Source organism: Desulfuribacillus alkaliarsenatis (assembly GCF_001730225.1).
Lineage (GTDB): Bacteria > Bacillota > Bacilli > Desulfuribacillales > Desulfuribacillaceae > Desulfuribacillus > Desulfuribacillus alkaliarsenatis.
In genome coordinates this window covers 57,672-103,118 of the sequence record NZ_MIJE01000003.1, presented here as the reverse complement: position 1 = coordinate 103,118, position 45,447 = coordinate 57,672, and the positions used below count along the sequence as shown (strand labels likewise).

At 39.5% G+C, this 45,447-nt stretch carries 46 protein-coding genes, 1 tRNA gene and 1 other RNA gene (1 of these 48 cut by a window edge); 2 read left to right on the top strand and 46 right to left on the bottom strand.

The genetic code is table 11. From position 1 onward, the window contains the following. The 32 genes from BHF68_RS15790 to BHF68_RS04570 all read right to left on the bottom strand — a co-directional run. Nucleotides 1–97: LuxR C-terminal-related transcriptional regulator (locus BHF68_RS15790; RefSeq protein WP_141706230.1), on the bottom strand; the 97-nt coding region annotated here is incomplete at its 3' end. A gap of 400 nt (nucleotides 98–497) precedes the next feature. After that, the gene (locus BHF68_RS04715) at nucleotides 498–851 is read right to left on the bottom strand and encodes a type II toxin-antitoxin system HicB family antitoxin (RefSeq protein ID WP_069642506.1); all 354 of its coding nucleotides are present in this window, start codon (nucleotides 849–851) and stop codon (nucleotides 498–500) included. A 13-nt stretch (nucleotides 852–864) separates the two neighbouring features. Next, on the bottom strand, nucleotides 865–1,086 hold the full coding sequence (locus BHF68_RS04710) for a type II toxin-antitoxin system HicA family toxin (RefSeq protein ID WP_069642505.1): 222 nt from the start codon (nucleotides 1,084–1,086) through the stop codon (nucleotides 865–867). A gap of 482 nt (nucleotides 1,087–1,568) precedes the next feature. Next, complete coding sequence (locus BHF68_RS04705) at nucleotides 1,569–2,657, bottom strand: RES family NAD+ phosphorylase (protein ID WP_069642504.1); 1,089 nt, start codon at nucleotides 2,655–2,657, stop codon at nucleotides 1,569–1,571. Between the two features lie 2 nt (nucleotides 2,658–2,659). Then, nucleotides 2,660–3,595, bottom strand: a complete 936-nt coding sequence (locus BHF68_RS04700) for a sce7725 family protein (protein WP_069642503.1) — start codon at nucleotides 3,593–3,595, stop codon at nucleotides 2,660–2,662. A 4-nt stretch (nucleotides 3,596–3,599) separates the two neighbouring features. Continuing rightward, nucleotides 3,600–4,451 (bottom strand): sce7726 family protein, encoded by an 852-nt coding sequence (locus BHF68_RS04695; protein ID WP_069642502.1) that lies wholly within the window; start codon nucleotides 4,449–4,451, stop codon nucleotides 3,600–3,602. A gap of 108 nt (nucleotides 4,452–4,559) precedes the next feature. After that, a complete protein-coding gene (locus BHF68_RS04690; protein WP_069642501.1) occupies nucleotides 4,560–6,272 on the bottom strand; it encodes an ATP-binding protein in 1,713 nt (570 codons plus the stop codon). A 345-nt stretch (nucleotides 6,273–6,617) separates the two neighbouring features. Continuing rightward, nucleotides 6,618–6,972, bottom strand: a transfer-messenger RNA (tmRNA) gene (gene ssrA / locus BHF68_RS04685). A gap of 124 nt (nucleotides 6,973–7,096) precedes the next feature. Continuing rightward, nucleotides 7,097–7,447 (bottom strand): hypothetical protein, encoded by a 351-nt coding sequence (locus BHF68_RS04680; protein WP_084019209.1) that lies wholly within the window; start codon nucleotides 7,445–7,447, stop codon nucleotides 7,097–7,099. A 52-nt stretch (nucleotides 7,448–7,499) separates the two neighbouring features. Continuing rightward, nucleotides 7,500–7,622: a hypothetical protein gene (locus BHF68_RS15685; protein ID WP_301553598.1), complete on the bottom strand. Its 123-nt coding sequence runs from the start codon at nucleotides 7,620–7,622 to the stop codon at nucleotides 7,500–7,502. A gap of 101 nt (nucleotides 7,623–7,723) precedes the next feature. Beyond that, nucleotides 7,724–9,523: an aldehyde ferredoxin oxidoreductase N-terminal domain-containing protein gene (locus tag BHF68_RS04675; protein ID WP_069642500.1), complete on the bottom strand. Its 1,800-nt coding sequence runs from the start codon at nucleotides 9,521–9,523 to the stop codon at nucleotides 7,724–7,726. Continuing rightward, a complete protein-coding gene (locus BHF68_RS04670) occupies nucleotides 9,504–9,929 on the bottom strand; it encodes a 4Fe-4S binding protein (protein WP_069642499.1) in 426 nt (141 codons plus the stop codon). The genes BHF68_RS04675 and BHF68_RS04670 overlap by 20 nt, the downstream gene beginning before the upstream one ends. A gap of 73 nt (nucleotides 9,930–10,002) precedes the next feature. Continuing rightward, on the bottom strand, nucleotides 10,003–10,473 hold the full coding sequence (smpB, locus tag BHF68_RS04665) for an SsrA-binding protein SmpB (RefSeq protein WP_069642498.1): 471 nt from the start codon (nucleotides 10,471–10,473) through the stop codon (nucleotides 10,003–10,005). 102 nt (nucleotides 10,474–10,575) lie between these two features. Then, the gene (locus BHF68_RS04660; protein WP_069642497.1) at nucleotides 10,576–12,285 is read right to left on the bottom strand and encodes a proton-conducting transporter transmembrane domain-containing protein; all 1,710 of its coding nucleotides are present in this window, start codon (nucleotides 12,283–12,285) and stop codon (nucleotides 10,576–10,578) included. A 194-nt stretch (nucleotides 12,286–12,479) separates the two neighbouring features. After that, the gene (locus BHF68_RS04655) at nucleotides 12,480–14,048 is read right to left on the bottom strand and encodes a proton-conducting transporter transmembrane domain-containing protein (protein WP_069642496.1); all 1,569 of its coding nucleotides are present in this window, start codon (nucleotides 14,046–14,048) and stop codon (nucleotides 12,480–12,482) included. Further along, the gene (locus tag BHF68_RS04650; protein WP_069642495.1) at nucleotides 14,038–15,681 is read right to left on the bottom strand and encodes a complex I subunit 5 family protein; all 1,644 of its coding nucleotides are present in this window, start codon (nucleotides 15,679–15,681) and stop codon (nucleotides 14,038–14,040) included. The genes BHF68_RS04655 and BHF68_RS04650 overlap by 11 nt, the downstream gene beginning before the upstream one ends. Beyond that, nucleotides 15,674–16,195: a sodium:proton antiporter gene (locus BHF68_RS04645; RefSeq protein ID WP_069642494.1), complete on the bottom strand. Its 522-nt coding sequence runs from the start codon at nucleotides 16,193–16,195 to the stop codon at nucleotides 15,674–15,676. Before BHF68_RS04645 ends, BHF68_RS04650 begins: the two co-directional genes overlap by 8 nt. Next, on the bottom strand, nucleotides 16,188–16,907 hold the full coding sequence (mbhE, locus tag BHF68_RS04640) for a hydrogen gas-evolving membrane-bound hydrogenase subunit E (RefSeq protein WP_069642493.1): 720 nt from the start codon (nucleotides 16,905–16,907) through the stop codon (nucleotides 16,188–16,190). The genes BHF68_RS04645 and mbhE overlap by 8 nt, the downstream gene beginning before the upstream one ends. Further along, entirely contained in the window at nucleotides 16,904–17,143 is a 240-nt protein-coding gene (locus tag BHF68_RS04635; RefSeq protein WP_069642492.1) for a Na(+)/H(+) antiporter subunit B, read from the bottom strand. The genes mbhE and BHF68_RS04635 overlap by 4 nt, the downstream gene beginning before the upstream one ends. A gap of 37 nt (nucleotides 17,144–17,180) precedes the next feature. Beyond that, a complete protein-coding gene (mnhG, locus tag BHF68_RS04630; protein WP_069642491.1) occupies nucleotides 17,181–17,492 on the bottom strand; it encodes a monovalent cation/H(+) antiporter subunit G in 312 nt (103 codons plus the stop codon). Next, nucleotides 17,485–17,757: an MrpF/PhaF family protein gene (locus BHF68_RS04625; protein ID WP_069642490.1), complete on the bottom strand. Its 273-nt coding sequence runs from the start codon at nucleotides 17,755–17,757 to the stop codon at nucleotides 17,485–17,487. The genes mnhG and BHF68_RS04625 overlap by 8 nt, the downstream gene beginning before the upstream one ends. 64 nt (nucleotides 17,758–17,821) lie before the next feature. Further along, the gene (locus BHF68_RS04620) at nucleotides 17,822–18,349 is read right to left on the bottom strand and encodes a Na+/H+ antiporter subunit E (RefSeq protein WP_069642489.1); all 528 of its coding nucleotides are present in this window, start codon (nucleotides 18,347–18,349) and stop codon (nucleotides 17,822–17,824) included. 32 nt (nucleotides 18,350–18,381) lie between these two features. Continuing rightward, nucleotides 18,382–20,709: a ribonuclease R gene (gene rnr, locus BHF68_RS04615; protein WP_069642488.1), complete on the bottom strand. Its 2,328-nt coding sequence runs from the start codon at nucleotides 20,707–20,709 to the stop codon at nucleotides 18,382–18,384. Nucleotides 20,710–20,785: 76 nt separating this feature from the next. Continuing rightward, nucleotides 20,786–21,532 carry an alpha/beta hydrolase gene (locus BHF68_RS04610; protein WP_069642487.1) on the bottom strand — a complete coding sequence of 249 codons (747 nt, stop codon included), beginning with the start codon at nucleotides 21,530–21,532 and terminating at the stop codon, nucleotides 20,786–20,788. Further along, nucleotides 21,529–22,218 carry an alpha/beta hydrolase gene (locus BHF68_RS04605; RefSeq protein WP_176719876.1) on the bottom strand — a complete coding sequence of 230 codons (690 nt, stop codon included), beginning with the start codon at nucleotides 22,216–22,218 and terminating at the stop codon, nucleotides 21,529–21,531. Before BHF68_RS04605 ends, BHF68_RS04610 begins: the two co-directional genes overlap by 4 nt. A gap of 149 nt (nucleotides 22,219–22,367) precedes the next feature. Beyond that, on the bottom strand, nucleotides 22,368–22,598 hold the full coding sequence (gene secG / locus BHF68_RS04600) for a preprotein translocase subunit SecG (RefSeq protein ID WP_069642485.1): 231 nt from the start codon (nucleotides 22,596–22,598) through the stop codon (nucleotides 22,368–22,370). Between the two features lie 76 nt (nucleotides 22,599–22,674). Continuing rightward, nucleotides 22,675–23,955 (bottom strand): phosphopyruvate hydratase, encoded by a 1,281-nt coding sequence (eno, locus tag BHF68_RS04595; RefSeq protein ID WP_069642484.1) that lies wholly within the window; start codon nucleotides 23,953–23,955, stop codon nucleotides 22,675–22,677. Nucleotides 23,956–24,051: 96 nt separating this feature from the next. Further along, a complete protein-coding gene (gene gpmI, locus BHF68_RS04590; protein ID WP_069642483.1) occupies nucleotides 24,052–25,605 on the bottom strand; it encodes a 2,3-bisphosphoglycerate-independent phosphoglycerate mutase in 1,554 nt (517 codons plus the stop codon). 95 nt (nucleotides 25,606–25,700) lie between these two features. Next, complete coding sequence (tpiA, locus tag BHF68_RS04585) at nucleotides 25,701–26,444, bottom strand: triose-phosphate isomerase (protein ID WP_069642482.1); 744 nt, start codon at nucleotides 26,442–26,444, stop codon at nucleotides 25,701–25,703. Between the two features lie 104 nt (nucleotides 26,445–26,548). Continuing rightward, nucleotides 26,549–27,775 (bottom strand): phosphoglycerate kinase, encoded by a 1,227-nt coding sequence (locus tag BHF68_RS04580; protein WP_069642481.1) that lies wholly within the window; start codon nucleotides 27,773–27,775, stop codon nucleotides 26,549–26,551. A gap of 47 nt (nucleotides 27,776–27,822) precedes the next feature. Beyond that, nucleotides 27,823–28,842: a type I glyceraldehyde-3-phosphate dehydrogenase gene (gap, locus tag BHF68_RS04575; protein WP_069642480.1), complete on the bottom strand. Its 1,020-nt coding sequence runs from the start codon at nucleotides 28,840–28,842 to the stop codon at nucleotides 27,823–27,825. Nucleotides 28,843–28,980: 138 nt separating this feature from the next. After that, a complete protein-coding gene (locus BHF68_RS04570; RefSeq protein ID WP_069642479.1) occupies nucleotides 28,981–29,697 on the bottom strand; it encodes a cytochrome c biogenesis CcdA family protein in 717 nt (238 codons plus the stop codon). 66 nt (nucleotides 29,698–29,763) lie between these two features. On the opposite strand from BHF68_RS04570, the gene BHF68_RS04565 reads away from it, so the two are divergent. Beyond that, nucleotides 29,764–29,839: transfer RNA gene (locus BHF68_RS04565), tRNA-Arg, on the top strand. Between the two features lie 58 nt (nucleotides 29,840–29,897). On the opposite strand, the gene whiA is transcribed toward BHF68_RS04565, so the two are convergent. From whiA to BHF68_RS04495, 14 genes are all read right to left on the bottom strand, one after another. After that, nucleotides 29,898–30,839 carry a DNA-binding protein WhiA gene (gene whiA / locus BHF68_RS04560; protein WP_069642478.1) on the bottom strand — a complete coding sequence of 314 codons (942 nt, stop codon included), beginning with the start codon at nucleotides 30,837–30,839 and terminating at the stop codon, nucleotides 29,898–29,900. A 20-nt stretch (nucleotides 30,840–30,859) separates the two neighbouring features. Then, on the bottom strand, nucleotides 30,860–32,116 hold the full coding sequence (locus BHF68_RS04555; protein ID WP_301553597.1) for a gluconeogenesis factor YvcK family protein: 1,257 nt from the start codon (nucleotides 32,114–32,116) through the stop codon (nucleotides 30,860–30,862). Further along, nucleotides 32,116–32,970: an RNase adapter RapZ gene (gene rapZ / locus BHF68_RS04550; RefSeq protein WP_245669634.1), complete on the bottom strand. Its 855-nt coding sequence runs from the start codon at nucleotides 32,968–32,970 to the stop codon at nucleotides 32,116–32,118. The genes BHF68_RS04555 and rapZ overlap by 1 nt, the downstream gene beginning before the upstream one ends. A gap of 265 nt (nucleotides 32,971–33,235) precedes the next feature. Then, complete coding sequence (gene selB, locus BHF68_RS04545) at nucleotides 33,236–35,173, bottom strand: selenocysteine-specific translation elongation factor (RefSeq protein WP_069642476.1); 1,938 nt, start codon at nucleotides 35,171–35,173, stop codon at nucleotides 33,236–33,238. 36 nt (nucleotides 35,174–35,209) lie between these two features. After that, complete coding sequence (locus BHF68_RS04540) at nucleotides 35,210–36,877, bottom strand: tetratricopeptide repeat protein (RefSeq protein WP_069642475.1); 1,668 nt, start codon at nucleotides 36,875–36,877, stop codon at nucleotides 35,210–35,212. Between the two features lie 146 nt (nucleotides 36,878–37,023). Beyond that, entirely contained in the window at nucleotides 37,024–37,764 is a 741-nt protein-coding gene (gene hisIE, locus BHF68_RS04535) for a bifunctional phosphoribosyl-AMP cyclohydrolase/phosphoribosyl-ATP diphosphatase HisIE (RefSeq protein WP_084019207.1), read from the bottom strand. Further along, on the bottom strand, nucleotides 37,761–38,519 hold the full coding sequence (gene hisF, locus BHF68_RS04530) for an imidazole glycerol phosphate synthase subunit HisF (RefSeq protein ID WP_069642474.1): 759 nt from the start codon (nucleotides 38,517–38,519) through the stop codon (nucleotides 37,761–37,763). The genes hisIE and hisF overlap by 4 nt, the downstream gene beginning before the upstream one ends. Then, on the bottom strand, nucleotides 38,513–39,262 hold the full coding sequence (hisA, locus tag BHF68_RS04525) for a 1-(5-phosphoribosyl)-5-[(5-phosphoribosylamino)methylideneamino]imidazole-4-carboxamide isomerase (RefSeq protein ID WP_069642473.1): 750 nt from the start codon (nucleotides 39,260–39,262) through the stop codon (nucleotides 38,513–38,515). The genes hisF and hisA overlap by 7 nt, the downstream gene beginning before the upstream one ends. A gap of 745 nt (nucleotides 39,263–40,007) precedes the next feature. After that, nucleotides 40,008–40,622, bottom strand: a complete 615-nt coding sequence (hisH, locus tag BHF68_RS04520; protein ID WP_069642472.1) for an imidazole glycerol phosphate synthase subunit HisH — start codon at nucleotides 40,620–40,622, stop codon at nucleotides 40,008–40,010. 2 nt (nucleotides 40,623–40,624) lie between these two features. Further along, the gene (gene hisB, locus BHF68_RS04515; RefSeq protein ID WP_069642471.1) at nucleotides 40,625–41,215 is read right to left on the bottom strand and encodes an imidazoleglycerol-phosphate dehydratase HisB; all 591 of its coding nucleotides are present in this window, start codon (nucleotides 41,213–41,215) and stop codon (nucleotides 40,625–40,627) included. Nucleotide 41,216: 1 nt separating this feature from the next. Beyond that, nucleotides 41,217–42,488 (bottom strand): histidinol dehydrogenase, encoded by a 1,272-nt coding sequence (gene hisD, locus BHF68_RS04510; RefSeq protein WP_069642516.1) that lies wholly within the window; start codon nucleotides 42,486–42,488, stop codon nucleotides 41,217–41,219. A 45-nt stretch (nucleotides 42,489–42,533) separates the two neighbouring features. Next, nucleotides 42,534–43,166 carry an ATP phosphoribosyltransferase gene (hisG, locus tag BHF68_RS04505; protein ID WP_069642470.1) on the bottom strand — a complete coding sequence of 211 codons (633 nt, stop codon included), beginning with the start codon at nucleotides 43,164–43,166 and terminating at the stop codon, nucleotides 42,534–42,536. 1 nt (nucleotide 43,167) lies between these two features. Beyond that, entirely contained in the window at nucleotides 43,168–44,385 is a 1,218-nt protein-coding gene (locus BHF68_RS04500; RefSeq protein WP_069642469.1) for an ATP phosphoribosyltransferase regulatory subunit, read from the bottom strand. A 152-nt stretch (nucleotides 44,386–44,537) separates the two neighbouring features. Beyond that, nucleotides 44,538–45,041: a metallophosphoesterase family protein gene (locus tag BHF68_RS04495; protein WP_069642468.1), complete on the bottom strand. Its 504-nt coding sequence runs from the start codon at nucleotides 45,039–45,041 to the stop codon at nucleotides 44,538–44,540. Nucleotides 45,042–45,212: 171 nt separating this feature from the next. On the opposite strand from BHF68_RS04495, the gene BHF68_RS04490 reads away from it, so the two are divergent. After that, on the top strand, nucleotides 45,213–45,447 hold the 5' portion of the coding sequence (locus tag BHF68_RS04490; RefSeq protein WP_069642467.1) for a YktB family protein. 392 nt of this gene lie beyond the right edge of the window; 235 of the gene's 627 nt are visible here — the first part of the coding sequence; its start codon is at nucleotides 45,213–45,215; its stop codon lies beyond the right edge, outside the window.

Here is a 45,447-nt window from a genome sequence, read left to right as displayed (position 1 = left end):
TCTTGACGGTGTTTCGTGAGCACTGGCAGCTAGATGAAATACTGCGTTGGCTCATACCTTGACTATTAAGCCTAAGGATTTCTCGATATTTGGTCATTTGGTTTGACCTCCTGTATTTGATTTGCACCTGATGGTGCATTTATCCATTATACAAGAGGTGGCTCTCGCCATGACCATAGTGGCTCTATCTGATGAACATGGTGGCTCATTTCAAGTACACACGTGGTTCATTTCTAAAATATTACTCAACAAAATAACTCCAAACAAAAAATAATAGGTCTCCCCATCCAATATTATTATTTTTCATTTCTATTGCAGCAACTCCATTCTTTGTGCTTTAACTTAAATCTAAGCATAGCCTATTTTATCCAATAGTAAAAGGACTAAAATTATAGCCCTTTTACCCATGAGGCTATTAAGGACACAACATAAAAAGCCCCTGCATCTCTGCAAGGACTCTCATATAAAGCACTAATATATTCATTATATTGGTATAATCAAGGATGTCCTTGGCTCAATTTATAAAGAGTATATTGATTTAATGATACACCTTCTTTTTCAGCTTCAATAGCAAGGCGTGCATGGAGCGATTTAGGTAAACGAACAACATATTTACCACTATATTTATCAGTATCAAGAGGAACAGGAACAGTAAATCCATTTTTAAGCTTTGTTTCAATCCAACCTTCCATAGCCTCCATTAAGCCGTCATAAGCCTCTTGAAAGTTTTCTCCAGTGCTTTGGCACCCATCTAGTTCCAAAACCGAGGCATGAAAATATGAGCCACTTTCATCAGCTATAGGCTTAATTATGTAATTGTATGGAAGTTTCATATAATCTTGAACATTCATTCTGGATTCCTCCTTAAAGAATTCTTCTCAAAATATCTTTAACATATACAGCTTTTAATGGATTTTCATCCTTTATAGTAATTACATCACCCTTTTTATTTACATACTGCCTATGGGATCCCTTCTGTCTATCTAAACGATATCCGTTAGCAACCAACACTTTATCTGCTTCCGACATACGTACACCGTTTGGTTGACGCTTCATTTTATTGATAATTATATCTAAGCTAGACATTTAGTAATCACTCCCCACATTTGTATAGTATCATATATAGTACTGCAGGTAAATAGGTTCTAGGAATAAACATTTCTCCCACCACTCTTAGAGGGGATTTCAGCTAATTCTAATTTCTTTTCGTCACTATTTAGCAAATCGTAAAGCAGAGCTTTCTTTGTAAAGATATGGATCATTCATTATTTATACCTAGAGCCAAATGTTTAATACCATAAATCAGAAATAATGTTATAACATCTTAGCATAACACTAAAAAAGCCCCTACATCTCTGAAAGGACTCCCACTTTTCAATATGTACTCCACCAACCTGATAACCACACAGAGGAACCGTCCCCTTGTGTTCTTGGTCGAGGGTTTTAATGGTGGAGGCGATCCGTCGCAATTTAACCCTCGACCACATTTTCTCATAAGTAGAAAAAACACACATTAAAATATTGAGTGCAGCATATTTGTTAATCAAATAACAATGAATAAATCCTAATTAAATTGGTTTTTCAAAATAGTTTAAACGTTCTATCCAATATGTCTTGACGTCAATACATTTATATAAGTCTGGATTAAATATTGCAAGATTATAACCACTGGGATTCATAGTACTATTATATTCTATCCCTGCGTATTCCGAATTTCCATTATGTTCAATGCTCTTTATAAAATCGCTAATATATTGTGTGGGAACATAATCAAGAGCAGAATCGCTTTTTCGGATGGCTTGTCCCATTTCTTTATTGATTTTTTTTAAGTGTTCTTTATTAATAGCGTGTTCTTTATAATCTAACCCATCTAAAAAAGGACTTATTTTATCAATAGATTTTAAATTCACAACAATAATATCTTCTTGTAGCTCAAATGTACCTACTGAAATATATTCGTAAGCTCCCGCACGAACCTCATGAATAGTAGTTTTTATATCATTAGCTAAATACAGGCATCTAATACCTTGTGCATTTGCACGCCCCGCTGACGCATTCTCATAAGTCGGTGCCCCCATCTGATTGCATATTAGCCCTTTAGATGTTGATATTCTACCACGATAAAATAAAGTGCCTTTCTTATACGGCTTACGAATATAGGAACAATATCGTTTTAAAATATCTAAGTTTATAATGTTAGTGTGAAATCTGTTATGCCTTTTTAGTGCAGTAACAAAATTTTCCCAACTATTATCTCTTAAAATAGAGTGACCCTTCAAATACTCCAGATTATATGAATCCTCTATCATTACAGGATAGTCAAATAATTCAGGAGTGAACTGGTACTTCTCTTTGCAAATCTTAGTAATAATTTCGTAAATTTGACTTGTATTTAAATTATTAAAAATGCCCCATTTTGCAAAAAGTTCATCTTTTAATAAAAACGTCTCTGATTTTGGGTAGTTATCTGGGAGTAATTGAATAGGGGTATAAATATTTAGGAATTCATCAAAACACTCTATTAATTGAGTGTTTATATCTGAATTATAAATGAATATTTCTGTACTGCCACATATTGAGCAGTCCCCATATTGTCTAAGACTCTTAATTCTACCTATCAATTCCGAATCGCAGAAACACTTTTCACAACATATCATTACTAAATCTCCCCATCTAAATATCTACCAATAAGTTCAAGATGGTGCATAAGTGACAGTTTTTTAACGGTACCTAACCCTGGATATATTTCATTATCATACATTCTCATAAACTCATTAATCCCATACGTGTTTAACATTTCACTTTTGTTCCAATCAACTAACTTCTGAAGCGCTTCTGCGAATTTACCTGCTGGATTTGTAATATCTTCATTTGTGTCTGAGACAAAGTGTCTAACTCGTAATCTGTTTTCATTATCAAAATATACAATATGTATTGCCACAGCATAAGGAGCAAATCCTGTTTCCGTGTATTCATTTCCAATGATTGAATAATCAGAAAAACCAACATACCCATCATCACTATAATACAGATGATCCGAAGAAAATGGTTCATCTTCAGTTTCTATGTAATCAACATTTCTGGTTTTCTTCTTAAATCTATCATCCATCATAACTATATTCTCTCGTATTCGTCTTAAGAAAATCCTTTCATCAGGGATTAAATTATATACTGGCTTTTCCATGTTGAATAGCTTTTCATAAATAGTTATATAATCTTCGTTTTCACAAATTGAGATAATATTAGAAATTTTTTCCCCGCATTCTTGTAATGTTTTGATTAGCTTTTCAACAGCAGGATTTATATGATACGCATTTATAATAAACTCTTTTCGTTGCATCTCTAGAAGCTTTTCTCTATTATGGGTATTCTTCTCATTTTTGCAATCAGAATTGAAGCTTCCGACTGTGGGATTAATTACTAATGCTAATTTAGAATCATAATCCTCAAATGCTTGAATTGTTTTTATTAATGTGGAGGATAGTTTTACTGGTTCGACTATTGGTAAAATGCTTTTACTCAATAAAGACTTCTCTAACAACTCTCTTAATGCTATTAATTCAAATTGCCTACCTCTCAGACACGGAAAATACATAGGTTTAACCCCCAAACTTACTTTTTAAAAAAACTTTTAATTTTCTATAGTCAGTCTTTCTCATATTCATAAAATACGTTAAAAACTTTAGTTCATAGGGTATCTCATTATACATATCTAAGTCTATACTGCCTCTTTTTTTCAACTCTTGTATAAATAGCTCATACGCTACCATCGTGTCTATTTTACAAAACATTTCTGTACATGTATTGTAATAATTAAATTGTGATACAGTCGGCAAGTGACCATAATATGTTAATATTATATTTTCATATTCTGATTTTCTTAATATCTTAAATATTATGTTTAGATCTAATTGAGAATTATCCATCATAGGTTGCTTCTTTTTGCTTAACGTGTTGCGTTTAGTTAGTAAATAAATCCCAACTTGTGATCCTGATAACATTTGTTTGATAGTTTTATAATTTGATTCACTAGTAACGACAGACACATAGTTGAAGGCTTTATAATAGTCATCAACTTGACTTTTGAGTCTTTCAAAATTATCTAGCTCCGTTTTAATTTCATATACAATAGCTTTACCATTGATTAGAATAAAGTCAGCTTTGGACTTAGATACTGATACTTCTGTAAGTGCAGTTGTTGTCCTTGGACTATGAACCCCTAAAAGCAATTTGTTTAATAGTGTATTCTTATAAAAATACTCGTTTCTATAATTCTTACTCAGTTCTTTATATATCTCACTGATTAGTTGCCCATTATTTTTAATATCTGGGTCGTTAATATATCTTTTTATCGCTGAAGCATATGTCTCTTCGGCTTGTTTCTCAATTAATTCAAGTAAGGTACTCCTAGTAAAAACTCTATTTAAAATTAAATGATTGCTAGTATACATAATTAACCAACTCCGCATTTGTTCCTTTATAAGAATATTAATCCATCTGTATCGTATAAGCAACCTTTAAATCTAGTTTTGACCTTAAATTGCATTTATTCTATCAAATTACATAGTTTTTGATTTAGAAAATGTAATACCGAGTCTTTCTTGAAGATACTCTTCCAAGACTATTACTTCAATTCTGTGAGGATCTCTTTCATTTTCTAAAAAATATTGTGTGAACGAATCTTTTTCTGATGTACCTGGTACACATTTAAATTTCCTTATCTTCCCAAATGCATCAGTTACAGTTTCATCATTTTTTAAGTTAGTTTTCCAGCATACAATACCATATAATCTTTTAAATGAATGATTAAAATTATTTTTAAATGTATTCTTAAATTCAACAAACCTTAATGTTGAACGTTCAAGGTCAACTCCAGTATTTTTCAACCTAGCTAATACATCAATTCCCGCATGTGTATCATAATCAACTATCTCAAATGGAAAAATATTTGGGTCAAGTATGTCAATAGTATGGTATAATGCGAATACCCCTTGCTCTTGTCGTGGCTCTCTGAGTAGCACATTATTAAAAACTGCAACTTTGTTTGATTGTATAAAGCTCCTCCTTCTTTCATAGTCTCTTTCTTCTTTTCGCTCACTTTGATACGCGTATGATTGCTCTTCCAGATATTCAAGATTTCCCCATTCGTCACTGTCAGTTATTTTTTTATAAATTTCTTTAACTGTGATCTTAATTTCTTCCAGTATATCTCCAGGTGTATTGTCAACAGATCCCCTATTTGCTGTCAATTTTAAATCCTGACAATTAAAGAATGCATGGAATTTAGTGTACTCAGAACCTTTGGTGGTAATCCATTCATTTTTTCTTTGAACTGGTATATAATCTTTTGATAGCCATATACCATACCTTTCTTGTACTGTGTAAGCTCCAGCTGGAGCTGAATATCCACTTCTTCTAATCATGTTATTCACATTACGTTTAGCCTTATTTCCTACTATGTAAAAAACTGCTTGATATTTTATATCTGGAAATCTATTCAGGCGTCCGTCACATATCCATTTTTTCACATAGTAATCAGGTGCATCTGCCAAATACTTATCAAAAAGTTCATCTAGATTTTCGGACTCTTGAGGAAAAACATGTCCAAATTGAAGCGATTCGGGTTCTGATTTATCGACACCTTTTAATGACAACACCACATCCAAATGTTCACTACCATCATGTAATTCATTCTCAAACGAACCAAACTTTGTAAACCAATATATATAATCTTTTAACCTCTCATGATTAAATACATCTCTTTCATTATTATTATAACCTAAGATTTGAATAAACGTCCCTTCAAACACCTCATCAGTTGTTTCTACATTTACTGTAGGCACTTCTTCCTCATATAGACAACCAAGAGGATTTTCCATTATAGCTTCATATTTTGTCCCATTTTTCCCAGTTACGACATATACTTTTTCTGAATTGAAGTAAATTTTAGTTCCATGGCCTTTTTCGCCAATTATCGAAGTATCTTGTTGTTTCTTTTCTCTTCTTGTTGAATTGCCCAAATCAAAAAATGATTTTAACTCACTGTAATCCATGCCTTCACCATTATCACGAATTATAATTTGAAGTCTTCTTCGACCTTTGTCCAATTCTACGCTAAAATGAATACTTATTTCTTTAGCTTTTGCATCAAACGAATTACTTATTGCTTCCCTTACAATATCTAGTGGATTTGAAAAGTCACTAGCTATTTCTAAAAACTCTCTACTTGGGTTTACTTCTGGCACTAATATCGTACAATTTTTTGTTACCATTTCACTACCTCCAAAGTCAATTTATTACTATTGTTCTTCGGCAAATTATTTAAAAATCCTTTATCGATATTTGTAATTTTTTGTATGATTTTGTCGAATATGTGGAATTAAATCATTTAAAATCAAAATAACAACAATGCAAAAATCAATTTGCACTGTCTAGCTACTTGAACATTTGTATCGTAGTCTACCTATTTAAAACTTAATAATTATACAGACAACGTATGCACCCCACACAAAAAGCCCCTGCATCTCTGCAAGGACTCACATAATCAGTATGTACTCCACCAACCTAATTAGCGCACAGAGGAACCGTCCCCTTGTGTTCTTGGTCGAGGGTTTTAATGGTGGAGGCGACGGGAATCGAACCCGTGTCCGAAGATATCGCCACATAAGCGTCTACGAGTGTAGTCGTCGTATTGTTGGTTCGCCTAAAAGAGATCCCAACGACAGGAGGCTTTTAGACTATCCGATTAAGTTTCGCCAAAGGGCCATCGGCATACCCAGTGACTAGTCTGCTGATTATGAGCCTCATTCACGCCACACAGACAATGGAGTGGTGAGGCAGCTACTTTATACTAAGCAGCTAAAGCGTAATCTTGTTTGCCAATTGAATTTGGCTTCCATGTTGTTGAAGAGGACATGGTCCCCTACTCGCAGCCCATGCTCGAACTATCCCCGTCGAATCCAAAACGCCCCCTAGTGTTTTGGCGAGTACAGTTCAAATAACTGTAAAAATTATTATACCATATTCAGCACTGCTTTTCAATACTGCTAGTTGCTTATGCTAGTTTACTTAACTATCTATTGTTAATCACTAATTGCTAACCTAATCTATTCATCATTGCTTTAAATACTTGCTCGAAAGGCATTTCGCCCATTTCATCGAGCATTTCATCTAATTGTGTTTTACGCTTTAATGAGCCAGCAAGTAGAATCTGAATCGTCTGATCCTTGTCTATTGCGATTGAATCAACTTGCAGGCTTCCAGCTAATATACCAATAATCACTAACAGTTGAGCAGGGGTCAGCTTATTCTTACGCTTTTTATTACCGTTGTTACATTGATTACTTTTTTTATTAGAATTTTTATCTGTATATGTATTGCTCTGGTTGTTATTAGACAATTGCTGAGTCAGTTGCTCTATAATAAGCTGTATCTCTTTGTTGTCCACCGCGCTCCCTCCTAGCTACCAGATATATACTAACTAATTTGCATCTAGTATATTAAATAAAAATAACTTCCCTTGCATTAGCGATAGCATCGCCATCAATTGTAAGGAAATAATAGACCATAAGAATTACAATTGCTAAAAGCACATAATATTGCATATCATCACAATTAGACATAAAAATCACTCCCTCTTGCTAGTATATTGTCTCTAACACGAGAAAGTGATAATAGTATTGCCTGTATCCGATTTATAGCTAGATACTTATTCTACCTTTTCTTATTGGACGTTGCTAAGTAAATTGCTTAGTTGCTGCTTATACTCGTCTAGCATCGACTGAATAGTCTCTTCTGAAAGCTGACCAATTAAAGATTTTGTCTCAAAAAATCGTTTTGGAAAACGAAGTTCATCAATATTAAACCCTAAGTCCGTACGTAATCGGTGCTTTAACTTATAAATATCTTTACCAAGTTCATTAAGCTGTTGTTCATTTACTTTGCAACCTGTTGCTGCTAGTGCTTTTATAACCCGTTCTGGTGTGTATATGTTTCTCGCAAACAGACACACCCCTACTGACGTTAATACGTTTCTCCAGCATTCTTCATCAATTAACTCTCGTATCATTTTCTTGTGTGTTTCAGGTTTCCCCTGGTCTTTGCGGTGCTTCTGATCTACAGAATAGCCAGCATTGTCTAAATGTGAGTGCCTAGCTCCTATCGATTGACCTATTACATGGGCATGACCCGTATGATAACCTGCCATCTCTGTCTTACCCATGGTCATGGCAAAATCCAAACCACCGTATACCTCAGCTACAGCATCAGTTCCCTTTGCGAGCAATCTATAAAATTCATTTGGCTGCTTGACGATATTTTCTAGCACATGCAAGCAACCTTCTACTTCATCAAAAGCTACCTCTGTGCCTAATAGCGTTTCGTCGATTATCCCTTTTTCAAAGGCTTCAATTACCCACCCGAGGGCAACCCCAGCTGTAATTGCATCCAGCCCCAAATCCTCAACCTTATCTATGAGCTTATATACCTTATCCTGGGATGACATGCCTAGGTAAGAGCCGAGGGCGAATATTAACTCATGGTCGTAGGAGATACTTTTGGACTCATATTCATAAAGCTCGCCAAACATTTGTCTATGTAAACCAATATGAATGCAGCCTATCGGGCAGCCCGAGCAAGCAATTTGACGTAGTAAGGTTTGCTCAGCAAAAGCCTCTCCACTAATAGCTTCGGCGTGTTCGAAGTTGCTTTCCTGCATATTTTTAGTCGGAAGGGCATTAAGCTCATTAAGTGGAATAACGTTAATTGCCGTGCCTAGACCATGGTATTTGTCCATGATGTCCGTCTTAACCGTTTGATTATAAATATCTTCATAAGCTTGTTTATATTCCTTAGCATTTGTCAGTGGCTCATTTGTATTACCGACTACTACCATCGCCTTGAGGTTTTTAGCACCGAACACTGCTCCTAGCCCGAGCCTGCCAAAATGCCGATACGTATCAACATTTACGTTTGCGAACGCCACCTTGCGCTCACCCGCTTGACCAATCCTTAATGAACTCCGGTGTCCTGTGCCAGGTACCAATTTTCTTAAAATTGTGCCTACCTCACCAACGCCCATTCCCCAAATAGCAGAAGCATCTTTAAAATTAACTGCCTCGGCATTTACTGTTAAGTACGTTGGACGCTTTGCTTTTCCATGAATAACGATTGCATCATAACGAGCGCCACGCATAGCTAACCCAAGGCGCATCCCAGCATGACTTTCTCCATATTCCCCAGTTAATGGTGAACGGAACACTGATATTACCTTAGTAGCTACAGGAAATATCGTTGCCAGTGGACCATTTGCAAATATTATTGGTTGTTCTTCAGCCAAAGGGTCTAAATCTTTTTTTAGAAACTCGCTAAATAACTTAGCAGCTAATCCTGTACCCCCAAGGTAGTGAGCTAAGTCAGTACGCTCATGAATCTCTAGCCTTGAATTCGTTAAATCTATTTCTAATACTCGAATTACTCGAAGCTCTCGATTATCCCGATTATTCTTAGTTTCCTGTTGGGTCATACTTCCGCTCCTCCATCACTATGACATTATGGGGACAGAATTTGACGCAGGTTCCACACTGAATGCATGCTAGAGGGTGCTTCTTTTCCTCGTCAAAATAAAGGACATCGACAATACATGCGTCAATACAATCCTTACATCCACTACATTTCTTTGGATTAAAGCGAACTCCACCGCCAGCACGCACTGTTAACGCACCCCAATTACAGGCTTTCGCACAGGGAGCATCAATACAACCTAAGCAAATCTCAGCAACAAAACGGCTCTGAAAACCTCCTGCTGTTCGTATTTGCATCGCCGCCCTTGATGGCGCTAAACTATTTTTCACTGTTCTCGCACACGCAAGCATGCAGGAGTAGCAACCAATGCACTTGTACATATCGACAACCTGCAATATTTTCGCCATACAGTCAGCTCCCATCTTATATTTAAGGCAAAAAACTAATTATAATTTCCAAACTATATTCGCAACTCTTTAATTACATTTTCTGACGTTCGCGGAAGGCGCGCTCAATTTCTCGCTGGGCATCCTTTTTCGCTGCATCATGACGCTTATCGTACAGCTTTTTACCCTTAGCTAAGCCGAGCTCCATTTTTGCTAGACCATTTTTCAAGTAGATTGATAATGGCACTAATGAGTAACCCTTTTCTTTAGTTTGCCCGATTAGCTTAGAGATCTCAATTTTATTTAATAGTAGCTTGCGCATTCTTGTAGGATCATGGTTAAAACGATTTCCCTGCTCATAGGGACTAATGTGCATATTATGGATGAAAACCTCGCCTTTTTTAATTGTTGCAAAGCTTTCCTTAAGGTTGGCCTTGCCCGCCCGAATCGATTTGATTTCAGTCCCTGTAAGAACGATTCCTGCTTCAAGCTTTTCCTCTATAAAATAATCGTGATATGCTTTTTTATTTTTTGCTACTATTTTAATTCCAGATTGCTTTGCCATAATTAGGCCCCTTTCAAAAACCAACAATGTATAATTTCAATAGCTATATTTAGATAGTTATAATACATTCGGTATCATTAACTTATCCCCATTCTACTTGTTTTAAGGTATGACTGCAATCATTAGCATGACGGAGATTACAAACACAAGCAGTGCTGGCACTACAATCCACTCTAGCATAACGCGATTTCGGTCTGGATTATATGTCTGCATTTTCGCTATTACAAAGCTTCCTATTGCCTTATTGGGCTTAGATACGACCTTACCTAATAATTGTATGCTATCCGCTAGCCTTAATAATAACCTTTTCAATGAAACGCGTAAGAACCAATCGAAGTCTAGATTCATTACTGCCTTCGGTGTCAGCCTTGGTAGTAGTAATACAAATACAGCAGCTATCCCAATTAAGAAAAATAGTTCTTCGATAACCTTCGTCATTGTATATGGTGTGTAATCTACAACATATGGCATTAGCTGAAATAACGACTGCGGTAATACACCAAAGACAATACAAGCTAGCGCTAATGCTATCATCGTAATATATTTATATGGGACGTTAGCTACTAGCTCCCGCTCATGTTTATACTTCCATTGATAATCTGCATCACTTTTGTAAACAAAGCCATAATACCCTAGCTTTAGTGGGATGGATAAGGCAGTACCAACGCTAGCTACATATATGGCGATGGCAACAAATCGATGGTATTCTGACGCAGCAGCACCAACTAGGGCCTTACTCACATAGCCGTTAAGAAATGGTAGCCCAGAAATCGCCAGTGCGCCAATCATGAACATAAGGGTATTAACAGGCATCTTCCGATAAAGCCCACCTAAATCCGTTAGCTTCCAGCGATTCGTCGAGTAAATAATAACTCCACAACTCATAAACAACAGCGACTTAAATAGTATATTCCCAATAGCTAGTGCAAATGCCCCGTTAATTGCCAACTCCGTTCCGATTCCTATTGCAGCAATCATCAGACCTACCTGGCTAACAATATGATAGGAAAGCAGCTTGCGTATTTTATTTTCTAAAATGGCATACAAGACCCCATAAATCGCCATGAAAACCCCTAGATAAATTAAAAACCCTTGTCCAGGAAATACCTGCATAATCATAAAGACGGCAACCTTGGTCGTGAAGATGTTCATAAATAATATGCCTGAAATACTCGTCTCTGGATATGCGTCTGTAAGCCATGTATGCAGTGGTGGAATTGCTGCGTTAACAGCAAAACCTAGGAAGATTAACCAAAAAGCCAAATCAATGCTTCCTGTCAAAACTTCAATCCCTAAATTCCCTTGATATACCTTTAATAGGACTCCAAACAACAACAAATTACCACCGAAAAAGTGGTAAATCAGATAACGAATTCCCGCACCTGTTGAACGCTTTGAGCCACCATACCAGACTAAAAACGTTGAACTAACGGCCATAAGCTCCCAAAAGAACAGGAGCGTTATCCAATCCCCAGCAAAAACACAGCCTATGGCTCCAGCTCCATAGAAAAAACTGGCTATTACTTCGCCACGCTTTCTTTGGTTAAAGCCATATAATTGTGCTATGAAAAACATCGCCATTAAAATGACAGCAAACACCCAACGACTCCAATCAACGTATAGCACCTGTAGTTCCAATTGATTAATGAAGGTGACTGTTCTAGATATATCTTGCGGAAGATAAAATACAACAGCAAAAATAAAGAGCGCAGCAGCAAGTTTAACACTAGCTATAAACCTAGCTGGCACAAACAATAGTAAAGCTCCAAATAATAATAACAATACACTTGGATGTATATCTGTAAACATCATACTGCGCTCCTCCTTTCCGCTTTAAATAATAATTCTCCAGATAAATCTAATAATTTTCAGTACTTATTTTATTTGATACTGCGTTTATAACCACTACTACTCATAGTAATCCTCGTCGCGTCGTAAAAACTTAGCCATTAGTTTAGCAACGCCAATTAGTAACAAGCTTCCAATGATAGCTACAGTAAATTTCATCATCGCATTAACCCCTTTGCTACTAAATCTGTAAACGTTTTGATTACACTATAACTATTCACATCGGTAATTATGAATACATTATCACTGGCTAAGGCTGCTAAGTCATAGTACGAGCCTATGAAGTTCGGATAGACGCCTAGTATTACTGAGCTTAAAGCTGTTATTACTATCGGAATTACTAATAGCTTTGGTATTATCGCCGGCAGCTTTATTGGTGCTACATCTTGATTACTTCCTTGTGTTTTATGATTGAAAAACGCCATATACACAACTGGCATCAGGTACGACAAACTTAATAAGGCACTGGCTATCATGACAACGATAAATAGCACCTGACCTCCTTGAATGGCTCCGAGGACAATGTTGAATTTACTAATAAAGCCAGCAATAAATGGCATACCCGCAATTCCTATGGAGGCAACGGCAAAGGCAGCAAATATAATCGGAAATTGTTTGCCTAACCCATTCATTTCACTTTCCTTCGCCTTCTTCGTCAGCACATAGATAGCTCCCGCACAGAAGAACAGCGTAATTTTCATGAATGCATGGGCGACCATATGAAAGCCCGCTCCTAGAAAGCCATAGGGTGTTGCTAAGGCTATACCTAAGACAACGTATGACAATTGCCCAATTGTCGAAAACGCTAGCCTTCTCTTTAGATGGTCTTGGTTTATTGCAATTAGTGACGAGACAATAATAGTAATTGAAGCAATCCAAGCAATGGCTGTAGCCATACCAATCTCTTGAAATAATTCTGGCCCAAAAACATAGCCAACTATTCGATATACGCCAAATGCGCCTGCCTTTACCACAGCTACGGCATGTAGTAAGGCGCTGACAGGAGTTGGTGCAACCATCGCAGCAGGTAGCCAAGCATGGAGTGGCATCACTCCTGCTTTAACTGCAGTGCCGATAAATAATAGCATAAATACAGCCTGCAGCACCCAGGCTGGAGCCATATCTGCCGTTAAAATACCCCCACCAACGAAATCACTCGTTCCTGCTAACAAGTGAACAAGCACAACTCCCACTAGTAGAAGCTGTCCTGCTACCAGTGTATAGATTAGATATTTCCGTCCAGCCTGTTGTGCTTCTTGATTACGTTTATGAATCACTAGCGGATAAGTAGCAATCGTCAGTAGCTCATAGAAAATAAAGAATGTTATTAAATTAGCCGAGAAAGCAATTCCGATTGTGGCCGCTAGACTCAAGGCAAAACTAGCATAATAGACTGTTTGGTTTTTACTATCTAGACCACGCATATACCCAATCGAAAACACCGATGTTACTACCCATAGTACTGCTGCCAAAGCAGCAAACAGCAGACCTAAAGCGTCTACCCTTAAGTGCAAGTAAATGTCTTTCACTACATAAAACAGCTTCACATCAATAGTCTGCTGCGCCAGTATAGTAGGAACCATTGCCAGTATGATTATCAGATTTAGAAGTGCTGCAATGATAGTCCATGCTTCCCTTATATTCGGATATTTCTTACTAAGTAATATTAAGACAACAGCAATCAGCGGCACTACAATTGCAAGTACTGGTAATATATTATCTCCCATATGCAATCCCTCCTAGCGCTGTCTCTATAATATTCGTAACAATTGGCTGATTGTAAATTCCTAGCACGAAAACCCCAATAGCCAATATTACAATTGGAACTAGCATTGTTAAAGGAAGTTCAAAACCGCCAAAACGCTTCTCCTGAAACAACCTAACACGTTCTCGCTGACGCTCTAGCATCCTCTCAAAGGCAGAAGGGTTATTGCCGTCACTAGTTTCATAATTGGTCGCAGATATAGATTGCTTCTGCAGGGCATTTGTGTCATATGTATCACTTGTTTCATTTGTATTTTTTGTTTCGTTTACTTCATCAGCATCCTGCAGATAAATCTTTTCTATAATTCTAAAGAAATATATAGCATTTAAAAGACTACTAATAACAATTACTATTACAAAAAACCACAGGTTTTCTAATACTGCCCCTTTTAACAAATACCACTTACTAAAGAAGCCTGCCGTTGGTGGTAGCCCAATCATTGAAAATGCTGCCACAGTAAAGGCTGCCATTGATAGCGGCATGCTCCTGCCCAATCCCTTAAAATTATCGATACTATCAGATTGCTTATGCCATTTAACAGCACCAGCTACAAAAAACAAACAACTTTTCATTACTGCGTGATTGACGATGTGCAAAAGCCCACCGATAACCCCATACACATTACCAATGGAGAATCCGAGTATCACATAGCCTATCTGAGCAACACTTGAATAGGCGAGCATGCGCTTACATTCTTTTTGTAAGAGCGCCATAACGGAACCTACTATCATGCCAGCGGCGGCAAGTATTCCAGCTATCATCAAAATCGGCATCGTATAAAATTGATCAACACCCAGTACAAAAAAGAATATTTTAAATAACACAAAGGCTGGAACCTTAATCATAACCCCCGAAATCATCGCTGAGATTGTTGACGGTGCATACGTATGGGCATCAGGTAGCCAGCCGTGCATTGGAAATAGCGCCATTTTCAAACCAAAGCCCGCTACAATCAGTAGCATAATAATAATCATTGCAGTTGTTTGCTCATAGGGCTGCAAACGCTCAGCCACGTCCAAAAAGTATAGACTGCCTGTCAGACCGTATATATAGGCTACCGCCAGCAGATAAAACTTCGCCCCTAGTGTTCCGATTATCAGGTATCGAAACGCAGCGAAATTTGCCCTTGTGCCAGCAAAGGCAATTAATACATAGGTCGCCAATGAGGACATTTCCATAAACACAAAAATATTAAACAAATCTGCTGAAATTAACATTCCAGACATACCTGCAACCATAAGAAAGAATAGGGAATAATAACAGCCCGTCCTGAGCCAGTGCATACCATACAGGTAAGCTCCACCATATAAGACAGCAAGGGTGAACAAAACATTAGTAACTAGTACGATAAAAGCCGACATCGGGTCAACTATGAATGCAATCCCCCATGGCGGCAGCCAGCCACCAAAAGCATAGGTAAGTGCCCCTTCCTGGACACTAGTCACTAAGGTCAAGATTGACAAGAGTACGAGGACTACAGTTGTTGAAATGGCAGTCCAACGCAACAACCGTGCTGAAATATAGGCTATAAAAAGAATGATAACCGATAAAACTAAAGGAATTACGACCAACAGGGCAGGAAGATGCTCAATCACGACCATCCCCCCTTCCCCCACTGCGTTTATTGATGTCTACAGCACCAGCGATATTGTTAAAATTTCCTCCGGTAATATTTTGTTTGTTTACTTGCATATCTTGTTTGTTCACTTGCATATCTTGCTTATTTTTTTGCATCAGTTTATTATTTTTCATCAACTTAATAATTTGATCTTCTTCAATGCTTCCGTAATCGTTGGCTATTTTCTTCAATAATACTAATCCCACGCCTGCAATAGCTAAGCTAACAACTATGGCGGTTAACATCATTGCTTGTGGTAACGGATTTGTATAGCGATCAGCTTCAAAAACCCCAGGCAGGATTACAGGAATAGTAGCATCACGCTTTTGTCCAAGGGCTAAAAAGAAGATGATTACTGAAACCTGTGTAATATTTAACGCTATTAGCTTTTTTAACAAATTCTTCTTATTTATAACTCCATATATCCCTAAAAGAAACATAGAAATTATTAAAAAGTAAATAAGCGTTCCAGAAAGAAAGTCTTCAAACATCAGGCATCTCCCTCTCTAACGCACTATATATTACTAAAATTGTAGCCATAACACATAGAGCTACGCCCACTTCAATAATAAGAATACCTATGGCATGACCTAATTCTTCTGTAGAAGTTGGCAGCACATCCAATTCTAAAAACACACCTTGATAGAAAAAACCAGCAATTCCCACGGACAAAAATATTAGCACGCCAAATCCAGCTAATAGGATTGACTGCTTAATCGTTATTACTTGAATACGCCCACGAATTAACTGCGAGCTAATAACTCCAAAGGCAAGTAAAGCACCAGCCTGGAACGCGCCACCAGGTGAATATTCACCGTGAACCAGGATGTATACCCCATACATCAACACCACTGGTACCATATAGCGAAATGAGGTGTCTAAAACATATCCACCAAAGCCCCGCTCTTCTTGTCTAACTAACTCCTGACCTTGGTAGTAAAAGCTTATAATTGACATCGTAGCAATTCCAGCTATAAAAATCACAATAGTCTCGCCGAGGGTATCAAAGCCTCGGTATGATATCAGTACCGCGGTAACAAGATTTGACGCCCCTGTGTCTTCATAGGCTTTCTCAATATAATAAGGCGATACGTGGGTAGCTGCTGGCGAATTTGGGTCGCCTATATTAGGTAATTCCTGAAAGCTGAAGGTGAACAGTATCAACATAAAGGCAATCAGCGTTAATGATAGATAGCGCATCATGATTCGGACCACCGTCCAATTTTGTAAATGCCCGCTAGGAAGAATATTGTGAATAATATACCTATGACTGCTTCTAGCAATGCAACATCAGGTGCTCCTAGGATTATATACAGCAATACAGCAAATACGCTAAATAACACAAACAGAAGGATAGAGTAATACAAGTCTCGAACATGCAAGGCTGAATAACCTACTATTAACATTAAAATTAATAATAATGCTTCGAAATATAGCATCTACTCGCTCCTCCCATTCACTAGCTTTTTACTAGGTCTACCCTTTTTTCCAAGGTCGCACCCCTGCTTTATAAGCAGCCCTGCTTAAAACATGAACCCCCGCCGCATTAAAAATAAGCACAAATATAGTAATAAATAATAGCTTTGTGCTATTTAAAGTGAATCCCTCGTAAATTGCTACTCCTAATAATACTAGCATTAAACCTAGGGTTTCATTCTTCCCTGAAGCGTGAATACGCGTATAGAAATCAGGCAAACGCAGCACTCCTATAGTCGCAATAATACTAAAAAGGAAGCCCGTAACTATAAAAAATCCAGCTATCATATTTTGAATACTGAACTCAATCATAGTTTGACCCCCTGATTTCAATGTATTTAGCAAGTACAACAAAGGTTATAAACCCAAGGATTGCATATGTAATTGCTATATCTATAAACATATCAGCCCGATCATTTATATACCCTATTAAAACTAATAGGATTGTTACATCAGCAGCTATGACAATTAGTCCATTTAACCTGTCGTATACTGTTGGTCCTTTAAAAACACGATACAGCATAATCAGGATCAAAACCACTAATCCTATGCTAACAACAACGAATAAACTCTCCATGATAGTCCCCCATTTAAATTTAAAACTATCTGCTAAGTATGCATTTTAAGTATCTATTCTTGAACTACTCTTGAAAAACATCATCAACTTTAGCAATTAGCTTACTCTCAAAACCACGTTCAATTCTTTGTGCTCCTTTTTTCGTCAATGAATGTATCACATACGTATTATCATCAACATCTAAGGTTAGTGTTCCTGGTGTAAGGATGATAGCGTTTGATAATGTTGTTTGTGCTATTGGATTAGTAAACTTTTTCTCGAGGGTAACTACTTGAGGGTCAATTGGCAGCTTAGGATTTAAGATGATCATGGCAACTTCTATATTAGCTTTAATGATTTCCTTCACTAACCAAATCCAAAATTTAACGTATTTAAAAAGCGGAAAATCAAAGGCATAAAATATCCTTTGACCATCTCGGGACGTTAACCGCATTAGCGGCAGCGTAATCCAGGTTATGAAAAGCGCTGCCGCCATACCTATTCCTAAATGGAACAAATCCCATTTGCCAGATAATAAAGCCCAAAACATAAACAAAAATATTATCAGCTTTACACTATGCCTTGTTTTAGAAGAATGAAGCTTAAATAGCATCTGTCCCACTCTCCTCTTTTAATCATATCTCTTTACTTCCTCTTACGTGTTCCTTTATCTTTCCCTTTTCTATCCTTCTTACCTGCTCCTGATTTCTTGCCCCTTTTTCCTGAACCTTGCTTATCTGAGCCCTTCTGACTACCATCAGACTTTCTACGACGTCTTTTCTTGTAGTCACCACCTGGTTGTCGAACTTCAATTGCTACTGGCTTCTTTTTTGCGCCGCGCTTTGCCGGCGGCCCCTCTATAAGCTCGAAATCCAACTGCCGCTCTTCCTTATTTGCGCGCATTAGTTTAACTTTTACAGGATCACCGATACGGTAGGTTCTGCCTGTACGTTCACCAACTAGGCTATAGGATTTCTCGTGATAATTATAATAGTCGTCAGTCATATAACTGATATGAACTAAGCCTTCTACGGAGTTATCAAGCTCTACGAACATTCCAAAGTTCGTTACACTTGTGATAATTCCCTCAAATTCTTCACCAACGTGTTCTTCCATAAACTCAACTTTTTTCAGCTCATCAGTTTCTCTTTCAGCATCAACAGAAATGCGCTCACGTTCTGAGGCAAGCTCCGCTATCTCTTGAAGTTTTTTCGCTAGCTTACCCATCTTTTCTGCAGCTAGACCCTTTTTGTTTATCGATTTACGAATCATGCGATGCACAATCAAGTCTGAGTAACGTCGAATCGGAGACGTGAAATGGGTATAGTATTCCGTCGCTAAGCCGAAGTGGCCAACACCTTCCGTGTCGTAGCGTGCCTGTTTCATTGAGCGTAATAGTACTGTGTTAATAATACGTTCTTCTGGTGCACCTTCAATTTGCTCAATTATTTGCTGTAAGGACTTCGGATGAACTTTATTACTAAAGCCACGGACGAAGTAGCCGAAGTTGCTTATAAACTCGTTAAAGGCAAATAGTTTTTCTAAATTAGGTTCTTCATGGACACGATAAATGAACGGAATGTTCAACCAGTGAAAATGCTCAGCGACCGTTTCATTCGCTACAAGCATACACTCTTCAATAATTTTCTCAGCAGTAGAGCGTTCACGTTTTACTAAATCAACGGGCTTACCGTTTAAATCCACAACTATCTTAGTTTCAACAAAGTCAAAGTCAATAGCTCCCCGCTCCATCCGACGATTGCGAAGCTTGGCAGCTAAATCTTTAAGCATCATAAAGTCTTCGACTAAGTCTTTATAACGTTCCATTAGCTCTGGATCTTCATCCTCAACTATTTTGCGGACATTACCATAAGTCATACGCTCAACGGTCTTGATTACGCTTGGAAAAATCTCATAGTTAATGACCTTAAGATTTCCATCAAACTCCATCTCACAGGACATGGTCAAGCGATCTATGCGCGGATTTAAGCTACATATACCGTTCGATAAGCGCTCTGGTAGCATCGGGATTACCCTGTCCACCAAATAGGTACTGTTGCCCCTTGCCATTGCTTCTTCATCTAAAGCAGAACCTTCTTTGACATAATAGCTAACATCTGCAATATGTACACCTAGTCGGTAGTTTCCGTTAGATAACTTCTCTATCGATACAGCATCGTCTAAATCCTTAGCGTCTTCACCATCAATCGTGACCATTTTTTTGTCACGTAAATCTCTACGGTCTTTCAGGTCTTCCTCACTTATAGCTTCAGGTATTCGCTCTGCTTCAGCAAGAACTTCTGGCGGAAATGCCTCTGGAATACCATGCTTACGTATGATTGATAGGATATCAACACCTGGTTCGTTAATATGCCCTAGTACTTCAATGATTTTCCCTTCTGCACTTAAGCGCTCCTTCGGGAACTGTGTAATTTCGACAACAACCTTATATCCATCCTGTGCATCTAAGGTCTCCTCTGCTGGGATAAAAATATCCTTATTAGCTAGTCGCTTATCATCAGGCACTACAAAGCCATAGCTGCGACTTGCAAAAAACGTACCTACTAAACGTTGATTTGCACGCTCTAGGATACGTATAATTTGGCCTTCCTGTCTAGCTCCGTCCCTTCTTGTTGATAAACGCACTAATACACGGTCTTTATGCATTGCCGTATTTGTATTTTCTGCACTTATGTACACATCTGGAAAGGACTTGTCCTCGGATATTACGAAGCAAAAACCTTTCGCATGTCCTTGTACTCGACCAACAACTAGGTTCATTCGCTCAGGCAGCCCATAGGTATCAGCGCGGGTGCGAATGATTTTCCCTTCATCCTCTAGCACATTTAAGAGTTTAACGAACTCCTTAAAGTCCTCACTATCTTCTCCCTCTAAGCAATCAAACAGCTCGTTTACAGTCATCGGCTTATATTTTAGTTCGCCCATGAAATCAAGTACACTTTCTCTATCCATAATACTCTCACCTCAATTTACAATATTGCCATGCTTTTTTGCTAATTTTCTAACTTTTATTGATCTAGTCTTTTTTTTATTGGTCTAGTCTTTTAATAAAATCATGAATATCTTTAAATACCTTTTCTCTTTCTTTGTCGATAGTAATAATATGTCCAGATTTCTCATATGTAATATACTGTTTTCTGTAACTTCCTATATGTTCATAAATATAGCTTCCACTTGCAGGACGGACGGTTAAATCCTGTTCTGCCTGCATAATCAAGGCTGGAACTTCTATATGACCTAATAATGGCTTAACTTGCTTAATAAGCTCAATCAAGCTCGGAACACATGCCAATGGTGTAGCTAAGTAACCTGATATTTCGCGACTTGGGGCACCATTATACCTTTCTGACTTTTTATGAAATCTGCGGAAGTATTTCAACACACTCATAAAATATGCCCTTCTGTCCGAAAGATATATAGGAGCACACATACTGATAACCGCTTTAAGAGGGTAATTAATTGCAACCTTCAAGGATAAAATCCCACCCATGGATAACCCACAGGCTATTATTTCACGACAGCCCTCTACCTTTAGCTTCTCATAACCTAATTCCACACTCTTCCACCAGTCTTGCCAATTAGTCTGTTCCATATCCTCAACACATGTACCATGCCCTGCTAAAAGTGGTGCATAGACAGTATATCCCTGCTGGTTTAGAAACTCTCCTAATGGACGAACTTCTGCTGGTGAGCCTGTAAATCCATGGGTTAATAAAACACCAATTTCTTTGCTGCCTTCCAGGTAAAAAGCTCCTTTATCTCGCTTTTCAATCATGATTGGTTTACTCCCTTAAGGAAGTCAATCACATATTCATTTACTAATTCATGCTCCTCACCACGGCACATAATATGTGGTGAGTTTTCTAGGAATAATAGTTTTTTATCTGGACTTTTTATAGCTTCATAAGCATGCCTTGCACTGTCTGGCTCAACAAGCATGTCTTTTTTCCCTTGTAAAATTAATGTTGGTACTGATACCTGCTCTAAATATGGTGATAGCTGCTGTGTTAAGCGACGGAAATCTATTACGCTACGCAGTGGTGTGTTCGTTGCCTTCGCCACATATTGTTTGAACTCATCACTTAAAGAATCTTTAAAACGTTTCTTTATGGCAACAGACATATTCTCAAATAGCTGACGATAATTTATGTAATAAATAGCAGGACTTAATAGTACTAATCTTGCTACTGGGTACTGCGTAGATAGGTAGGTTGCTATAAGCGAGCCCATTGAAAAACCAACAATATTTATCTCTTCATATTTTCCTACCATTGGCTTTAGTGCCTGTTCCGCAGAACTAATCCAGTCAGTCCAGCAAACATCCTGTAAATCTTCATCATGACCATGTCCAGCAAGAATCGGCATCTCTACTGCATAGCCTTCCTGCCGTAGTGCCTCTGCTAACGGCTCTATTTCGTAAGGAGAACCTGTAAAACCATGGATTAACAAACATGCCTTCAATTTCGTTCCCTCCATTTTCTATAATACTTAATATCTGCGGATTTATTAGCAGCTTCTTTGTATGTATAGCTATATGATAGCATAAAAAAACTCACCATACTAATTATGGTGAGTCCAGTTGTTAATTTAATTGTTACATTGCGCCAAAATTATTGTACTAGGTAAGCTACAATAAAGCTCAGAAGTAAGAAAGCAACAGCAACATACTTCGTTACACGCTCTAATACCTTCTGGTAACCCTTTGCCTTCGTTCCGATCATTTGCTCAGCTCCACCTGCAATAGCACCAGATAAACCGGCACTTTTACCTGGCTGTAACAATACAACAGCGATCAGTGATAGTGATATAATTACAAGTAATATATTCAATAAAACAACCATTTTGCCACCTCCTATTACAGGTGATATACTTTACACTAAAAGCTACTATACCATAATCAAGCAGTCACCGCAAGCATTACTTTAAATTATAAAATGCTTGTAATCCTGGGTAAGCTGCTGTGTAGTCCAATTGATCTTCAATACGTAATAATTGGTTATATTTTGCGACACGGTCTGTTCTAGAGGGTGCACCAGTTTTAATCTGTCCTGCATTTGTCGCTACAGCAATATCAGCAATAATCGTATCTTCACTTTCACCTGAACGGTGTGAAATAACTGATGTGAAACCAGCACGCTTCGCCATTTCAATAGCTTCGAAGGTTTCAGTTAGTGTACCAATTTGATTTACTTTTATCAGGATAGAGTTACCAATCCCCTCGTTAATGCCGCGCTCTAATCGCTCGGTATTTGTTACGAACAGGTCATCACCAACTAATTGAACTTTTCCACCTAGGCGGTCAGTAAGCTCCTTCCAGCCATCCCAGTCATCTTCGCTTAAGCCATCTTCAATTGAAATAATCGGATACTTATCTGCTAATTGCTCATAGAAGTCAATCATCTCAGAAGCGGTTTTAGAAACCCCTTCACCCTCTAAGTGATATTTTCCATCTTTATATAACTCTGTTGCCGCAACATCTAGAGCCAGGCAAATTTCTTCACCAGGCTTATAGCCAGCCTTCTCAATGGCTTCCATAATTACAGTAAGTGCCTCTTCATTAGAGCTAAGACTAGGAGCAAATCCACCCTCATCACCTACAGATGTACTTAGCCCTTTAGCTTTAAGCACAGCTTTTAAGCTATGGAAAATTTCTGCACCCATACGTAATGCCTCACGGAAGTCCTCTGCACCCACAGGCATCACCATAAACTCTTGAATGTCTACATTATTGTCGGCATGCTCGCCACCATTTAAAATGTTCATCATTGGCACTGGTAGCTGTCTTGCGTTAAATCCACCTAGATATGTGTATAGTGGAACCCCTTGATATTCAGCGGCTGCACGGGCAACTGCCATAGATATACCTAAGATTGCGTTCGCACCTAGCTTAGCTTTGTTCGGTGTACCATCAAGTTCAATCAGTAATTGATCGATCCCAACCTGGTCAAAAGCATCCTCACCAATTAACTCTGGAGCAATAACTTCATTTACGTTATCTACCGCTTGCTGAACTCCTTTACCTAAATAACGGTCGCCACCATCACGTAATTCTACAGCTTCATACGCACCAGTAGATGCTCCTGAAGGAACAATAGCTCGTCCTACATGGCCACTTTCTAGTTCTACCTCTACCTCTACCGTTGGGTTTCCTCTTGAATCTAGGACTTCCCTTGCATACACATCATAAATGATTGACATTTCTATAACCTACCTCCATCAATTATATTTTTAATTTATTTGTTTTATCAGCTTTTATATTTCATTGCAATTACTTGTTTGTTATCACTAATGTTGTTAACGTATTATACTTCTACCAGTCATTTCTTCGGGCTGTTTGATATTCAGTAAATGTAATATCGTAGGCGCAAGATCTGCTAAAATCCCATCTTCCCTTAATTCAATTGAGGTACCATTATGTTGCTTCGTAGTAATAATAAATGGTACTCGATTTGCTGTGTGAGCAGTATGACGACCACCGTCTGGATATTGCATCATATCTGCATTCCCATGGTCTGCCGTAATTAGAGCTACGCCACCCTGTTGTTTAATAGCTTCAACCACCTTGCCAAGACACCCATCAACAGCCTCCACTGCTTGTATAGCCGCCTGTAAGTTTCCTGTATGGCCAACCATATCTGGATTAGCGAAGTTCAATACAATGATATCAAACCTGTCTTCATTAATCTGCTTACACACTACCTCTGTCATTTCCTGAGCGCTCATCTCTGGCTGCAAATCGTATGTAGCTACCTTTGGAGAATCGATTAGAATGCGCGTTTCACCAACAAATTCTTGTTCTCTGCCACCGCTAAAGAATGACGTGACATGCTTGAATTTCTCCGTTTCGGCAATTCTTAATTGTGTAAGCTGCTGATCCTGTAGAACCTCACCCAATGTATTCTTAAGGTCTAGGGTCTTAAAGGCAACCTCTGCTTTAATTATCTCGCTGTATTCAGTCATACACACATATAAAGTCTGTGGCGGATGCTCACCACGATTGAAGTCTCTAAAATCAACCTCTGTAAAAGCCCTTGTTAATTGAATCGCTCGGTCAGGGCGGAAGTTGAAGAATATAATTCCATCACCATCGTTAATCGTTGCCACTGGCTCCTGCTTTTCATCTACGATAATTGTCTGTCCTAAAAATTCGTCATACACCTGATTGGCATAGGAATCTTTAATTGCATTTACTGGCTCACTAGTCTTATTCCCGTCACCATAGACTAACGCACGGTATGCTTTCTCGACACGATCCCAACGACGGTCACGATCCATTGCAAAGTAACGCCCTTGAATGCTAGCGAGCTTACCTGCTCCTATTTCCTGCATTTTATCCACTAACTCTTGAATGAATTGTGCTCCTGAATCAGGTGCTGTATCACGACCATCAAGGAATGCATGCACATATACATCATCTGCAATACCTTGCTTTTTGGCTAATTCTAATAGCGCATAAAGGTGCTCGCTATGGGAATGAACGCCACCATCTGATACCAAGCCAAGTAAGTGAAGCTTTTTATGCTTGCTTTTCACATGCTCTGTCACCTTCTGCAAAGCAGGATTAGTGAAGAACTCTCCAGACTCAATGGCTTTGCTAATCCTTGTTAGCTCTTGATAAACAATTCTGCCCGCACCAATATTCAAGTGCCCGACCTCTGAATTACCCATCTGTCCAGCTGGCAGTCCTACATGCTCACCACTCGCTCCTAAGGAGGCGGTTGGGTATTCCTGCATCAACCCATCTATCACTGGCGTCTTAGCCAACTTGATGGCGTTCGCTGTTTCTTCTTCTCTCAGTCCATAACCATCTAAAATGATTAGTGAGACGGGCTTGTAAGCTTCAGTCATTATCCAACATCCCCCTTTATCCAAACTGCATTACTATAATAAGCACCTTAATTATTTATTGGCTATAATCTCACCTATAACTCTATTGCACTAGCTTACACTAAAAGCTTATAAAATGATTCCACTTGTAGACTGGCTCCTCCAACTAGGGCACCATCGATGTCTGATTGTTTTAAATAATCCTTGATATTCTCAGGTTTTACACTGCCGCCATACTGGATACGTACCGACTTTGCAGTGCTTGTATCATAGATGTCCTGAATATATTTGCGTATTTGTTTGATAGTTTGATTAGCAAGCTCAGGATTAGACGATTTGCCAGTACCTATAGCCCATACAGGTTCATAGGCAATAACCATATCTGCCACCTGATTAGCCGACAGCCATGCTAAGCCAAGCTCAAGCTGCTTCTGAATTAACACTTCAGTGTCTCCAGCTTCCATTTGCTCTAAGGTCTCGCCTACACACAGGATAGGATATAAGCCATATTTGAAAGCTGCATGGACTTTCTTATTGATGACTTCATCCGTTTCCCCAAACAGCTGGCGTCGTTCAGAATGGCCAAGAATCACGTAATCCACCTGTAAATCACTAAGCATAACAGGACTGACTTCTCCAGTGTATGCTCCGTGCTCTTCAAAGTGCATGTTCTGTGCTCCAACTTTTATAGCTGTACCCTGCTTAAGTTTTACCGCATCCTTTAAGCCAATGAACGGCGGACAAACTACGGCTTCAATATGCTCTGGTATATCCTTAGCACTTAGTTTTTTAATAAACTCTTCCGTCTCTGATACGGTCTTGTTCATTTTCCAATTTGCTGCAATGATTGGTTTTTTCATGATGTAGACCCCTCCCAATCTTTTATTAATTATCTTTTAAAGAATTATCTTTTGAAGAATATCTTTTGAAAAATTATCTTTCAAAGAATTATCTTCTATTAATTTTATTTGCAAAAGTCTGTCGATGTTGGTTGCTCATGTTTAACGTTTAGCACTTCCACACCTGGCAGCTTCTTGCCCTCTAGCATTTTCAGAGAAGCGCCGCCACCAGTTGATATGTGATCCATTTTATCTGTAAGACCCGCCTGCTCAACTGCTGCTACTGAATCTCCGCCACCAACAATCGTAAATGCATCATGCTTCGCTAATATATGGGCAATACTGAATGTCCCTACGGAAAACTCCTTGATTTCAAACACACCCATTGGCCCGTTCCAAACTATTGTAGCAGATGAACGAATGGCCTCTGAATATAAATCAATTGTTCTGCGGCCAATATCTAAAGCTGTCCACGTTTCTGGAATGTCTTCAACTAAGGCATTTTTATATTCTGGTGTATAAGAAAACTCTTTGGCAACTCGAACATCAATCGGTAGCAATAATTCCACATTCTTCTCTTTTGCTTTAGCGATTAAATCTTTAGCAATAGGAACTCGGTCATCTTCTACTAAAGATTTACCAATTTCGTACCCTTGGGCCTTTAAGAACGTATTAGCCATACCACCACCGATGATTAGCTTGTCTACGCGGTCAAGAAGGCTTTCAATGACAAGGATTTTATCACTTACCTTAGCGCCTCCTATGATAGCAGTAAACGGCCGCTTTGGATTCTGTAATGCTTCCCCAAGCATTTTCACTTCCGTCATTAGTAAGAACCCTGCCACGGCAACTGGTACAAATTTTGCTACACCTGCTGTCGATGCATGGCTACGATGAGCTGTGCCGAATGCGTCATTGACAAAGACATCAATATTCTTAGCGAATTCCTGCGCTAGTTTCTCATCATTTTTTTCTTCACCGGGATGGAAGCGCACGTTTTCTAGTAAAATAACGTCCCCTGGTTGCATCCTGCTCTTTAATTCCTCTACCTCTGCTCCGATGCAATCTGGAGCCATCTTAACATCAGTATGTAATAGCTTTGACAGCCTTTTTACTACAGGTGTTAAACTGTATTTCTCGTTTCGCTCGCCCTTAGGACGGCCAAAATGGCTTGCTAGTACAATTTTTGCACCTTTAGCAATCATATATTGAAGCGTCGGTAAGGCTTTAACAATCCGCGTGTCGTCTGTTACCTTACCCTCCGCAGAAATTGGTACATTAAAATCAACACGACAAAAAATACGTTTACCTTCTAAAGAAATATCCTTAATTGATAACCTACTACAAGCCATTCCTCATCCTCCATTAATTATAAAAAGTGTCATCTTACATTGTAATCTTAGATGCGATGTTTCGCAATATAGGATATTAATTCTACCATACGATAAGAGTATCCCCACTCGTTATCGTACCATAAAATTAGCTTTATTAAATTCTTATCGAGTACCATCGTTGACTCTGCATCCACAATAGCTGCAAATCGACTACCATTGTAATCAATCGATACTAATGGTAGCTTAGATACATCTATCACATCATCCATTTGTCTTGCTGCCTCTTGAAGTATTTGGTTGATTTTAGTTTTAGATGTTTCCCGTTCAACCTCTAGTACAATATCCACACATGATACATTAGGTGTTGGTACACGCATCGCCATACCATTAAGCTTCCCTGCTAGCTCTGGGATTACTTTGCCAACAGCCTTGGCCGCTCCAGTGCTAGTTGGAATCATCGACATTGCTGCGGCACGGGCCCGTCGCAAATCATCATGGGCGAGATCGAGTAAAACCTGGTCGTTTGTATAGGAATGAATTGTTGTCATTAGTCCACGAGCAACCCCTAGCTGCTCATGCAGCACCTTCACAACAGGTGCTAAGCAGGTAGTCGTACATGATGATGCTGAAATAAAGTGATGGGTGCTAGGGTCATATTTTTGCTCGTTGACCCCCATTACTAGCATTAAATCTTCACCTTCCGTCGGAGCACTGACAACTACTTTTTTAGCTCCTGCGTGAAGCTGCTTCTGAATTTGGTCTCTAGTTTTAAACCTACCAGTCGCCTCAACGACTAAATCAATGTCTAACTTTTTCCAGGGAAGCTTTTCGGGGTCTGGTTCATTTAAGATTTGAATATGTTGATTGTCAATTGTGATTGTGTGTTTATCAGCAGAAGCACTGATATTTCCCACGTATGTTCCATGAAGGGAATCATAGGTTAGCAAATGTGCAAGTGTTCTAACGTCTGTTAAATCATTAATAGCTACAAGTTCAATAACATCAGACTTTTTCGCAGCAATAATCCTTGTCACAAGTCTGCCAATTCTACCAAAGCCATTGATGGCCACCCTAAGCTTTTTCATGATAAGTCCCCCAAGCGCTATTTTTAATATCTATAAGAAAGAAAATATAAATATTAATGTTAGCATTCGCACGCTTGGGATTCCTATTCCTAGCCTTGAAAAAATGAACCTATATGGTTTTCCTATGTGGTTTCGTTTCTATAGAAGCAGTAATGTCAATCTCTCTAACCAGCCGAAATACAATGCAATAGCAACTAGCATCAATAAATAACCACTGGCCTTTTCTATATAAGGTAAGTATCTACCAATTTTCATCAACTGCTTTTGAAATGCGTTAATAAAAAGTGCCATTAATATAAACGGGATACCCATACCCAAGGAGTATACGGCAAGCAGCATCGCTCCTCCACTAGCTGTTTCAGCGTTCGCAGCCATCATCAGGATAGCAGCTAGAATAGGACCTACACACGGTGTCCAGCCAATCGAGAAAGCAACACCTAATAGAAATGCGCCAACAAAACTGCCACCCTTAACCATACCCATATCTAATCGCTTAGTTCCCATTAGCTTCGTAAAACGGAACAGCCCTGCCATATGTACTCCAAATAAAAATATGAATAATGCAGCGATTGTCGTTAGATATGGCATATATCTCATCAGAAATTGTCCTATTGCCCCTGCAGTATATCCCATAACAATAAATACTAGGGAAAAACCTAGAACGAAGCTAATAGAATACAAAAACGCCTTCTGTTTAAAAGGATTTTTTGATGCTCCAGCTACTTGAATTTCTTTAATTGTAGCACCAGTTATAAATGATAAGAAACCTGGTATTAACGGCAAAATACAAGGAGATGTAATCGCTGCAAAACCGAAAATAAATGCAATAAAATAACTAACTTCCTGACCCTCCAAGCTCTAGACCTCCTTGCTATAATCTATTGAATATTATATAATGAAATGTGCACGTTCTTTTCACTAGCGCCCATAGCTCAGTTGGATAGAGCACTGGCCTCCGGAGCCAGGTGCGGGGGTTCAAGTCCCTCTGGGCGCACCATTAAACACCTACTCTTCCAGCTTTCTTACCTTTTCTTACTTCTACTTATTCTAGCTTTTTACTCCTTAAGCTTACCCGCTTTTAACTTGTCTGCTATCTCATTAAGCTTTCGCAAGCGATGATTAACCCCAGACTTACTTACCTTATGACTAAGCATGTCTCCTAATTCCGTTAAATTAATATCAGGATGCTGTAAGCGTAGCTCGGCAATTTCCCGGAGCTTATCTGGCAATTCCTCTAGGCCAAGAACTGAATCTATAAGCTTAATATTCTCTATTTGCTTCATAGCTGCATTAATCGTTTTATTTAAATTTGCAGTTTCACAATTAACCAGTCTGTTTACAGAATTGCGCATATCTTTAATAATTCGTATGTCTTCAAAGCGAAGTAAGGATTGATGGGCACCGACGATACTCATAAATGCAGATATTAGTTCGCTTTCCTTAATATAGAGGACAAAGCCTTTTTTGCGTTCAATGCATTTAGCATTGAGTCCAAATGAGTTGGCCAGCTCGGACAGCTCAGTGCAATGCCCCTGGTATCCCGATGCTATTTCTAGATGATATGACGCTCGTTCTGGATTATTAACTGATCCACCAGCTAAAAAAGCCCCTCGTAGGTATGCCTTCTTACAGCATTTTTTCTTTACTAATGTAGAATGGATCTTTTCTACTGGCTGCATAGACTCATCTACAATATATAATTCTTGTAAAATATTTCTAGCGTTTTCGGTAATTCGTACGATATATGTGTTATTTTTCTTTAAGCGCATTTTTTTTCGCACTAGTAGCTCAGGTGTTATCTCAAACAGCTCTTTACAGAGAGAATATATACGCCTAGCAATGGCTGCATTCTCCGTCTTTACATCTACATACATGCGTTTCTGGCCAAGACCGATACTACCGTTCATTCGAACTAGGGCAGATAATTCCGATTTTTTACAGCAATCGCTTGCTTTTATGAATGTTAATTCTTTTTTCGTATGTGCAGCAAATGACATTTCATTTCACACCACTTTCTCTAACTATGCTCAGTACTTGAAGTCTGGATAACTACTTCCCCTTGAATTTGTTCACTTCTGTTAGCCAATAGCTTCAGGATTAATCTACTTACTTTTTTCGAATCATGCCTGAAATAGGTGTGACTAATACTTAAATCCTCTGCTATTACTTCAAGGCCAAGTCGTTTTAACTTTTCTATCTGAAGTTCAACTGGCTCTGCTCCCTGGGCATCGTACTTCTTCGTTATTGTTTCAGGAACCTTACCTTCATGACATATAATTGTATCAAACAAACCATGTCCGACATGGTTATAGATGGACTTCACATGGTCATAGGCAGAATATCTATCTGTCTCCCCAGGCTGCGTCATCACATTACATATAAAAACCTTAGGTGCCGACGCTGCACTGACTTCTGCTGCAATCCCATTAACGAGTAAGGCTGGCAATACACTCGTGTATAGACTTCCTGGACCTACAATTATCATATCTGCACTTTGTATAGCCTTAATAGCCTCTGGTGTCGCCTCTATTTCTTGAGGCTTTATAAACACCTTCTGGATTACACCGTTGGCCTTGGGAATTGAAGATTCTCCTTGGATGATACGGCCATCCTTCATCTTGGCAACTAACTGAACAGGCTCTTCGGCAACTGGTATTACCTGCCCCCTCACTGCTAATACTCGGCTCATCTCGCGAATTGCCGATTTAAAATCCCCCGTAATTTCCTGCAGGGCTGCTAAGAGTAGATTTCCAATACTATGACCAGATAGGTTCTTACCACGATTAAAGCGATGCTGTAGGAGCTTTTCTAATAAAGGCTCTGTATCAGCCAATGATACTAAGACATTACGAATATCACCTGGTGGTAGCATCTCTAATTCGTCACGCAAACGCCCTGAGCTACCGCCATCATCAGCTACTGTAACGATTGCCGTTAAGTCTAAGTCGTACTCCTTTAGTCCGCGCAAAAGCATTGAAAGGCCCGTACCACCACCAATAGCTACTACTTTACTGGGAGTATGCTGTGGCCGCTGAGCAAATTGCAAGCGTATATCATAGTAGTAGTGTAGGAATCCAAATACAGCTAAAATAATCCCTATAACACAAATCATAGCTGCAACCGCCGTTGTCAGCCATAATGGTTCCTCTGAGAGTATTAAGTTTTCAAACAAAATTGCGGTACTTAAGACAGCTAAAACCAATCCGCAAATCCCTAAAAGAATTCCGAATGTACGCTGTTTCGCCCGCAGTTTTTTTGTTCTACCGTAAGGCATTATAAATTCCCATCCCGATGGGTAATCTGCACTGGATAGTTTTTGTCCCTAAGATAATTAGCGAGATATTCAGTGGTTGCAACGGAACGATGTCTACCGCCTGTACAGCCAATAGCAATCATCAGTGTAGCCTTACCCTCTTTTTTATATTGTGGTAATAAAAATTCTAATAGATTAGTCAGTTTCTCCAAAAACACCTGTGTTTGTGGCCACTGCATTACATAGTTGTATACATCCTGATTCTGACCAGTGTATGGACGAAGCTCATCTACATAGTGTGGATTTGGCAAAAAACGCACATCAAAAACGAGGTCAGCGTCAATTGGTACACCATGTTTAAAACCAAAGGAAACAATCGATATCTGCATATCCTGCTTCTCATTATCTGAAAAGAAACCAGCGAGCTTTTCTTTAAGCTGTTGTGGCTTCAGTTGCGTTGTGTCGACAATAAAGTTTGCAATACCTTTAATCTCACTTAGTCGCTTACGCTCTTCTTTAATCCCTTCCAAAAGCTGTCCTTCTGGTGCAAGGGGGTGTCTGCGTCGTGTTTCTTTGTAACGTTTTACTAGTACTTCATCTGCAGCATCTAAGAATAACACCTGTGGCGTCATTTTCCCTTCTAAAGTTAAATCGCGCAAGGCAGCAATTAAGCTTGGGAAAAACTCACGGCTCCGCAAATCAATGACGAAGGCAACCTTCTTCAGCTTTCCCTCCGACTGTTCAACGAGCTCTGCAAATTTCGGAATCAGCACTGGTGGAATATTATCTATACAGAAGTATCCTATATCCTCTAGAGCTTGAACGGCAACAGTTTTCCCTGCCCCTGACATTCCCGTAACTACAAGTAAATTCATAAACATCACCGCCTGTCACTCTATTATATATCGAACCTCCCCATAAAATCCAATAGATATGAAAATTTGCTAAAATTTAATAAATTCTAGTATGTTCTAAAAATACACAAAAAAATAGACGTGTTTACGATACACGCCAAGAATTAAGTATATATAAAAAGGGGGTCAAAATTCTTTTGACACCCTCATTATAATGCCTATATATTGCAACAGTATTACAGCCTGGTTAAGAACTTGTGACATTTTATAAATACAGCAAATAACTTTAACTTTTCTTTAGTAATACTCGCTCGTCGCCAACTCTGCGTGTAATTTTCTCACGATCAAAGTACTCAAGTAAGGCAACGGTATATTTTCTTGACGAATCTATTTCGTCACGGAAATCACTGACTGTGAATTTCTCTTTTTTAGCCGACAGTGCTTGCAGAACCTCAACTAAATGTTCAATTGTCTGACGATGATAGAACATCCCGTCAGCTACAAACACTAAAGTATCCTGCTCCACTAGATACATCAACAAATCCAGTAGCCTTTGCTCCGACTTTAAGGCAGGTATACGTTCAAGGACTTCTTTATTACTTGGAACCGATATTCCAGCATCTGAGTAAATCTTAGTTAACTGCTGCAGTAGCTGCTCATCTTCGGCGGTTAATTGCACCTGATAACCCCTTAATGCAAGTGAATCTCCAACTGATTCTATACTTTCCTGGAATTCCTGTTCGTTCCAAATCGCTTCTAATACCTTCGGTTTATATGCTGTTTTTTTCGTAGCGGCTACGATTTCACTATGAAGCTGACCCTTCGGTGCGAAGCGAGTGAATTTATGCTGCTTGTAATAGGCCTCTATTAAGCTAATCGTAGTTTTTAAAATGTATTGATATTCAGCACGCAAGATATACATCGCTAACGCTTCGACAAAATGCACCTGTTTACTACTTATAAGCCCCTTTAGTTCTTTCTCTACGATATCAGGGCTTGATGCCTTGACATCAGTGGTCAATGTTTTTAGATTGGCTACACCAATGTTTTTAAGGTTTTCTAGTATGCGTTCAGCTAGACCACCCTTTTCCTTCATGCGTAATTCTTTTAGCGTTTGTTCGTGGAATCGCTTGTAGAACTTAGCAGGATGTGGCTCTATTACAACGCCCCCCGCTATGGTTTCCATAGGTGAGTAAAAGCGTATAATTAGTCGATCCTTCGGCTCTACTACAATTGGTGACTCAAGCTTAAGCTGGGCCAATCCAGCCTGCCCTGAATTGAGCGTGTCCGATTCTAGTAGCACCACTCGTCCAAAAACCTCACTGCTGCCAGTATATATCCTTACCCGCGAGCGATTTGCCAGCTCCCGTGGCGACGGGTCTATCATCTGAATTCTTACATCGATCCTATTAGTCGGCTGAAAAATGCTAGGCTCTGCCACAACCATGCCACGCTCAATCTCAGCAGACTCTAAGCCAGAGATATTTAATGCTAGGCGTTGACCAGCATAGCCTGTTTCAACCTTACTACTATGGTGCTGGACACCACGAATTCTTCCTTCCTGACCATCTGGTAGCAGTTCTATTTTATCTCCAATGTTCACCATACCAGAAATAGCAGTACCTGTTACTACCGTTCCAAAGCCAGAGATGGAGAAGATTCTATCAATAGGCATGCGAAAGGCTGCAATTGTTTCTTTAGTTTTTATCGTATCTGCTAATTTAGCGATTTCTTGCTTTAATTCATCTATACCTTGTCCAGTTGTAGCAGAAACCGCTACAATCGGCGCATCCTTGAAGGCTGTGGTCGCGAACTGTTCACGAACCTCTTCTTTTACAAAATCAACCCACTCATCTTCTGCTAAATCAGCTTTGGTCAACACTATGATACCCTTCTTAATCCCCAAGAGATTCAGGATATGGAAATGCTCCGTAGTCTGCGGCATAATTCCTTCGTTAACATCAATTATGAGTAGTACAAAATCTATGCCACCAATTCCCGCAAGCATATTTTTGATAAACTTCTCGTGACCAGGAACATCAATAACACCAATCGTTCGACCATCATTTAAGGTGAATGGAGCAAATCCAATATCAATGGAAATCCCCCGCTCCTTCTCCTCCTTAATATAGTCTGTTTCCTTGCCTGTAAGGGCACGAATCAATGTTGTTTTTCCATGGTCTATGTGCCCTGCAGTCCCCATTATTATGTGTTTGTTATCCATCTTTTCACACCTACTACTTTGTCAATTTACGGTAAATTACCTTCTTTGCAAGCGCTTACAGATTTTTAATAGCTCTTTATATTTTGACGATAATGTTGCAGTCGAGATGCTATATTTATTGGCAATTTGCGCTTGCGTTTTTCTATAGCCATGCAGCATGAAAACTGCATACTCTAACGCTGCTGCCCAACTGTTAGCATGGAATCTCTTAGGCATATCCGTGCCTTTTTTACTAAGAAACTCAATCCAAATTGACTCAAGGTCTGCTACCAGAGTTGTATTATCTCCTGAATCATCATCTAATGTGCCGATAACCAGCTCTAACACTTGAATCCATTCTGGCTTCCAGGTTATGTACATCTTGCTAACCTGCTCTTCGGTCACCTCAGTTTTCTTTCTTTTCAAAACCACTTCGTAAGGACCCTTAATATCATACTGATGGAATAGGATTAGGATTACTTTTTTTAGCTCATCACTTTCCTCAGGGCTTTGTAAAAAGGCGTCGAACTCACGCTTAACCTCATCATCAAAGACAATACTAAGCAGTCGAATTACGTTGAGCTTAGTGGTTTCATTGCTGTGTTTTAGAGCCCAGGATAAAGACATTTTAACAATAGGATCTTGCAATATCTCTGTTGTTACCTTCTTCTCTAATCGTAGCTCTACCCGTTTTAGATGCTCTTCAAAGGGCAGATTATAGAAGTATCCTAATTTGCTTACTGTTGTATTAAGTTTAATGGCGTTTTTAATTAGCTCATAATAAAACTTCGGAATATCTGAGCCTGGATCAAGCTTTTGCGCCTTGTTTAAATAGTTTAATGCAATCTTGTGCCGATTTGTATTAGCTGCTGCTATGGCAAGCATGAAATACACCTGATAATCATTGGCAGTTTCTCGTCTAATAATTCTTCGGAAATGACGATAGGCTTGTTCATGTTCTCCAAGCATACCTAATGTCAACGCTAGCTTATATATGTGGTCGTCAAAGAGCGGAGTTACTGCCCTTAAATAATTTAGCTCTACATTCATTAGTTCCTCTAGCTGCTGTTCATAATAAAAAATTGCTAGGTTGCAACGGGCATGAATATTATCTAAATCGACTTCTAAAACCTTTTTCGATTCCTTAATTGCAGCCTCTGTTTTCCCTAAATAGAAATATGTAAGCGCTAGATTGTTTCGGGCAACGTGATAGTCTGGATATTCAGCTAGGATTTTTGCAAGCTCCTTTAATGCTTCCTCGAACTTACCTTCCTCTAGCAGCCTTTGAGCAACATCATCGTTAATCGTTTCTTTGTCGTACTCCTCATCATCATCAACATCACCGAAAAACTCTAATAAATCTTCAGCATCTGATGCGAATTCACCGTTAATATCAACTTCAAGATACTTATTAGCGTATGTTGCGGCACGATCGAAGTCACCCATATTCGCGTAATTATTGGCAATATAGAAATAGCATTCATAGGCTTTACGATCTATATAATTTATAACGTGGAAAAGGATTTTATTACTTTCCCTGTAGTCTCCTATCTCTGACATTACTCCAGCTAAATTGCAATGATTAAGCGCATTATACGGATCGTGCTCAATAGCACGCTTGAAATATTTAATTGCACCTTTATAATTCATTTTGTCTAAGCAGCGAACTGCCCGCTCAAAGAAAAAGTTTGAATTCACCTTGAGAGGAATTATTTTGTTACTCATTATTTATCATCCTCCATTTCGCTAAGGCCTAGCATTAGCATTTGCCTCCCATAAAAACTAATATACTACCAGCGTATGTATTCCTATACGCCGATAGTATATCATAAAATAAAATCTATTTCACACTGCTGGTTTTTCATGCAACTTTATACATCTTTTTTATGCCTGTTTGCAAGCTCATCCACAATTTGCTCAATGGTAATACCTTGGTTTTGCAGCAAAACAATCAAATGATACATTAAATCCGCAGACTCATACACTAGTTCTTCTGTGCTGTTATTCTTAGCTGCAATGATAACCTCGCCGCTCTCTTCAGCAATCTTTTTCAAAATTTTATCTACACCTTCATCGAACAGATAGGTGGTATAGGAGCCTTCTGGCCTTGTCTCCTTGCGCTCCTGAATATATTGTTCTAGCTGATATAGGAAATCTAACACTGGTGGCTTTTGCTTCTTACCCATCATGTTAGATGCAATCGGAGTCTCAACATTACCTTGATCGTCTGCTTGCTTTGGCCATCCATCAAAGAACGAACGGTAAAAGCAGGTATTCTCTCCCGTGTGACAAGCTGGACCCTTAGGGTTTACTAAAAACAGCAGGGTATCTTGATCACAATCATAGCGGATATCGACAATCTCCTGAATGTTACCAGAGGTTGCCCCTTTATTCCAAAGTGCCTTGCGACTACGACTCCAAAACCATGTTGTTCTTGTTTCAATAGTCTTTTGCAGTGATTCACGATTAGCATAGGCAAGCATCAATACTTCCTTCGTCTCTGCATCTTGAACAATCGCAGGAAGTAAGCCTTCGTCTTTTTGTGGAAAATTAATGTCCTGTAAACGATTTGCTAGATCTAAGGAATTGACCGACATAACATCTTGACTCATCGCACAATAACCCCTTTCTCCTTTAGAAAATCCTTTACCTCTTTCACAGATGTTTCCTTATAATGAAAAATTGACGCAGCTAAAGCAGCATCAGCATTTGTTTGTTCAAATACATCGACAAAATGCTCCTTATTACCTGCACCTCCTGAAGCTATTACAGGAATTGAAACAGCATCACTGACGCGCTTAGTTAACTCGATATCAAAGCCATCCTTCGAGCCATCGGCATCCATACTTGTAAGTAGAATCTCACCAGCACCTAGGCGCTCCACTTCCTTCGCCCAGGCAATTGCCTCTAGTTCAGTCTGATTGCGTCCACCATGTGTTAGAACCTCAAAGTCATCCTGCTCTGGTCGATAGCGAGCGTCAATAGCAACAACAATACATTGGCTTCCAAAGCGCTTGGCTGACTCTGTTACTAAGCTAGGATTTAATACCGCCTGTGTATTTAATGATACCTTATCTGCGCCTGCACGTAAAATCCGTTTAATATCATCTACATTAGAAATTCCACCACCAACGGTAAAAGGTATAAATACCTCCGACGCCGTGCGCTCAACAACCTGAATCATTGTCGCCCTACCTTCGTGGGACGCAGAAATATCTAAAAACACAAGCTCATCAGCACCCTCTTTATCATAAAAGGATGCAAGCTCTACAGGGTCTCCTGCATCACGTAGATTAACAAACTGGATCCCTTTTACCACGCGACCGTCCTTAACATCTAAGCAAGGAATAATTCGTTTCGTTAGCATTCGATCCCTTCTTCCTTCACCTGTTTTAGCGTGACCGCATCTGTGTATAATGCTTTCCCAACGATAGCGCCAACAATTCCCTTATCCTTAACTGCTGTTAAATCCTTTAAGTCCTGCATATTACTTACGCCACCAGAAGCTATTACGTCAACCTGAGCCTCCGTTGCAAAGTGTACCATTTCTTCGATATTAGGTCCTGTTAAAGTACCGTCACGGGATATATCTGTATAGACAAATAATCTCGCTCCCCACTCCTTAAGCTCCTTAGCTACATCAGTCGCCTTTACTTCTGCTGTCTCTAACCAGCCCTTCGTTGCCACATATCCGTTGCGACAGTCTAATCCGATGACTACCCGCTCACCATATGTTTCAAGTGCTTCCTTTACAAATGCTTTATCTTCAACAGCTGAAGTGCCGAGAATCGCTCGATTAACACCAGCTTCTAAAACTTGCTTTAACGTCTCCATTGAGCGGATGCCGCCACCGTACTGAATTGGGATTTGCTTCCCGTCTTCTATACCCGCTTGCACCATCCCTGTAGCTACTTCTAGATGCGCTGGCCTGCCATCCTTAGCTCCGTCTAGGTCTACTACATGAACAAATTTCGCCCCCTGCTCGACCCATGTCTTATATACTTCCACAGGATTTTGGTGATAGACCGTCTCCTGATTGAAATCTCCTTTAAAAAGTCGTACGCATTTGCCGTCGCGCATGTCGATGGCTGGGTAGATGGTAAAGGTCATGTGTGTTCCTCCTCAAAATTTAGTTAGTGATTGAAGTTAAATTGACGTGAGTAGAAACATTTTAATTCGCTCCCCTGCTTTCGGTTGTTACATTTCTAAGCTCGGACAGCCAAACTCCAAAACTCCCTCCGGACACTACCCTCCGGTCAGACAGTTGGAGTTTCTGGCAATCCTTCACTAAGAAATGTTAAACAACCTTCCGCTATAGGTCGCTCATCAAAATATTCCCACTCACTTAGTATAACAATACTATGTCTGCTTCAAAATATATGGTTACGGTGTCGTCTCGCTTATATGTTATGTCTGCTTTGAATAGCTGGATGTGCTGTCGTTCCACTTATATGTTATGTCTTCTTCAGAATAGCTGGCTGTGTCATCCCGCTTTAAGTAGTGCGTGGGGGATGTGTTCGGCTATGTGAACTTTGCTGGAGGCTTTGCTAAAATTACTTAGCGAAGATTTCCGCAAAAAGCTTCACCTGTTTGAGCGGTTTGTGCGAGTGCATTCTGCACACTCCTCCCACTTTAATTCATCCGCTTCATACTATACTATGTTTGCTTCAGAATAGCTGGCTGTGGTGTCGATGAGCGAGCTTTGGTGAAAGCATTTAGTAGTGCTTGACGAAGTTCTGGCAAGTTAAGCTCCTCCTGTTTGAGCCCCTTAGGGCGAGTTTGGAGCTTTGACAGACCGAGCCTTAGCAATACTTAATGCTGTAGGCTTTGGCGAGTAAATTGATATCATAGCCAGCTATTCGCTGCTACATCTCTCACCAAAATTCCTCAACAGTTGCAACCCAACCTCACTACTTTTCTCAGGGTGGAATTGCATACCAACGATATTATCTCTTCCAACAATAGCAGTTACATCGCTATGGTAATCAGTGGTCGCTAGGACGTGGTCTGGATTATCCACTTTAGCATGGTAAGAGTGTACGAAATATACATGACCGCCCGTACTAATATTATTAAATATATAGTGATTGTCATCATGAAGCTGTAGTTGATTCCAGCCCATCTGTGGAACTTTAAAGTTCCCTTGAAAGCGGACAACTTTTCCAGGTATTAATCCGAGTCCTTGATGCTCTCCCATCTCATTGCTACTGTCAAATAGTAGCTGCATACCTAAGCAAATGCCCAGGAAAGGTTTGCCAGTGTTTATGAACTCTTTTATAGCTGGAATGAAATTTTGGGTTTGGAGGTTTTCCATGGCATCCCCAAAGGCTCCTACTCCTGGTAAAATAACACCGTTCGCGTCTTTAAGCTGTCCGGGCTTATCGACAATTTGTGGCTCGTAGCCTAATTTTTCAAGGGCCTTCGTAACACTTCGCAAGTTGCCCATCCCATAATCAATAACTGCAATCACTGTTATAATGCTCCCTTCGTAGAGAGTACCCCTTGTACCCGTGAATCAAGTTGTGTCGCGTCATCTAATGCTCGTCCTAGGGCTTTGAAAATCCCCTCAACCATGTGATGTGTATTTTTGCCGTAGTGAATTCGAACATGTAAGGTTATCCGAGCTTCTAGCGCAAATTTCCACAGAAATTCTTCCACAAGCTCAACAGAAAAGTTACCGACGGTATCAGTTGGGTATTCAGCACGATACTCTAAATGTGGGCGATTGCTTAAATCAACAATTACCTCAGCCAATGCTTCATCCATCGGGACTAGTGCGTGACCATAGCGTTTAATACCTGCTTTATCACCTAAGGCCTTGTTAAAGGCTTGCCCTAATGTAATCCCCATGTCTTCTGTAGTATGGTGATCGTCGATTTCAATATCGCCAAAGCCTTTGATTTCTAAGTCGAAAGACCCGTGCTTTGCCCATAAATCTAACATGTGTGTCATAAATGGTACATCTGTCTGGATGTCTCTCTTTCCAGTACCATCGATATTTAATTTGACAGCAATTTTTGTTTCTTGCGTTTCTCTCGTCAGTTCTGCGGTGCGTGTTGTCATTTTACAACCCCTCCATTTCCAAGCGTATCGCTACGGCTTTACCATGGGCATCTAAGCCCTCTTCATTAGCAAAGGATACAATCTTTCTGCCATTTGCTTTCAAGGCTTCCTTACTATAATAGATAACACTCGATTTTTTTATGAAATCATCTACTGATAACGGTGAAGAAAATCTTGCAGTACCACTTGTCGGTAATACATGATTCGGCCCTGCAAAATAGTCCCCTACTGGTTCTGAGCTATATGGCCCTAAGAATATTGCGCCAGCATGTCTGATTTCTCCAAGGTAAGAGAATGGTTCTTCAACCATCATCTCCAGGTGCTCTGGTGCTATATCGTTAATTACCGCAAGCAATTCTTCGCGATTTGCTACTATAATAATTTTACCCTGCTGCTCTAATGATTGTTTAGCAATTTCGTTCCGATCTAGTTCAAGAAGCTGTTTAGCAAGCTCCTGGCGAATTTCTTCCGCCTGCTGCCTCGAGGTTGTAACACAATAAGCTGCTGCTAATACGTCGTGCTCAGCTTGAGAGAGCATATCTGCTGCTGCATAAGCTGGCGTAGCTTTTTCATCACAGGCAACTAGTATTTCACTCGGTCCAGCAATCATGTCAATATCGACTACACCAAAGACCATTTTCTTGGCTATAGCAACATAAATGTTTCCTGGTCCCGTTATCTTGTCGACCCTAGCAATTGATTCCGTACCATATGCCATGGCTGCAACCGCCTGTGCTCCACCAATTCGATAGATTTCCGTAACCCCACATTCCTTAGCAGCTACAAGTATAGCTGCCGGGATTCCGTCCTGCCCTGGTGGTGTACACATTACGATTTCTTTAACGCCAGCAATTTGTGCAGGCAGCACATTCATTAACACTGATGAAGGATATGCTGCAGTTCCCCCTGGAACGTATACGCCTACGCGATCTAAGGGAGTAACCTTTTGACCCAGTATTGTACCGTTTTCTTGCGTAGAGAACCAAGAGTTTTGCTTCTGTTTTTCATGATATTTTGTAATGTTTTCTTTTGCATCACGGATGATTTCAATTAGTTCTGGAGCAAGCTTAGTGTAGGCTGCTTCTATCTCAGCCTCTGAAACCCTTAGCTCATTAAGCTCTACTTTGTCAAATTGCTTGGTTAAACTTTTAACCGCTGCGTCACCCTTAGTCTTCACTTCATTTATTATGCTCATAACGGCTGTCAGCTGCTGCTCAGTGCCCGTCTCTACATCTCGCTCATATTTAAAGTCCTTCGCGTCAAGTATTTGAATATCTACCACTTAGTTCCCCCCTTAACTATTGTTATTAGCTATCGTTTAACCATTGTTATTGGTTATTGTTTTCTCTAAGGTATCTACTATATGAGTTATCTCGCTATGCTTCATACGGTAGCTCATACGGTTCGCAATCAAACGACTGGTAATTGGCATAATTTCTTCTAGCTCTACAAGACCGTTTTCCTTGAGCGTTCTACCCGTTGAAACTATATCTACGATGCAATCTGCCAAGCCGATGAGTGGCGCTATTTCAATTGAGCCATTAAGTTTGATAATTTCTACCTGCTTACCCTGCTGTCGGAAATAATCTGAAGCGACACGGGAGAACTTAGTAGCGATTCTAGGAATCATCCGATATTTTGTATTAGGCATCCCCGCAACACACAGTCTACAGGCAGCTATTTTTAAGTCTAGTAATTCATACACATCACGATTTTCCTCTAGTAAAACGTCCTTACCGACAACTCCTAGGTCGGCGGCCCCGTACTCTACATAGATGGGAACATCAGATGGTTTAGCCAGAATAAAGGTCATCTGTGCCGACTCATCTTCGATGATTAGCTTGCGAGATAAGTCGCCGTTTTTAGGTAAGGAAAAGCCACATTCTCTAAGCATTTCAATAGCTTCATACATAATCCTTCCCTTTGGCAGGGCAACGACTAGCTTTTCCATGTTACTGTTCCCCCTTTAACGAAGCTGGCGATTTAACGCTCCACGTATCATAGTCCCAAACCTCAGCATAATGTAGATTTTGCTTGCGCGCCTCCATTACAGACGCTAAGTCAGCCTTTGCACAGCCTATTACTTCCACCTTGTAGCCTTGCTGACGCCATAGTTTCGCCTGTTCAATAGCGGCCTGTAGCTCTGCCTGCTGTTCTTGATTAAATAGAAGTAGATATGTGTCAGATGCTTGGTCTTCCATACTCAATGCTTCAATAAGGCGCTCTACCCAGATACCAAAACCGACTGCAGGAGCCTTTCTACCAAACTCACTAATTAAATCGTTATATCGTCCACCGCCACAAATAGGAAAGCCTACAGGGGGTGCATACACCTCGAAAATCATGCCCGTATAGTAGTCCTGACCTCTAAGGGTTGTGAAATCTATATGCATATATTTTGATACATCGTAATTCTCCAAAATATCCCATACCTGATCAAGATAAATTAGTGCATTAATTGCTTTCTCGTTCTTAACTAAAGTTCGAGCTTTAGCAATCATGCTACGGTCGCCCTGGAGCTTAGGTAACGTTAATAATGATTTGCGTGTCTCTTCATCAATTGAAAGCGACTTTACGTATTCGCTCCAGCCAACATAATCTTGTTTAATCAAGATTTGCTTTAATTCTGAAACATACGCAGGTGCTTTCTCATTTAGAAAAGAATCTAGAAACGACGTCTCTCCTATGGCAATTTTAAAATTATCTAATCCAGCGGCTTTTAGCGCCTCAGCAGCTAAGGCTACCACCTCTGCATCTGCATATGGCTCATCACTACCAATTAGCTCTACGCCAGATTGAAAGAATTCAGCATCCTTCCCAGCGTCTTTTTCTTGCATCCGATAAATGGATGTATTATAGCATAAGCGCATCGGCAGAGGTTCATCTTTAAGTAACGACGCTACAACCCTAGCTATTGGTGTAGTCATATCTGGACGTAAAACTAGAGTCTTACCGTTCCGGTCAATTAATTTATAAAGTCTATGCTGCAAAATATTACTGCAGCCGCCAATCGTATCAAAATACTCTAAAGCTGGGGTAATAATTTCTTGGTATCCCCATAATTCTAAACAGCTCCCTATTCTCCGCTCAACTTCCTTCTTCCAGCGCACTTCTCCTGGTAGATAATCTCTTACACCTAATGGTTTTTCAAACACAAGTGGTTTTGCCATGTTTCTCTCCTCCAATGCCAGTTAGGTATTACTAATCCCTTTAGCACTTTAGCCTGCTACCATAATAAAGTGCAGGTATATTTCTAATATCCTAACATGGCACTACTAACGCTGTCAAGACAAAAATCCCCTTGTATAATGTACAAGGGGGGTTACTCTAAGACTGTAGTATATGTGTTAGTATCCTTAGGACGCTCTAAATTTATAAACTGCACCTTGCATTGTCTGGATTCTAACTCCATAATCGCCATGGAAATCGGCAGACTGAAACGCCTAGGTCCACAACTGCCTGGATTAATATAGACTATTCCTGCTTTTTCTTCAAAGGCTGGCTGATGGCTATGTCCACATATAATTATATTAACCCCCGCAGCACCTGGTGCAATATCTATTTCGTATAAATTATGTAATAAGTAGATGCTAGCTTCTCCTAGTTGTATTAAATCCGTTTTCGGAAATTTCATTGACCATTCACCATGGTCACAATTACCTCGCACCGCATAGACTGGGGCTATTCGCTCTAGCTCTTCAATTATATCCAGACCAACAATGTCACCAGCATGTAAAATCCTATCTACTCCTTGCAGTTCTTTAACAACTTCAGGCCTTAAAATGCCATGGGTATCGGAAACGATTCCTATTTTTATTTTTTCCATAGCAACCATCCTTTCGCTAAAAACTAGTCATTCTACAAGCTCCATCTGATTAAGTTTTCTTTATTATTAAAGCTTTCAATTCGCTTCCTAAATTAGATTTTGATAAAATCTAGCTAGCTTTCAAATACTATTTAAATCTTACAGTGATACTAATGATAGGAGCTGAATTTAATGAGTTTTACAGGATTTGATATTGCGGATTTTGACGTTTTAAATGTACATGGGCTAGACCCACGCATGGCTGCTATTTTAACTACAGTTAGGCCAAAGTTAACGGCAATAGGAGAGCACATAGCTCCATTCTTAAGTGCAAAGCTAGGACAGCCAATCTATCCACATGTAGCAAGGCATGCTCGCAGAACGGTAAATCCGCCAGATGATACTTGGGTGGCATTTTCCACTAACC

What these genes read in the sequence shown, in the direction of transcription:
- BHF68_RS04715 (WP_069642506.1), bottom strand. Translation starts at nt 851, where the DNA reads ATGAATGTTCAAGATTATATGAAACTTCCATACAATTACATAATTAAG.
- BHF68_RS04710 (WP_069642505.1), bottom strand. Translation starts at nt 1,086, where the DNA reads ATGTCTAGCTTAGATATAATTATCAATAAAATGAAGCGTCAACCAAAC.
- BHF68_RS04705 (WP_069642504.1), bottom strand. Translation starts at nt 2,657, where the DNA reads ATGATATGTTGTGAAAAGTGTTTCTGCGATTCGGAATTGATAGGTAGA.
- BHF68_RS04700 (WP_069642503.1), bottom strand. Translation starts at nt 3,595, where the DNA reads ATGTATTTTCCGTGTCTGAGAGGTAGGCAATTTGAATTAATAGCATTA.
- BHF68_RS04695 (WP_069642502.1), bottom strand. Translation starts at nt 4,451, where the DNA reads ATGTATACTAGCAATCATTTAATTTTAAATAGAGTTTTTACTAGGAGT.
- BHF68_RS04690 (WP_069642501.1), bottom strand. Translation starts at nt 6,272, where the DNA reads ATGGTAACAAAAAATTGTACGATATTAGTGCCAGAAGTAAACCCAAGT.
- BHF68_RS15685 (WP_301553598.1), bottom strand. Translation starts at nt 7,622, where the DNA reads ATGTCTAATTGTGATGATATGCAATATTATGTGCTTTTAGCAATTGTA.
- BHF68_RS04675 (WP_069642500.1), bottom strand. Translation starts at nt 9,523, where the DNA reads ATGACCCAACAGGAAACTAAGAATAATCGGGATAATCGAGAGCTTCGA.
- BHF68_RS04670 (WP_069642499.1), bottom strand. Translation starts at nt 9,929, where the DNA reads ATGGCGAAAATATTGCAGGTTGTCGATATGTACAAGTGCATTGGTTGC.
- smpB (WP_069642498.1), bottom strand. Translation starts at nt 10,473, where the DNA reads ATGGCAAAGCAATCTGGAATTAAAATAGTAGCAAAAAATAAAAAAGCA.
- BHF68_RS04660 (WP_069642497.1), bottom strand. Translation starts at nt 12,285, where the DNA reads ATGATGTTTACAGATATACATCCAAGTGTATTGTTATTATTATTTGGA.
- BHF68_RS04655 (WP_069642496.1), bottom strand. Translation starts at nt 14,048, where the DNA reads ATGGGAGATAATATATTACCAGTACTTGCAATTGTAGTGCCGCTGATT.
- BHF68_RS04645 (WP_069642494.1), bottom strand. Translation starts at nt 16,195, where the DNA reads ATGTTTGAAGACTTTCTTTCTGGAACGCTTATTTACTTTTTAATAATT.
- mbhE (WP_069642493.1), bottom strand. Translation starts at nt 16,907, where the DNA reads ATGATGCGCTATCTATCATTAACGCTGATTGCCTTTATGTTGATACTG.
- BHF68_RS04635 (WP_069642492.1), bottom strand. Translation starts at nt 17,143, where the DNA reads ATGCTATATTTCGAAGCATTATTATTAATTTTAATGTTAATAGTAGGT.
- mnhG (WP_069642491.1), bottom strand. Translation starts at nt 17,492, where the DNA reads ATGATTGAGTTCAGTATTCAAAATATGATAGCTGGATTTTTTATAGTT.
- BHF68_RS04625 (WP_069642490.1), bottom strand. Translation starts at nt 17,757, where the DNA reads ATGGAGAGTTTATTCGTTGTTGTTAGCATAGGATTAGTGGTTTTGATC.
- BHF68_RS04620 (WP_069642489.1), bottom strand. Translation starts at nt 18,349, where the DNA reads ATGCTATTTAAGCTTCATTCTTCTAAAACAAGGCATAGTGTAAAGCTG.
- rnr (WP_069642488.1), bottom strand. Translation starts at nt 20,709, where the DNA reads ATGGATAGAGAAAGTGTACTTGATTTCATGGGCGAACTAAAATATAAG.
- BHF68_RS04610 (WP_069642487.1), bottom strand. Translation starts at nt 21,532, where the DNA reads ATGATTGAAAAGCGAGATAAAGGAGCTTTTTACCTGGAAGGCAGCAAA.
- secG (WP_069642485.1), bottom strand. Translation starts at nt 22,598, where the DNA reads ATGGTTGTTTTATTGAATATATTACTTGTAATTATATCACTATCACTG.
- eno (WP_069642484.1), bottom strand. Translation starts at nt 23,955, where the DNA reads ATGTCAATCATTTATGATGTGTATGCAAGGGAAGTCCTAGATTCAAGA.
- gpmI (WP_069642483.1), bottom strand. Translation starts at nt 25,605, where the DNA reads ATGACTGAAGCTTACAAGCCCGTCTCACTAATCATTTTAGATGGTTAT.
- tpiA (WP_069642482.1), bottom strand. Translation starts at nt 26,444, where the DNA reads ATGAAAAAACCAATCATTGCAGCAAATTGGAAAATGAACAAGACCGTA.
- BHF68_RS04580 (WP_069642481.1), bottom strand. Translation starts at nt 27,775, where the DNA reads ATGGCTTGTAGTAGGTTATCAATTAAGGATATTTCTTTAGAAGGTAAA.
- gap (WP_069642480.1), bottom strand. Translation starts at nt 28,842, where the DNA reads ATGAAAAAGCTTAGGGTGGCCATCAATGGCTTTGGTAGAATTGGCAGA.
- whiA (WP_069642478.1), bottom strand. Translation starts at nt 30,839, where the DNA reads ATGTCATTTGCTGCACATACGAAAAAAGAATTAACATTCATAAAAGCA.
- BHF68_RS04555 (WP_301553597.1), bottom strand. Translation starts at nt 32,116, where the DNA reads ATGCCTTACGGTAGAACAAAAAAACTGCGGGCGAAACAGCGTACATTC.
- rapZ (WP_245669634.1), bottom strand. Translation starts at nt 32,970, where the DNA reads ATGAATTTACTTGTAGTTACGGGAATGTCAGGGGCAGGGAAAACTGTT.
- selB (WP_069642476.1), bottom strand. Translation starts at nt 35,173, where the DNA reads ATGGATAACAAACACATAATAATGGGGACTGCAGGGCACATAGACCAT.
- BHF68_RS04540 (WP_069642475.1), bottom strand. Translation starts at nt 36,877, where the DNA reads ATGAGTAACAAAATAATTCCTCTCAAGGTGAATTCAAACTTTTTCTTT.
- hisIE (WP_084019207.1), bottom strand. Translation starts at nt 37,764, where the DNA reads ATGAGTCAAGATGTTATGTCGGTCAATTCCTTAGATCTAGCAAATCGT.
- hisF (WP_069642474.1), bottom strand. Translation starts at nt 38,519, where the DNA reads ATGCTAACGAAACGAATTATTCCTTGCTTAGATGTTAAGGACGGTCGC.
- hisA (WP_069642473.1), bottom strand. Translation starts at nt 39,262, where the DNA reads ATGACCTTTACCATCTACCCAGCCATCGACATGCGCGACGGCAAATGC.
- hisB (WP_069642471.1), bottom strand. Translation starts at nt 41,215, where the DNA reads ATGACAACACGCACCGCAGAACTGACGAGAGAAACGCAAGAAACAAAA.
- hisG (WP_069642470.1), bottom strand. Translation starts at nt 43,166, where the DNA reads ATGGAAAAGCTAGTCGTTGCCCTGCCAAAGGGAAGGATTATGTATGAA.
- BHF68_RS04500 (WP_069642469.1), bottom strand. Translation starts at nt 44,385, where the DNA reads ATGGCAAAACCACTTGTGTTTGAAAAACCATTAGGTGTAAGAGATTAT.
- BHF68_RS04495 (WP_069642468.1), bottom strand. Translation starts at nt 45,041, where the DNA reads ATGGAAAAAATAAAAATAGGAATCGTTTCCGATACCCATGGCATTTTA.